We start from the raw sequence: 57074 nt of genomic DNA, 5'->3' as shown, positions 1-57074 counted from the left end.
GATTCCGTCGCAGACGCTGGCTTCTCTGAGCACTGGGCACGCTTCCGCGAGGAACACTCCGAGCAGATCAAGGCCCTGAAGAAGCTCAAGAAGATGGCTGAGTCCTACGGCTTCGACATCTCCAAGCCGGCTAAGACCGCTCACGAGGCAGTACAGTGGACCTACTTCGGCTACCTGGCATCCATTAAGTCCCAGGATGGCGCCGCAATGTCCATCGGCCGCCTGTCCGCCTTCTTCGATTGCTACTTCGAGCGCGACCTCGCCGCTGGCATCATCACCGAGGAAGACGCCCAGGAAATCATCGACTCCCTGGTTCTCAAGCTGCGCATCGTCCGCTTCCTGCGCACCATCGATTATGACCAGATCTTCTCCGGCGACCCGTACTGGGCAACCTGGTCTGATGCTGGCTTCGGCAACGACGGCCGCCACATGGTCACCAAGACCTCCTTCCGTCTGCTGCAGACCCTGGTAAACCTTGGCCCCTCACCAGAGCCAAATATCACCATTTTCTGGGATCCAAAGCTGCCAGAGGGCTACAAGGAATTCTGTGCCCACATCTCGATTGAGACCTCCTCCATCCAGTACGAGTCTGACCGCCAGATTCGTGAGCAGTGGGGCGACGACGCCGCAATTGCCTGCTGTGTTTCCCCGATGGAAGTGGGCAAGCAGATGCAGTTCTTCGGCGCTCGTGTGAACGCCGCTAAGGCTCTGCTTTACGCCATCAACGGTGGCCGCGATGAGGTAACCGGCAAGCAGGTCGTAGAAGGCTACGAGCCCATCAAGGGCGATGGTCCGCTGGACTTCGATGAAGTTTGGCAGAAGTACGAAGAGATGCTGGACTGGGTTGTTGGCACCTATGTTGAGGCCCTCAACATCATCCACTACTCTCACGACAAGTACGCCTACGAGGCAGTCGAGATGGCGCTGCACGATTCCAATATCGTACGCTCCATGGGCTGCGGCATCGCCGGCCTGTCCATCGTCGCCGACTCCCTGGCTGCTATCAAGTACGCCAAGGTCACTCCGGTCCGTGACGAGACCGGCCTGATTACGGACTACGTCACCGAGGGCGAGTTCCCGTTCTATGGCAACGATGATGACCGCGCCGATGACATCGCCGCAACCATCGTCCACACCGTGATGGAAAAGATTAAGGCCATCCCGATGTACCGCAACGCCATCCCAACCCAGTCCGTGCTGACCATTACCTCGAACGTGGTCTACGGCAAGGCAACAGGCGCCTTCCCGTCGGGCCACAAGGCCGGCACGCCGTTCTCCCCAGGCGCAAACCCTGAAAACGGTGCCGACAGCCACGGCATGGTTGCTTCCATGCTGTCCGTTGGCAAGCTGGATTACAAGGACGCCTTGGACGGCATCTCGCTGACCAACACCATTACTCCTTCCGGATTGGGCCGCACCCCAGAAGAGCGCATCAATAACTTGGTGGGCGTTCTGGATGCCGGCTTCATCATGGAGAAGTAAAAACCACTCAACCCTCAACCATCTCGAAAAGGAGAAAATCATGGCAACCCCAACTTTCGAAGACCGCATGTCAGCAATGAAGGCAAACCGCGATGCACACCAGATGAACTCTGGTCTGTACCACGCCAACATCAACGTGCTGGACAAGTCCACCCTCGAGGACGCCGTTGAGCACCCAGAGAAGTACCCGAACCTCACCGTTCGCGTCTCTGGCTACGCTGTGAACTTTGTCAAGCTGACCAAGGAGCAGCAGCTCGACGTTATCTCCCGCACCTTCCACCAGGGTTCTTAATCATGGCTGATGGCGTTACTGGTGTTGTCACCCTCTCTCCGGAAGAAGGAGAGCGTGTCCGCGGCGTAGCTGCGGGCCTGGGAGATAATGCACAACTCGATGACATTACCCGCCCGGAGCTCATGGAGGCGCGCCGTACCGGCGATATCGCCCTCGTGCACTCTTGGGAGCTCGTGACCGCCGTCGATGGCCCGGGAACCCGCATGACGATGTTCATGTCCGGATGCCCACTGCGCTGCCAGTACTGCCATAATCCAGACACCTGGGAGATGAAGACCGGCACACTGGAGCGGGTCGAGGATGTGGTCAAGCGCATCAAGCGTTATAAGCCCATCTTCCAAGCTTCCGGTGGCGGTCTGACCATCTCCGGTGGCGAACCCCTCTTCCAGATTTCCTTCACGCGCCGCGTGCTTAAGGAAGTCCACGATGCGGGTATTCACACCACCATCGATACGGCTGGGTACTTGGGCGCGCGCTTGCGCGACGAGGACCTAGACAATATCGACCTCGTGCTTCTCGACGTCAAGTCGGGCGACGAGGAAACTTACCGCAAGGTCACCCAACGCCAGCTCCAGCCAACACTGGATTTCGGCGACAGGTTGAACAAGATAGGTAAGCCGGTATGGATCCGCTTCGTAGTGGTGCCTGACCTCACGGACTCGCCAGAGAACGTGGAAAATGTGGCCAATATCGTGGCTCGATGGAAATCTAACGTCGAACGCGTCGAGGTCTTGCCCTTCCACAATATGGGCAAGGACAAGTGGGAAGGCCTAGATATGACCTACCAGTTGGCAGACACGAAGCCGCCAAAGCCGGAGGACGTGGAGAAAATCCGCGACGTCTTCCGCTCGAAGGGCTTGGAAGTCTACTAGCCTGGGAGGGCATGACCGACTACCGCCGCTTTGGCCACACAATTAAAGAGCACCACCTAGAAGTCCCGTGGGATTATTCCAATCCCCACGGGACTTTTGGGCTTTATGCCCGCGAAATCATCCCGCCCGGCGGAGAGGGCCTGCCCGCGTTGCTTTACCTCCAGGGCGGGCCTGGTTTCCCAGCACCCCGGCCGCTGACACCCACGGGGCTTATTGGCAAGGCACTGGAGCGGTACCGCGTGATCCTCATGGACCAGCGCGGCACCGGCCGATCGCACCGCATCGATGCACTGAGCCCGGCCGCGGAGCGCACCGCAGCGCACTTGGCGTTGCTGCGCCAAGATAATATCGTCCGCGACGCCGAACGTTTGCGCGAACACCTCGGCCTGGAGAAGTGGTCGCTATTCGGCCAATCCTTCGGCGGCTTTTGCATTACCGCCTACCTGTCCCAGGCCCCCGAACACGTCGAGCATGCATTTTTCACCGGTGGCATCCCCACGCTGAAGGGTGCAGACGATCTATACCGCGCCACTTTTAGCAAGCTCAAGGCCCGCCAGCAGCGTTTCTACCGCGAATTCCCGTGGGCCCAGGACCGTATCGAGGAGATCATCTCCCACTTGGACAATTCGGATGAGTGCCTTCCCACCGGAGAGCGTCTGTCCTCGCTGCGGTTTCGCACCATCGGTATTGAGCTCGGCCGCGGCACCGGTTTTGATTCGCTGGCTTATCTGCTGGAAGAGCCTTTCCGCACCGTGGCAGGGGAGAAGCGGCTGCGCGGCGATTTCTTGGTGGACGTCGGCCAGCGCGTGAGCTTTGCAGACGGCCCGCTGTATGCCGCTATCCATGAGTCAATCTATGGCGGCGCCGGTGGGCAGGCCGTTACTCATTGGGCGGCGCATCGTGTGCGCGAGGAATTCCCGGAGTTTGCGGAGTCCGGCACGTGGTTGACTGGCGAGCATATCTTTCCCTGGCAGTTCGACGAGGACCCTGCTCTGCACGCGTTTGCCGACGCCGCCCACGGCCTCGCCCGCCACGAATTCTCCCCGCCCTATGCGCTCGGTGAGGTGCCGACCACGGCCGCGGCCATATATGTCGATGATATTTTCGTTCCGCTCGAAGAATCCTTGGCTACCGCCGCCCACCTGGGGGACCTGCGGCCGTGGATTAGCAACGAGTTCCAGCACAACGGCATTCGCGAAGACGGTGCGACCATCCTGGGCAGGCTTTTTGCGCTTATCGACGATCACTAGCGTTTCGCTATTTCCTATGCGAAAATATTGGTGATTGTCACGACATTTAGGGAGATATTTTGATCGCCACCATAGTTATAGTCCTCATCCTATTGCTTATCTTGGGAACCCTATTTGATGGCTATTTCATCGTTCGCACTCGCGAAGCTGCCATCTTGGAGCGCTTGGGTAAATTCCAAAAGGTGGCGCATGCTGGTCTGCACTTCAAGTTGCCGTGGGTAGACCGCGTGCGCGATAAGATTTCGCTGCAAGTACGCCAGCTGGATGTGATGGTGGAGACCAAGACCAAGGACAATGTCTTCGTCCAGATCCCTGTGGCCGTGCAATACGAGGTAGTTGAAGGCCGAGAGCGCGAGGCATACTACATGCTCTCGAACCATGAACAGCAGATTGTGGCCTACGTGCAGGATAATGTTCGCTCCTCCGTGGCGAATATGGACTTGGATGATTCCTTCTCCTCCAAGGACACTATTGCTCGCAATGTTGCGGCCTCCCTGCGCGATAATATGGCCGAGTACGGCTGGAACTTTGTCAACACCCTGGTTACCGATATCCGCCCCGATTCCCGCGTTCGCGAGTCCATGAACTCCATTAACGCGGCGCAGCGTGAGCGCGAGGCGGCCGTCGCTCAGGCAGAGGCCGAGAAGATCCGCGTGGTCAAAGAGGCCGAGGGTGCCGCCGAAGCAAAGAAGCTGCAGGGACGCGGCGTTGCGGACCAGCGCAAGGAAATCGTCGAGGGCATTGCCCAGCAATACGAAATGCTTCGCGACGCCGGCGTGGAAGAATCCCCCGAGGCGCTCATGCTGGTCTCTCAATACCTCGACGCGATGGTCGATGTCTCCCACAACGGCCAGGCCTCCGTGCTGTACATGCCCTCCAACCCGCAGGGCATGGGTGACCTCTTCAGCGGCATGCGCGACGTGCTCATGGCCAACCGCGCCCTCGACTCCGCCGAGGGGGCGCCTCAGCACCGCCGCCCGCAGCCGCACAAGCCATCCCGCGCCGAGGAAATCGAGCGCGAGTCCAAGCATCAGGCAGAGCGTGCCAAGCGCGAAGCCATCGCTGCCTCCCAGCGTGCTGAGCAGGAGCGCTCCGAGCAAAATCGCGGTGAGCAAGAGTCGCAGCAGGGTCAGCACCCCACCGCGCAGCCCCAGGCTGCTCGCGAGTACTTCCAGCAGCTGCGCGACCAACTCAAAAACGAGGACTAGCCCTGAGCATCGATAACCTCTTTGACGCCTATACCGCCCAGCGCGGTATTACCCGCCGCGCAGAAGTTGTACCCGACCACGAGTGCCAGATTTTCCCCGCCGAGACCAGGGCTGCCTCACAAGTCGATGCCTTAAACGCTGCCCGAAGCCTCGTTCACGACGTCCTTTCTTCCGACCAAGAGCATGAGCCCCAGCGCGACGGGGACAATTCCGACAACAAGTAGGTAGGTCCGCTCCGCACCCGCCGAGGAAGGGTCATACAGCGTCGACAGCGTTCCCGCTAGCGAGGTTCCAATGGCCATGGTGAGAAAATACAGCGCGGAAAAGCGCGTCGCGTACGCTCGCGGCGCGTGCGCGGCCGATGCCGCCATGCCCACCGGCCCGATGAATAGCTCGCCGAGCGACATCAACAAGATGGTCATGGCCAACACCACAAATGGCGTTGAATTTTCTCCGCCCCCGACGAACGGCAACAGCACAAACATTCCGGAACCTGCCACCATGATGCCTACGGCCATCAGCACACGCCGCGAGCATGCCCACCGAGACATGCTCGCCGCCAGCGGTAGGGACAAAACCAGGATGAACAGTGGATTGAGTGATTGCGTCCATGCCGCCGGAATCTCAAACCCGCCGACCATGCGGTCTACACGTTGATCCGAGTACACGGCTAGCACCCCGTAAATCTGCGGCTGGAGAGTCCAGTAGGCCGTCGAGCAGAAAAAGAGCGGGATATACGCCAGAACCTGCTTCCGCTCCGGCACGCTGACCCGCGGGGATCGCAGCATGCTGGCGAAGAGGGTGAGGGCGGCCGCGAACGTCGCAAAGAGCAAAAGCATAGCCAGCTTGTCTGGTGGAACCGTCACCGCGACCGCGACGCTGCCCACTACAGCCACCACAGCTACCGCCGCGGCCTTGCCTGGCGCGGCAGTAGGGTTGGGAGGCCGGGTGTCGAACTCCGTGACTACCCGCTGGCGCAATAACCCGTAGAAGACACACCCGCAGCACATGAGGCCTGCGGCTGCGAGGAAACCGGCATGGTAGCCGTGCTTTTGTGCCAGCCAGCCCGTGAGCATCGGTCCGAGTAAAGCGCCAATATTTATCCCCAGGTAAAAGATTTGAAAAGCCCCATCCCGTGCGCCGGCTGTGGGAGGAAAAGCCGCGCCCAGAATGGTAATTGCCGCCGTTTTAAGCAGCCCTGAACCCAGCGCAAGCGGCAACAGTCCGGCCACGAGGCCCGCCATACCAGGCACGAAGGACAGCGAAAGGTGCCCGCACATGAGCAGACTCGCGCCGGCAAGCAACGTGCGTTCGGCACCTAGGAGCCGGTCGCTGACCCACCCGCCCACGAACGTGCACAGGTAGAGCAGACTGCCGTAGGCACCGACGAGCGCCGTGGCCTGCGCCTGGTCCATGCCGAGTCCGCCGGAGGTGGAATAGAGGTAGTAGGCGAGGATGGCCTGCATGCCGTAGAAGCTAAAGCGCTCCCACATTTCAATTCCGGCGATAGCCGGCAAAGCCACCGGTAAACGCCGAATTGAACGATGTTTAATAATTGTCATAAAAGCACTATAACGGCCGAAAGTCTGTGATAAACCTAAAATCATGGATATTTCAGCGGAGGACATTGCCGCTCTCGACGCACGCCACATTTGGCATCCCTACGCCGAGCCAGGCGAGCCCACGCTTGTGGTGGACTCGGCCGCCGGCGTTTATTTAACACTCGCAGATGGCACCACGCTTATCGACGCCATGTCTTCCTGGTGGGCCGCCGCCCACGGCCACGGCCACCCGCGGCTCAAGGCGGCAGCGAACGAACAAATCGAGAGGGTGAGCCACGTCATGTTCGGCGGACTCACCCACGAACCGGCTGCGCGGCTTACTCGTAACCTCATGGAATTAACGCGTGGTAATTTTGAGCAGGTCTTTTATTCCGATTCCGGATCTGTATCGGTAGAAGTAGCCATCAAAATGGCACTGCAGTATGCCCGTGGCGCAGGGCACCCAGAGCGCTCCAAGATGTTGACGTGGAGGTCGGGGTATCATGGCGATACCTTCGCGGCGATGAGCGTGTGCGATCCCGAAGGCGGCATGCACTCGATGTGGACCGGTACCTTAGCGCAGCAGATTTTTGCCCCGGCGCCGCCTACTCGCGGGGCTAGCCCGGCCGAGCGCGCGAACTATCTGCGCGAGCTGGAAGCGTGCATCACGGAAGAAGTTGCGGGGCTAATTATTGAACCTGTAGTCCAAGGCGCGGGTGGCATGCGCTTTCACGACCACGAGCTGGTCCGCGGGGCCCGAGAAATCTGCGACCGCCACGGTATCGTGCTCATCGCGGACGAAATCGCCACCGGGTTCGGCCGCACAGGTGAACTCTTTGCCACCCAAGCCGCTGGCGTTGTGCCAGATATCATGTGCGTTGGCAAGGCGATGACCGGCGGTTTTATGACCATGGCTGCCACGCTCGCCACCGCGAAGGTGGCCGAGGGGATGAGTCCGCGCGCGCTGATGCACGGACCAACATTTATGGCTAATCCACTCGCTTGTGCCGTTTCGGCCGAGGCAACTGCGCTCATTTTGGAGGGCAATTGGCGCGAGCAGGTAGCCGGCATCGAAAAGCAGCTGCAACGAGGGTTTGAGGGCCTGTCCGAGGAACCTGGGGTAGCCGACGTGCGCGTACTTGGCGCCATAGGTGTGGTGGAAATGGAATGCGATGTAAATATGTCCGCAGCGACGGCCGCAGCCGTAGCCCAAGGTGTGTGGTTACGTCCGTTCGGCCGGTTGATTTATATCATGCCGCCGTTTATCAGCACCGCAGATGAAATAGCGCAAATGTGCCGCGGCGTGCGCGCTGCGGTGGCAGGAGGACGACAGTGATAATTTACGTGACGGGGACGAATACTGACGTCGGTAAGACTGTGGCCACGGCCGCGCTCGCCAGCGCGTTCAAGCAACGCGGCCGCGAGGTCATCTACGCCAAACCGCTGCAGACGGGAGAGCCGGAGGGGAAGGGGGATGCGGCGACCGTCGGCAAGCTGGCGGGGGTGGAGGTAGCAGAGATGGTGCGCTTTCCGGAGCCACTGGCGCCGAATCTTTCTGCGCGCCGGGCCGGCATGGGCCAACCCAGCCTGCAGGAACTTAAAGAATGGATTGCCGCCCTTGACGCACCCGGCCGTGTGGTGCTCGTGGAAGGCGCCGGCGGGCTCCTCGTGCGTTTAACGGACGCCTATACGCTTGCCGACGTCGCCGATAAGCTCCTCATCGTCACCTCCCTTAACCTAGGAAGCCTCAACGCGGCCGAGCTGACCGTGCGCGAGGCACAACGCCGTGGAATTGAGGTGCTCGGGCTAGTTGGCGGCTCGCTGCCGGCCGATCCGGACTTGGCTACGCGCCTGAACCTGGAGGAGATGCCGGAGGTGACAGGCTGTACGTTGTGGGGCAGCCTGCCGGAGGGCATGGCGCGCATGGCACCGGCCGAATTCGCGCGGGTAGCCGCGGAAGTCTACGCGGACTTTGTCGAGCACGCCGAGTAGCGCTACCTCGCAGAGGCAGCGCTAGCGGACCCAACGAACCTTGCCATTGACTCGGGCAAGGCGTCCACGCAGCGGCGGGGCATTCGGATCATCTTGGTTGACCCCGTTGTGATACGGGCAGCACACGGTGAGGTTGTCCATATTGGTCAGTCCTCCGTGCTTCCAAGCCTTCAGGTGATGGATCTGGGCCTTGTCCGCCGGGTGGTTGCACGGCGGCCACGGGCAGGTAGGGTTTTCGGCCGCGGCCATCTGCCGCTGTTTCTCGGTGGCGTAGCGCGAGGTGCGATACAGGTTGACGGGGCCTTTAACGGGATGGATAAGGGTGGCTAGTCCGTGCTCGGTGAAAGTACGCTCGACCAACTCGGCACCGGTAATGGTGGCGCCATTAGTCAGCCGCAGGGTGACTTCTTCACCGTCGCCGTCCAAGATGCGGTCCAGCGCGTTGAGCGGGATGATGACGTTGGTTGTGGTGCGCGCGGAAGGGGCGCCCGAGCCGCGAAGGAGATCGCGCAGGGAATCGAGTGGGCGCGCGGGGTCGAGCGCGGCGTCAAACTCCGCGAGGAAGGCAGAGGGGGCGGTAATCCGCATGGTCCAGGGGCCATTCGGGCGGCGAAGGAGCTGCACCCCTTCGCGGGGCGGCGAGCGGCGCGGGCGGAGGTCGCGGAGGCGTTGCTTGGCGCGGCGGGCGATTTCAGAGGCGGGGCCTCGCAGGCGGCACAGCTCTACCCGCAAGTTCCACGCATCGCGCTGTGTGCGCACGCGGGAGACATATTTTTCAATCAGCTTGAGCGTTATGAGGTCATGGTGGCGAGCGGCCGTGGTGGCGTGGCGTTGCTTCCGGCTGAAGCGCGTTGGGCCGAAATAAACCGCGGCAAGCGCGCGGACGTCGCGGGCTTCTACATCGGGTAGACCCAGCTCGATGAGGGCGCGCTCAGACATGCCGCGGGCCTCGGCGAGGATATCCATCGCCGAGGCTATGTGGGAGGCATAAGCCTTCAGTGCGCTCATGGCCGCAACTCTAAACAGGACTGGCAGTAGAGCTGAGTCGTAGACGGCCGCAGCTGTGGATAGCTTGTTTAAGTGTCAACTGCCTGCGGTGGGCGGAAGTGGCACAAAGGCGCGAAACGAGCGCGCTTTAGATCGCTACCACCGTGCTAGAAAGGCCCCCGGATCGCGCGCAGTTGCGCAATTGCACCGTACGGCCAGGCTGTGGATAAGGAGACCGGCCCGGTCAATGCGTTCGTCACTGCGCTGGACGACGCCGCGCTAGCTTAGGCCCTTCATCACGCGGGCGACGTGGCCGGTGGCCTTGACATTGTAGTGCGTCTGGCCGATGGTGCCGTCCGGCTCGACCAAGAAGGTGGAGCGGATGACGCCCTGGACGACCTTGCCGTAATTCTTCTTCTCGCCAAAGGCACCGTAGGCGGTCATAACGGACTTATCCGGATCCGACAGGAGCGGGAAGTTCAGCTCATGGTCCGCGCGGAATTTTGCCAGCGCCTCTGGCTTATCGGGAGAGATGCCTACGACGGCAATATTGAGATCATTGAGCTGCTCCAAGGAATCACGGAAATCGCAGGCCTCCTTGGTGCAGCCCGGGGTATTGGCGCGGGGGTAGAAATAGACGAGTACGCGTTGGCCTGCGTAATCGGCGAGGGAAACGGTGTTTCCGGCGTCGTCGGCGAGCGCAAAGGCAGGGGCGGTATCTCCAACGTTCAATCGGTTTTCAGTCATGGTTCCCACCATACTTACCGGCCGGGCTGCACGCTTTTGCACCGGCGGGGTAGAATGATCCCGTTAAGAGCGAACCTAAGTTAAGAGGAGAACTTCGTGGCACGCAATATTGAAGACATTCAACGCGATATCGAGCGCACTCGCCGCCAGCTGGCCGGCACCCTGGACGAGCTTGCGCAGCGCAGCAAGCCGCAGAACTTTGCCAACGAGGCCAAGACCGCGGCTACCGATAAGCTGCAGGACCGCAACGTGCAGATGGCCCTTGGCGGCGTCGGCGCCGCTGTGGTTGGACTAATTGCTTTCTCGATCTTCCGTTCTCGCCGCCGCAAGAGCGACTTGAAGGAGCTGCAGCGCCTGCTGTCCGAGCGCCACTAATTACTAATTAAGGAAGTCCCCGCACACCGCGGGGACTTTTTTCGTAGGCTGGGTTGGGATGAAGACACCAATCCCTTTTTATTTGCAGGAAATCCTCAATAAGGTGCGCGATAATCGCGACGGCACCGTGGCGGATTATATTCCGGAGTTGGCTAAGGCGGAGCCCGAGTACCTCGGCGCCGCGATGTGCACCACCACCGGCCACGTATATTCCGCGGGCGATGATGAGGTGGAATTTACCCTGCAATCCCTGTCTAAACCGTTTGTTTACGCACTGGCGCTGCAGGAGCTCGGCCTTTCCGCGGTGCGCGAGATAGTGGGCATGGAGCCTTCGGGGGAGGCTTTCAATGAGCTTTCGCTCAACCGCGATGACCACCGGCCGGTCAACCCCATGATCAATGCGGGCGCGATTGCGGTCACGCAGTTGATTAATGGCGTGGATTCGGAGCCGGCCGCGCGCGTGGAGCGGCTGCGCACCTATTTCTCCCGGTTGGCAGGCCGCGACTTGCTTATCGACGACGCCATGCGCTCCTCCGAGCTCGATGTCAGCGAACGCAACCTTTCGCTAGCGCACATGCTGCGCAATTACGACATCATCCAGGACGAGGCACACGATGCGGTCTCGACGTATATCGAGCAGTGTTCGATTGTGGTGACGGTGCGGGACTTGGCCGTGATGTCGGCAACTCTGGCCAATGGTGGGGTGCAGCCGGTAACGGGAGACAAGATTTTGGATGCGGACGTGTGCCGACTGACGCTGTCAGTGATGAGCTCGGCCGGCATGTATGACGGCGCCGGCCGGTGGATGGCCGAGGTGGGAATCCCGGCGAAGTCGGGTGTTTCAGGTGGCCTCTTGGGTACTCTGCCTGGCCAGCTGGGTGTGGCGACGTTCTCGCCGCGGCTGAACAAGGAGGGCAACTCGGTGCGCGGGGTGGATGCGTTTAAGTTGTTGTCGAAGGATATGGGCCTGCACCTAATGTCTACGGATGAGCGCTATGGCGTGAACCCAGTGCGCAAGGTGGAGCAGGATGCCGAGCTGACCGTCATCTATCTGCAGGGCCTGATTAACTTCAACGCGGCCGAGACCATCTTGTACGAGCTGATGGAGTCGGATTTTGGCGAAGGCACGGTGGTGCTCGAGCTATCGCATATCACCGGTACGAACCGCATGGGCCGGCGCATGCTGAAAGAGGGGCTGCGCCGAATTCGCGAGTCCGGCTTCGATATTGCGATTGTGGATCCGGATGGAGAGTTGGAAAACCGCACCATGGCGGACGGAACTGAGGTGCCCAAGGGAGAGCCGGAAGACTACACGATCAACGGCGAACCCGTTTAGGTTTGGGTTACCTTACTTAGTCAGGTTAGGATGTCCTATGTAAGGCCCATCGCGGCTGCTGCGAGGGCATCCAACAACCAAGGACTAAAAATGGCTCATACCCCCTTCAAGGTGATGGCGGTTGTGGCGGCATCGGCAACCGCACTCGTCGGCTGTGGCGCAGCTGAGGAAGTAACTGGCGGCTCCAGTGGCGATGCCGAGTTCTCCTTCACCGATATCACCGGCCGTGACGTGGAACTGGATAACGCTCCCGATCGCGTGATTTTGGGGGAGGGCCGATCGATTTTTGCCACCGGTGTACTCGACCCCGATAATCCACTGGACAAGGTCGTTGGCATCGGTACGGATCTCAAGCAGAACGTGCCGGATTACTACGCGGCGCTGGAAAAAGAACTGCCGTCCGTAAACGAGGTTCCAGAGATCGGCGGCTTTGCCAAGGGCGATGTCACCGTAGAAAAACTCGTGAGCCTAGACCCGGACCTCATTGTGCTCTCGCTGGATCAATACGATGCCTCCCGCGAAGCTGGCCTGACCGACAAGATGGACCAGGCTGGTTTGAAGTATGCGGTCACCGACTTCCGCCGCGACCCGCTGGAGAATACGCCTAAGACTATGGACATCTTCGGCGAGATCTTCGGCCAAGAGGAGCGCGCTGAGGAATTCAACGCGGACTGGCAAGAGACGGTGGATCTGGTTGAAGACCGCGCAGAGAAGGTAAAAGATAAACCAAAGACCTTCGTTTGGAGAGCAGCAGGTGTCTCCGATTGCTGCGGTTCGTGGAACGATTCCAATATCTCCCAGCTGGTCAACGCGGCCGGCGGCGAGAATATCGGCGATAAAGTCATTCCGGGCGAGTCCGGCACGATCACTCCGGAAAAGGTCCTTGAATCTGACCCGGACATGGTTATTGCCACCGGTGGCGATTGGTCCGAGATGAAGGACGATGAGGGCCACCCAGTCGGCTATGCGGCAGTCGGTTATGGCATTGATGAAAAGGAAGCCAAGGGCAGCGTCGCCAAGCTGCCGGGCAAGCAGGCCGGCTTCGATAAGCTGCGTGCAGTCAAGGAACACCACCTGCACAGCATGTGGCACCAGTTCTATGATTCGCCGTTTAATTACCTGGCGCTGCTGCAGGTCGCGGAGTGGATTGACCCGGAGGCGTATGCCGATATGGACGTCGCCAAGCAGTGGATGGATGCGCAAGAAAAGTACTCGCCGGTTTCCGGCGAGGGAACCTTCTTTAGCACCAACTAATGGAGGGCGCAGAGGTAGCCGCGCTGGCGCGGCAGCACAAGAAATTAACGTGGCAACGCATCGGCATTGTTGTGGGCCTGACCCTGATCGCAGCCGTGGCTTTTATTATCAGCAACTTCGTGGGTGCGATCGATATCAGCCCGGGCGAGGTCATGAAGGGCATAGTCAATCCTGCGGGGCTGGATGACCAGACGCGCACGGTGCTATGGCAGCTGCGCCTGCCTATGGCCGTGATGGCCGTGCTCATTGGCATGGCGCTGTCTATGGCTGGCGCGGAGATGCAGACCATCCTTAATAACCCGCTAGCCGAGCCGTTCACGCTGGGCATTTCGGCGGCCGCCGCGTTTGGCGGCGCCAGCTCCATCGTGCTCAAATGGCAGCTGATTGCGCAGCCGCAGTTCAATCTCGCGTTGGTGGCGTGGCTTTCGGCCGCGGTAGCCACCGCGATCATCGTGATTGCGGCTGTTATTCGCGGCGCTAAAGCGGAAACTATGGTGCTGCTGGGCATCGGCTTGGTGTTCTTCTTCCAAGCCATGCTGGCGCTTATCCAATACCGGTCTTCGGCCGAGGCGCTGCAGCAGATTGTCTATTGGTCCATGGGTTCTCTGACTCGCGCCAACTGGGCGGCCAATGGCGTGCTGGCGGCCGTGCTCATTATCGCCCTGCCTATCCTGTGGGTGCTGGGCTGGCGCCTGACGGCCTTGCGGCTTGGCGACGCCCGCGCTACCGCCATGGGCATCAATACCTCGCGCCTGCGCGTAGTGGTGCTTATCGTGGTCTCGCTGGTCGCGGCGACGACCGTGGCCTTCGCAGGCATCATCGGCTTCATTGGCTTGGTGGGCCCGCACATCGCCCGCATGCTGGTAGGCGAGGACCAGCGTTACTTCCTGCCGGCCTCCATGGCGGCGGGTGCAGCCGTGATGTGTGCAGCGCATGCGGTGAGCCTGATGATTAAACCAGGCTTGGCTATTCCTATTGGCATCGTTACTTCGCTGCTGGGCGTGCCATTCTTCATTGCTATCGTCATGACCCGAAGGAGGGCACTGTGGACGTAGAACTGACTATTTCCGGCCTGAGTGCGGCCTATGGCAAGCATCGCGTGCTGGAGTCCGTGGATGTGGAAAAGCTCCACGGCGGGCAGCTAGTTGGCCTTTTGGGGCCGAATGCCTCTGGCAAGACAACGCTTATTAAGTCCCTAGCCGGCGTGCACCGCGGCTGTGACGGCGAGGTGGATTTCCGCGTCGATGGCACGGCCCCGCGCGGCAAGCGACGCCGCCAGCTTATCGGCTACGTGCCGCAGGACCTTACGAGCACGGCCGCGCTGCGGGCCTTTGAAGCCGTGCTGATTTCCGCGCGCCGGGAGGCCTGCGAAGACCCGATTACACGCACGGGTGAGGTACTGCACTCCTTGGGGCTGGATGCGATTGCTTCGCGCTACCTCAATGAGCTCTCTGGTGGCCAGCGTCAGCTTGTGGCGGTGGCACAGATGCTGGTGGGAAATCCAGGCCTCATGCTTCTCGACGAACCCACGTCCGCCCTCGACCTCCATCACCAGATCTTTGTCTTGGATGAGGTCCGTGCCAAAGCACAGCGCGATGGCAGCCTGGGCCTTGTGGCCATCCATGACATCAACCTGGCCGCGCGCATGTGTGACCAGCTGGTGGTGCTTAAAAAGGGTCATATTCGTGCTCAAGGTAGCCCTGCGGACGTTCTCACGGGGGAGCTCGTGGAGGGCGTGTATGGGGTAGAGGCGGACGTCGTCCAGCATGGCGGCGCTCCACTCATTGCCCCGTTGCGGGTGAGATAGCACAAGGCCGGGTAATCGCCCGGCCTATTTTTATTAGTTTTAGTGGTGAGTCATCAGGCATCTGGTTTCTTGGCGCCGTGAGCACATAAGTCATGTGCGGCGCGGTGACAAGGACTGGCTCATAAAAAGAAAAATCTCGAGGTGCCGTTCTAAGAACAACGCCTCGAGATTCGTATTGTGCGCCATCAGGGAATCGAACCCCGAACCCACTGATTAAGAGTCAGTTGCTCTGCCAATTGAGCTAATGGCGCATTGTTGACTTCCTGCCGTGTGGCTCTCTGTGCAACGAGTAGATACTCTAGCAGCCATTCTTTAAAAGTGTAAAATCGCCTGGTCAAAGCGGTTTTTAAAGGGTGTATAACAAATTGGTTAATGCCTGAAGTGGCTTCTGGTAATTGGCGGAGGGAGACGCTAATCTATGTTGGTCTTTGAAAGCAGCAATTACGTGTCTAAGGGCAACTCAGTGAAAAATTCCCTCCCTATCGCGCGCCGTCTCGTAGCGGCCGTGGGCGTTGCGTGCATTTCCCTAGCCGCCGCCTCCTGCTCCTCTGATTCCTCAGCCGAGAATCAGGCTGCCGACCAAGAATCCACCGCCGCCGCACATGCGGATGGAGACAAGGACGGCGGCAAAGAGTCCGACAAAAAGAAAGACGGCCTTGTAGCCTCCGTAAAGGACGGGGCGACGGATGTAGATCCGTCCAAGCCTGTCACCGTGGAGACCACGGGCAAGCTCAAGAGCGTCACCATGACCAATGAAATGGGCGTGGAAGTTAAAGAAAAGCTCTCTAAAGACGCCAAGACGTGGTCTACTGCGGAGGACTTGGGCTATAACCACACTTATTCCATCTTGGCCTCCGATGTAGATGGCAACAAGAAGAGCCTCAGTTTTTCCACCCCGCAAGCAGCGGGTGTTGCCGAAGTCTCGCTTTCCCCTATCCCGGATTCTGAAGTCGGCGTCGGTCAGGTTATTGGGGTGAATTTCGGTGTGCCAATTACGGACCGGAAGGCGGCTGAAAAGACCATTACTGTGAGCACTAACCCCAAGGTGGAAGGCGCTTTCCACTGGGTCAATAACCAGGAGGTGCGCTGGCGTCCGAAGGATTACTGGGAGCCGGGCACTAAGGTTGAAGTAAAGGTGGACCAGTATGGCAAGGACCTAGGTGGGGGAATCTATGGCGGTGAAAACGCCAAGACGAATTTCACCATCGGTGACCGCACGGTGGCCATTATTGATAACGCCACCAAGACGATGAAGGTCTTTAAGAATAAGAAGTTCTTGCGTGCCATCCCGGTCTCGCTGGGCCGCGATTATCAGTACGATACGCCCAATGGCCGCTACGTTATCGGCGATGAGCACCCGCAGCTAGTCATGGACTCGGAGACCTTTGGCCTAGCCCATGACGCGGGCGGCTACCGCACGACCGTGGACTGGGCTACGCAAATGTCTTATTCCGGCATCTATGTCCACTCCGCTCCGTGGTCCGTGTGGGCGCAGGGCAATACCAATACGTCCCACGGTTGCGTCAACGTGACGCCGGAGGCTGCGCAGTGGTTCCAGGAGACGATGAAGCGTGGCGACGTGGTGCGGGTATTCAACACCTACGGCGAGACGCTTAATGCGTTGGACGGTCTCGGTGACTGGAATATGTCCTGGGACGAGTGGTCTAAAGGTAACACGGACGCTAATCAGTAGCGGCTAGGGGCCGCGCAAGGCACAAGCGCATGGCTACAGTGGTGGCCATGCGCTTTTCTGTTTTGGACCGCGGGGCAGCCGGCCCACTGGATCAGGTGGCCGAACACGCCCGGCACGTAGAGAAGTTAGGGTTTCAGCGCTTTCTAGTGGCCGAACATCACGGTGTGCCGGGAATACCAGCGGGGCAGCCGGGGATGCTCGCGGCGCACGTTGCGGCACAGACGCAGCGCATTCGGGTGGGCACGGCCGGCATTATGTTGCTCAATCACCCGCCGTTTCTGGTGGCCGAGCAGATTAATCTCCTCGAGGCGCTGTATCCCGGGCGCATTGATATAGGGATTGGCTCCTCCGTCGGGTTTACCGCGCCGGTGCGAAAGGCGCTGCGCCAGGGGGAGCCGGCCGAGGTGAAGCAGCGCTTCGAGACGGAGCTAGCCACGCTCTTGCGCTACCTGCGCGGCGAAGAGGCGGTGACGGTCAGGCCTGAGTATAGGGGCACCCCGCTCTATGTTTTGGCGGGCTTTCGCTCGGCAATGGTGGCGGCAAAGTTGGGACTTGGTGTCATTCTGGGCGGTCCTGTAGCCACGCAGGAGGCCGCTGCGCGAGTGTATCGCGAACATGCGCTTGCCGACGCCCCGCCTATTATCTCTTCGCTCAATATCGCCGTTGCCGAGACGTCCGCGGCCGCCCGTGATCTCTTGTTGCCGGAAGCCTATGCGAAGGTGCGAGCGCAATCGACCGGCGAGTTCGCGACCTTGCGGCCGGCGGGCGAGCTGGACATGGATGCCCTCACGGGGCAGCAGCGACGGCGCATTGAGGAGGCGTTGGCCCATGACGTTTGGGGAACGGTGGAGGAAGTGAGGGAGGAACTAAGGGGCGTCGGCAAGCGGCTAGGCGTTAGTGAGTTTGTGGTCACCGGAGATATGCCAGATGTTGCTGGCCGGGCTCGTTCGGAGGAGCTGCTGGCGAGCATGCAGGTAGAAAACTGAAAAAGCCCGAGCGCGAGGCTCGGGCACTTGGGGTGGCTGACGGGACTCGAACCCGCGACACCCAGGATCACAACCTGGTGCTCTACCAGCTGAACTACAGCCACCATCGCTGCGTGAAAGCAACGAGATATAGGTTAACTCACGCCGCCTAAATTACAAAAACGCCTGGTAATCTGCGGTAGTTTCGGCCTTAATCTGCTCCGCCTCGGGGGAGGTGGGGCCCTCATCGGTGCGGAAGACGCTGCGGCGGTAGAAGTCTAGCTCGCGGATGGATTCGATGATGTCCTGCAGTGCGCGGTGGGCCATGCCTTTATCGGGCTGGTTGAAATAGGCGCGCGGGTGCCAGCGGCGGGCAAGCTCCTTGATGGTGGACACGTCGATCATGCGGTAGTGCAGGGCACTATCAAGCCGTGGCATATAGGTGCGGATGAACGTGCGATCGGTCGCAATGGAATTGCCGGCCAGGGGAGCGGGGTGCTCCGGATCGCAGTACTCGTTGATGAGCGCAAGTACGGCATCTTCGGCCTCGCCGATGGAGGTGGTGGACTCGCGGATTTCTTTATCCAACCCGGAATTGGCATGCATCTCGGTGACGAAGGAATCCATCTGTGCCAGCTCCTCCTCGGTGGCGTGGACGACCAGATCGATGCCCTCTCCCAGGATGTTGAGATTGCCATCGGTGATGACGGCGGCGACCTCGACGATGACATGGCGCTCGGGGTCCAGGCCGGTCATTTCCAAATCGATCCAAACGAGGCGGTCGTGCTTTGCGGCAATGTCGGAATGTGGCATGCGGCCCATTCTACTCCCGCCTCCTTTTACCCCTAGATGGGGTACGGGCGGGGTTGTTCTGGAGGGGTGATTGTCACTGGGTAGGGCGGCCTTCCCGTGAGTGTGTTTCTGTTCTGCATAAAAATAATTGGTGATTTGCCTCATATCGTAGTGTGAGTTAGGGCATACTCTGGGTTATCGTTCTTCATTCGGGAGGTGCGACAGACTTAGGAGAGAGCAGATGGCAAACTTCCTCGATGTCCTCAATACCGTAATTTGGTCCCCTGTCTTGGTGTTTTTATGCCTCGGCGCGGGTATTTATTTCACCGTGGTGACACGCGGTTTGCAGGTGCGCTGCATTCCGGACATGCTCAAACAGATCGTGAACGGAGAAAAATCCGCAGACGGCGTTTCTTCCTTCCAATCCTTGATGGTCTCGCTATCTGGCCGCGTGGGTGTGGGTAATATCGCCGGCGTGTCCACGGCCATTGCCTTCGGTGGACCTGGTGCCGTGTTCTGGATGTGGGCAGTGGCGCTTTTGGGCTCGTCCACCTCGTTCATCGAATGTACGTTGGCCCAGATCTACAAGGAAAAGGACCAGGACACCGGCGAATACCGCGGAGGGCCTGCGTACTACATCGAGAAGGCCTACAAGCACACTAAAGCTGCACCCTTCATGGTGGTCTACGGAATCGTCTTTGCCGTCGCCATGATCCTGGCAACCAGCTACTTCCTTCCCGCAATTCAGGCCAACGCGGTAGCTGCCGCGGCCGATACCGCGTGGGGCGTGAACTCTACCTGGGCGGCCGTTGTCCTGGCGGGCATTTTGGCCATCATCATTATCGGTGGCGTGAAGCGTATTGCGAACTTCGCCACCATCGTCGTGCCCTTTATGGCGGTTATCTACATTGTGATTTCTGTGGTGGTCATGTGCATGAACTTCTCGCAGATTCCAGAGGTCTTCGGGCTTATCTTCAAATCTGCTTTCAATATGGAAGCCGGCTTCTCCGGCATGCTCGGCGCGGCCATCATGTGGGGTGTAAAGCGCGGCATCTACTCCAATGAGGCCGGTCAAGGCACCGGTCCGCAGTCCGCTGCAGCCGCTGAGGTTTCCCACCCAGCTAAGCAGGGCTTCGTGCAGTCCTTTGCGGTCTACGTCGATACGCTCTTTGTCTGTTCGGCTACCGCGTTCATGATCATTTCTACGGATATGTACACCGTCTTCCGCGGTAGCTCCGAGGATGGTGAAGTGGTCTACCACGGTTCGCTGCCAGAAGGCGTTGAGGTGGGGCCTGGCTATGTGCAGTCCGGTCTCGATAGCGTCTTTGCAGGATGGGGACCCACCTTCATCGCGGTCTCCATTGCCTTTTTCGCCTTTACGACGGTCCTAGCGTACTACTACATGTCCGAGGTTAACCTTACCTATTTCAACCGGTGGGTACGCTCCCGCGCTGCTCGCCGTGGCCTGATTTGGGTGCTGCGCGCGCTGATTATTGTCTCCGTCATCGTCGGTGCTACCACCAGCCCGGGGGCGGCGTGGGCGCTCGGTGATATCGGCGTTGGCACGACGGCATGGCTTAATATCATTGCCATCCTCTTCCTCCAGGTTCCTGCCATCAAGGCACTCAAAGACTATGAGAAGCAGAAGAAGGCTGGCAAGGATCCGCAGTTCGACCCCGAGGCCTTGGGAATCAGGAATGCAGACTTCTGGGTAGAGCGCAAACGAGCACGCGGCGAGGACAGCGTGCTCAAAAACAAGGATCTAGAAGACGCCGGGGCTTAGCCCATCTTGGCGTAGAAGCTGCCCACCAGCGGTGCAATTACCGGGGTGGGCAGCACTTGGCTGAGGGTATTCATAGCCTTCGACAAGGGCCCTGGCACCACGCGGCGCTGGTTGCGGCGCATCGCTGCAATTGTTTCTTGGGAGCAAGACTCATAGGTGGTCCACAAGAAATCCGGAACTACCTTGTCCACGATTGATTGGTCTTCTTCGGCGATAGTGGCCTCGCGCACTGGGCCGGGGGCGAGCAGGGTGCAAGATACGCCGGAGCCCTTTAGCTCGTAGTGTAGGGCCTCTGTAAACGCATTAACGCCGGCCTTGGTGAAGACATAAGTGGCGTTATTGGGAATGGGGATATTGCCCGCGGCAGAGCCGACATTGCAAATGGCGCCGCTGCGGCGCGGCAGCATGTGTTCCAAGGCGGCCCGCGTGAGGTGATGGACAGCAGTGCCATTGAGCTCAAACTGGGTGGTCTCGTAGGACCAGTCCTGGTCCATGAAGGGGCCGAAGCTGGCGATTCCGGCGGAATTGACCAAGATAGATACCTCGTGGGTGGCGATGGTGTCGGTTACGCGGGCGACGTCGTCAGCCACGGCGAGATCCGCCGGTAGGGCGATGGCGTCAATATTGTGGCGCTGCTCGAGCTCCGCAGCAATGGACTCCAGTAACTCGCGGCGGCGGGCCACGAGGATGACGTTATAACCCAGGGCAGCGAAATCCTGTGCCATGGCTTTGCCAATGCCTTGGCTGGCTCCCGTGACGAGGGCATAGGAGGTGCGGGAGGGGGCGGGAAGCGACATGGTTAATCCTTTCCGGGATGGGGCATGGTGAGACCTAGCGTAAACAAAAAGCCTTGAAGCGGCGAGAAACTCGGCGCCTCAAGGCTTCGCGCGGTGCCCCCAGCAGGATTCGAACCCGCGACACATGGGGTAGAAACCCACTGCTCTAATCCACTGAGCTATGGGGGCTTATGACCCACTCATAGTAGCCCACGACGGCGGGGAAACCTAAGCCAGGGTGCGCTGCGGGGCGCGCAGGATGTCTACCAAGTCTTGGGCGGCAGCGGTCAGCTCGCGATCCGTGCGGTAGGCCACGATGGCGTAGTAGTGCGGCAGCTCATCGGAAATTGGGCGGTTGATAATGCCCTGTGGCTGCACAGCAGGTGCGCAATTGGGCACGATACTTACGCCTAGGCCACTGGAGACCATGGGAATGGCGCTATTGAGGCTGGCTACCTCCTGGGTCCTTTCTGGCTTGAGGCCAGGGCGGCTATTCCACAGGTCGCTATAGAATTCTGCTAGCTCAGGAAGCTCGCGGCTGCGCGGCGGAATGAGCCAGGTTTCGCCGCGCAGGTCCGCGAGCGAGACGGGAGACTCAAGCCCTGCAAGGCGTTGGGGTAGGGCGACGGAGTAATCAAACGTGGCCACCTGGTGGATGGTGAGCTCGTGGGCGTAGCGGCGGAGGAAGGCTTTCGGGTCGGATGTCGGCAAAAGCGCTAGGTCTACCTGGCCATCCAGCAGGCGTTTGATGGCGGTGGCCGGCGCGGCGTCGTCCAGCGAGATAGTGGCAGTGGGGTAAATCCGCTTCAGTTCGGCCAGGGCGGAAGGGGTAAATTCCCAGTTCAAAATGGGGGCGGAGGCGAGGGAAACGGTGCTGGCCTTGTCGCCGGTGATTTCGCTGATATGGCGCTGGGTTTCGTTCAGTAAAGCGTCAACCTTGACGGCCGTTTCATAGACATAATCGCCGGCCTCCGTGGTGGAGACGCCGGAGCGCCCGCGCGAAAGGAGCTGGGCATTAAGTTCCTTTTCTAGCTTTCGTATGGAAAGGCTCAGGGACGGCTGGGTCATGTCGAGGGACTCGGCAGCGTGCGTGAAAGAGCCATTGTCTACAACGGCGCGAAAATAAAGAAGTTGACGGGTGTCCATAAGCTCCATCATGGCACATGTAAAGACAAAATGTGTGTTAGGTGGGGAACTAGGTTGCGCTATACAATGCGCACTATGGCAAATGAGCAGGTTAACAGTGTAAATAAAGCGGGGAAGAAACCTCGTTCTTCCTGGGGAATTTATGTCGCAGCGATGCTTATTGCCGGCTTGATCGCTGGTTTCATTTCCCTGTTTCTCCTCGCTGATTCCCTAGCGGCCCTGGGAATTCCGGACCCCGGCCGCATTACCACCTTTGGCCTGCCGCTCTTTCGCGGCTTGGCTTGGATACTCATGGCTTTGTCCATCGGCTCGTTCCTCGCCTCGTCGTTCCTCATTGCTCCGCGTGGAGACAACGCTGCGCTTATCGACGCCCCCTTGTCCGTCGACGGCCACATCGCCGCGCGCACAGGTACCTGGGCTTCCTTTGGTGTGGCGGCCGTGGGGCTAGTGGAAATTCCGCTCATTATGTCCGATCTCACCGGAGCGCCATTTTTTCAGGTATTTGAACCTTCCACTATGAAGATGGCGTTGACGGAAATTTCTACCACCATTGTGTGGGGAATCTCCGTACTCATCGCCCTTGTCGTGGGCGTTCTTGGCCTGTGCGGTCGTGGCTGGTCGATGCAGCCGGTGCTGCTTTTCTTGTCCATCTTGCAGGTTGTGCCCATCGGCATGGAAGGCCATTCCGCGGCTGGTGGTGACCACGACTATGGCACCAATTCGCTCCTGTGGCACTTGGTCTTTGTCATGCTGTGGGTAGGCGGGCTCATGGCGCTAATCGCCCATGGTCGGCGCCTTGGCCCCAATCTCGCCTTTGCGGTAAAGCGTTACTCCGGCATTGCCTTCATGGCCATTGTGGTGCTGGCAGTATCGGGCTTGATCAACACCCTCATCCGCATGAATATCTCCGATTTGGTGGATTCTGCCTACGGCATCATCTTGATCACTAAGTTCGTACTCACGATTTTGCTGGGAATCTTCGGCCTTGCTCACCGCGAGCTCACCATCCCGCAGCTGGGCAAGGATCCGCGCCTTTTTATTCGTATCGCCATTGTGGAAGTAGCGGTTATGGCCGGCACCATTGGCGTGGCCATTACGCTGGGTCGCACCGTGCCCCCAGCGCCGCGCGATCCGAACCTCAACTCGATGCAGATTTTGATGGGCTATGAGCTCTTTGAAAAGCCCACGGTGCTCAATGTGTGGACCATGTTCCGCTTTGACATCATGTTCGGCACCATTGGCCTGCTCTTGGCCGCGGCGTATGGCTACTGCGTCTACCGCGTGCATAAGCGTGGCCTGACGTGGAATAAGGGACGTACTGCATGGTTTATGAGCGGCGCGTTGGGTATGACCCTCGTGATGTCTACCGGCCTGGGACTTTATATGCCAGCGATGTACTCGATGCACATGTTGGTACATATGATTTTGTCGATGGCGGTACCGCTTCTGCTCGTCCTTGGTGCACCACTGACCCTGCTTATGGAGGCCTTTGAGCCTGGGCCAAAGGGTCAGCCGAGCCTGCATGACTATGCGCTGGCGGCCACCCAATCTAAGGTCGTCGCGTTTATTACCAATCCGTTTGTCAATCTCGTGCAGTACCTATTTTTCCTGTACGTGTTGTATTTGTTCCCGAGCCTGTATCAATTTGCCATCTCGGAACACGCAGGCCACCTCATTATGAACTTTGCGTTCATCGTTTCTGGCTGCTTCTACTTTTGGGAAATCATCGGGCCGGACCCGCTTCCCAATCGTCGATCTACCCCATTCCGCTTGGCCGTGCTATTCCTTTCCATGCCGTTCCACCTTTTTGCTGGTGTATATCTCATGCAGCTGCAAAGCGTGCTGGGTGCCGACTTCTATCAGTATTTGGACCTGCCGTGGGATCAGGATCTGCTCCAAGATCAGCGCGTGGGCGGCGGCATTGCGTGGGGCTTTGGCCAGTTCCCGCTGGTCATCGTCTTTGGCAAGCTCTTCCTGGATTGGCTGGGCGATGACCGTGCTACCGCCCGCCGCCATGATATGCAGGCGGATGCGGACGATGATGCCGAATTGGAACGCTATAACGCGATGCTGCAGGATATGGGACACGGCGATGAATCGAGCTTCCGCGGGCGCTAGCCTGTGGATAACCGTTTAAAAATCTCCCCAAACTCTGTCCTTCGTTGACGGATACAACAAGTTATTCACAGGGTTGGGGTCGCCGGCATGGTGTGGCTTGTGCGCGGGCATCAGGATGTGCAAACGAGCGAGGAAAACCACACTCGCCAACCCAACTATCCAGCAAAGGATTTTCTAGCACCATGTCCCAATACCCAATTACCTTGACCGGTCGCCTTACTCGCGACCCAATCTTGACCAAAACCTCCACTGGGGCCTATAAAGCCAAGCTGCGCGTCGCCTCCTCGCGCCGGATTCCGGACCGCCAAGCCGATGCCGGTGTGGACAATATGGAAGGGCCAAACGCCAAGGCCCCGCAGTGGCGCGACGTGGACCACCTTTATATCGACGTCGAGATGTGGAATCAATTCGCCATCAACGTGCGCAAATCCCTGGCAAAAGGCATGCCTCTAGTCATCGTGGGGTCTCTCGTTACCGAACAATGGCGTGATGACCAGGGTGCCGATCATTTCCGCACGTATATTAAGGCGCAGTACGTGGGCCTGGACTTGAACCGTCACGTTATCGGTACAAAGCGCCTCGTCCCGCAGTACAACCAGGAAAATATCGCGGTCCCAGAGCTGGGGGACAATGCTATCGAACCAGACGTGGACCACAGCCTGCCGTCGCAGCAGGCGGGGCAGGGAGACACCGCTGCCGATACCGCAGCGGACCGCTACCTTGCCGAACGAGCCGCAGCTGCACGCGGTGGGGAAGAAGATGCCTTCGACGCCGAAGTGGAAGAGGAGGCTGCCGAGGCAGAATCCGCCCCAGTGAACGCTTAAGCGTTTCCTCCCTGGCTTGATCGCCTCGGGCGTACCTGACCCGAGGCACTCGAGCGGTGGTTCTGATGTAGTGTTTGTGTAGATAAATACGTCTCCCAAATTTTTGCAAAGGGGTAAAAGTGGGCGAATTCATCTACACGATGAAAAACGTGCGCAAGGCAATTGGCGATAAGGTCATCCTTGACGATGTAACAATGGCGTTCTACCCAGGTGCCAAGATTGGCGTGGTCGGCCCCAATGGTGCCGGTAAGTCCTCCATTTTGAAGATCATGGCCGGCTTGGACCAGCCTTCCAATGGCGAGGCCTTCCTAGATCCGGGCGCCACCGTGGGTATCCTGCAGCAGGAGCCGCCGCTCAACGACGAGAAGACCGTGCGCGGCAACGTCGAAGAGGGCTTGGGCGAAATCTTTGAAAAGAAGCAGCGCTTCGAGCAGATCGCCGAAGAGATGGCCACCAACTACAGCGATGAGCTCATGGAAGAAATGGGCAAGCTGCAAGAAGAGCTCGATGCTGCTGATGCATGGGAGGTCGACTCCAAGATTGAGCAGGCAATGGAAGCTTTGCGCTGCCCGCCTTCCGATGCCCCGGTGACCAACCTTTCTGGTGGTGAGCGCCGTCGCGTAGCGCTGGCTAAGCTCCTGCTTACCGAGCCGGACTTGTTGTTGCTCGATGAGCCTACGAACCACTTGGACGCCGAGTCTGTGCAGTGGCTGGAAAAGCACTTGGCTGATTATCCGGGCGCTGTCTTGGCCGTGACCCACGACCGCTACTTCCTCGACCACGTCGCGGGCTGGATTTGTGAGGTTGACCGCGGCAAGCTCTACCCATACGAGGGTAACTACTCCACCTACCTGGATAAGAAGCAGGAGCGTCTGGAGGTTGCCGGCAAGAAGGACGCGAAGCTGCGCAAGCGCTTGAAGGACGAGCTGGAGTGGGTACGCTCCGGTGCGAAGGCTCGCCAGGCCAAGAACAAGGCCCGTCTGGAGCGCTACGAGGAGATGGCTGCAGAAGCCGAGAAATACAAGAAGCTCGACTTCGAAGAGATCCAGATTCCTACCCCGCCGCGCTTGGGTAATAAGGTCGTGGAGGTCAAGGACCTGCAGAAGGGCTTTGATGGCCGCACCTTGATTAAGGACCTCTCTTTCACCCTGCCGCGCAATGGCATCGTGGGCGTTATCGGCCCGAACGGCGTGGGTAAGACCACCCTGTTTAAGACCATCGTTGGCTTGGAGCAGCCGGACGCCGGTTCCGTCGAGGTGGGCGATACCGTCAAGCTGTCTTACGTGGATCAGAACCGTGAGAATATCGACCCCGAGGCAACTGTCTGGGAGGTCGTCTCCGGCGGCCTGGATTATATTCACGTGGGCCAAAACGAGATGCCTTCGCGTGCCTACCTATCGGCCTTCGGCTTCAAGGGCCCGGATCAGCAAAAGCCGTCCAAGGTGCTCTCCGGTGGTGAGCGCAACCGTTTGAACTTGGCGCTGACCCTGAAAGAGGGCGGTAACCTGATCCTCCTTGACGAGCCGACCAACGACTTGGATGTGGAAACCCTCGGCTCGCTGGAAAACGCGCTCGAGAAGTTCCCGGGCTGTGCCGTGGTCATTTCCCACGACCGCTGGTTCTTAGACCGCACCTGTACCCACATCTTGGCCTGGGAAGGCAATGTGGAAGAAGGTCAGTGGTTCTGGTTTGAGGGTAACTTCGGCGATTATGAGAAGAATAAGGTCGACCGCCTTGGTGAAGAGGCAGCCCGTCCTTCTCGCGTGACCCACCGCAAGCTGACCCGCTAAGTAGCTGAAGCCTTTACTGAGGAGAATGATGGCAACCCCAAGTGTGCACACGTATCGTATTCAAACCCGCTGGTCGGATTTTGATATGTACGGCCACATGATGAATGCAAACTACATCGAGCTCGCCCAGGAAGCGCGCTTGGCCTTTGCGAAGGAACATATCTATTCCAAAGGCCTTGACTTCATTGCGTTCGTGCGCCACCTCGATGTGGACTTCCTTCGCCCGATGGAGTTTAAGGACACCACTACGGTGGAGGTAGAAACTACCATTTCGCAGATTGGTACCACCTCGTTTACCACTACCCAGCAGGTCAAGGATGACCAGGGTGAAGTCGCGGCAACCGTGGAGTGCGTGCAGGTAGTCATTGATCGTCAGCAGCAGACTCCTCGTCCGCTGACGGAACAGGAAAAGGATATTCTGCAAAATACCGCGGCCAATTAACCGCGGAACGGAGCGAAGATGAGAAAGGCAGGGCCCGAAGGCATGGTCACCGAGACTCTAGAAATTGGAAGCGGTGGACCTGGCCTTCGGGCCCTTGTCACGCGCGCGGTTGGCTTGGATTCGGGTGCTTCGGTGCGGCTACGCCAGCTGACTGACGACGTCGTCGATGTCTTTGTCACCACACCTTTCGAGGTGGTTGCCTCCCGCCGCGTGCAGGGCGTCGTTTCCCGCGATGGGGCAGTGGTTTCTGCGGCTACCCTGGCCGAGCAGCTCAAGGAGCACGAATCGAGCGGAACGCTAGATTTGGGACCTGCCCGCGATGCGTCCTGGCCGGGAGCGCTTCCGCCGGCCACTGGCTACAGTGTGGTCGATACCTTGCCAGTTACCGTGGTGCGCGAGCTCTCCGATAAGGGCCAACAGCTGACCCGGCAATTTTCTGGCCCCATGGGCCCGCCATCCAGCTTGCTGAATCAGACCGTTGTCACGGTCGAGGGGGAAGGTGCCACGGTGGAAATCCCCATGCGCATGATTTTTGCCTGCACCAATTTGGGTTTGATCCCGGGCTTTTCCGCGCCGATGGATGTGCCGCGGCACCTGCGAGTGGCTCAGCTAGGCAGGTGGGTGCGCCTCGACGCCCCCTTTGGCAGCATCTACCGTTCCACCCGCTTGTCGCTGTTCTAACTTCGCTCGCTCGCGAAAAACCGGCCTGCCACGTAGCGGTTCTGTTCAACAGAATCGGCGCGCACGCGCCCTGCTTTGGAGATTTTGTCCGAAAAGCGGTCCGTCTTAGGGGGAGGGGGACTCTGGCCAAGTGGGGTCAATACTCTTTTGAACTGCACATTTACAAGATGGCTTGCTGCGTTGCTACCCCCGCTTTGTGAATTCATGAACATAGTGCCGCACGCAAACGTGTCCTGCGTTACCCTTACGTGGTCGATGTAATTTACTCCACCCGCAAGGAGATTGTGTAATGCGTATTGCCGTGCCTAAAGAAATCATGAATAACGAGAATCGCGTGGCTCTTACCCCGGGCGGCGCGCAGACCCTCGTTCACGACGGCCATGAGGTCCTCATTGAGACCGGTGCTGGTGAAGGCGCATCCTTCCCGGATTCCGAGTACGAGGCCGCCGGTGCCAGCATCGTTGGCACCGCGGAGGATACTTGGGCACAGGCGGAACTGCTGCTGAAGGTCAAGGAGCCGCTCGAGTCTGAGTACCAGTACCTGCGTCCGGACCTTACCGTCTTTACCTACCTGCACCTTGCCGCGGACCGCCCTTTGACTGAGGCGCTTGTTGACGCCAATACCACGGCCATTGCATATGAGACGGTTACTGACCGCCACGGTACCTTGCCACTTCTTACCCCGATGTCCCAGGTGGCAGGCCGCCTTGCCGCAATCGAGGGCACCCACCACCTGCTGTCCACGCAGGGCGGCCGCGGTCTGCTGGTTTCTGGTGTTCCAGGTACCCAGCCAGCACGCGTCGTCGTGATCGGCGGTGGCCAGGTTGGTGCGTCCGCCGTTGCCATGGCTCACGGTCTGCGTGCCGAGGTCACCGTACTGGACCTTGATCCGCACGTTTTGCAGCGCTTCGATGACCAGTACGCCGGCAGCGTGCGCACCTTGATTTCGGATCCGGCCACCATCGATAAGGAACTGCAGGAAGCTGACCTCGTCATTGGCGCGGTACTCATCCCAGGCGCCGCTGCACCAAAGCTGGTGCGTGAGGAGACCGTAAAGAAGATGAAGAAGGGTGCCGTCCTCGTGGACGTCGCCATCGACCAGGGTGGTTGCTTCGAGAACTCCAAGAAGACCTCCCACGATGACCCAACCTTCCAGGTCCATGACACCCTGTTCTACTGCGTGGCGAATATGCCAGGTGCGGTGGCCAATACCTCCACCCGTGCCTTGTCCTCCGCAACCCTGCCCTACATTCGCGCGGTGGCCAATGACAGCCTGGATGCCGCCATCAAGCGCTTCCCGGGCCTAGAGGGTGGCGTAATGACTCGCGGTGGCCGTTTGGTCTCCGAGCCTGTACGTAAGGCCTTTGACTGGGAAGACTAAGCATCAGGTCCCCATAGTGTGGGCTAGATAAACCACAAGCCCGGTTCCTCGCTAAATTGCGGGAGCCGGGCTTGTCTCTTGGGCGGGGCAAGACGGTGCGATTATGGTGCCTTGTTGATCATCATGGCGGCCACGCGCTGCATATGATCCCAGATCATCTCGCGGTAGGCCGGTGGGATGGTTTCCTCGTCGATTTCCGCGAGGGAGTTACCCATTAGCTCTAGCCACCGGTCATGCGCGGTTATATCGATGGGGTAGGGGGCGTGGCGCATGCGAAGGCGCGGATGGCCGCGGTTTTCAGAGAAGAGCTGCGGGCCACCCCAATACTGCGCCAAGAACCAAGTGAGGCGCTGCTCGGCGCCTTCCCAGTCATTATCGGGGTACATGGGACCGATGACATTGTCCTCTTTGACCTGGGAATAAAAGCCGTGGACGAGGCGCTCAAAGGTCTCCATGCCGCCAATAGCCTCATAAACAGAATCCATTTACTCTTCTTCTTCCTTGCGGGGATCGGGAATGCCGATGCCGTGCGGGTAGGGGGTAGTAATGCCTTTAGTGTGCATGACATTGAGCACGCGGGACTGCAGGAAACGCTGGACGTCCCACTGCTTGCCCGGCAGGGTCTTTGTAGACACGCGGAAGGAAACATAGTCCGGTTCGAAACCGGACATGCCATCCACACGGGGCGTGCTGAGGATGAGCTTGCGTACCTTATCGTCCTGCGCGGCTTCCTTCACTGCGTCCTCGATGACCTCGCCGGCGAGCTCTGGGTCATTAGAAAGGCCCACAGGAATCTGGATGCGGGCAACGGAGTACTCATCGGAGTGGTTAGCTACCTGGAGGATTTCGCCATTGCGCACGTACCACAGAGCACCGTCGATATCGCGGACCGTGGTGATGCGTAAGGAGATGGACTCGACATCGCCAAAGACGCCGTTGCCAAGGTCAACCACGTCGCCAATGCCGTATTGATCCTCAATGAGCATGAAGATGCCGGAAAGGAAATCCTTCACCAGTGCCTGGGCGCCAAAACCAAGGGCGACGCCAATAACACCGGCTGAGGCGATAAGCGGTGCCACGTTAACGTCTAGCTCATCCAAGATGGCAATAACGGCCCATACCCACACGAAGATAGCGGCGGCGGAACGGGCCACTCCGGCTAGCGTCTTAATGCGGGAGGCGCGCCGGGTTTCGCGGGTATGGCGCATGGCCTCTTCTTGCTGGGTCGGTTCGGGGCGGTTGGCTCGACCCTTGAATTTTCCGCGGAAACGCTGCTTATCCAGCCCGGAAGATTTGATGCTGTTTTCGGCCACCTTGTTGATAATGCGGTGGAGGAGCCAGTGGGCAATGACGGCCAGGATAAGGATAACGGCGATGCGAATCGGGCGCTCGATAAGCCAGCTTTGCACCTTCTCGTCATTCCAAAAACTAGAGACGGACTCGACGGCCGAGTCCTTGGTGGAAGCGGCTGAGGCTAAGAATTGCGTATTCATCATTCTTTCTTAGTCGTGGACAATGGGAACCGCGCCCATTGTAAAGGCCGAGCCTGAAAACGCGATGAGTGGTGGGTGGCTAGGTGGGTGAAAATAAATACCTATCTTTCCTTAGCAAGTGAACAGCTTGGTCTAGACTGTGTTGCTATGACAGAACGCAGCACGCAGAACCTCGCTCAAGGCTTTACGTCCCGTTCCATCCATGGCGGCTACCACCCAGACCCGCACATGGGCTCTATCAATGTGCCGATCTATGCGTCAACCACGTTTGCGCAAGATGGCTTAGCGCAGCTGCGCGGCGGGTTCGAATACGGACGCGTGGCAAACCCCACCGTGCGCTCGCTCGAACGCACTCTAGCGGCGCTAGAGGGCGCTGAGTATGCCCGCGTGTTCTCTTCCGGCATGGCCGCCGCCGATACGCTGATTCGGATCTTGGTGCGCCCAGGGGATCACGTCATTTTGGGTAATGATGCCTATGGTGGTTCCTACCGGCTACTGAATGATTTCACTGAGTGGGGCGTGGAGATGTCCATCGTTAATACCAGTGATACCGCCGCAGTAGCCGCGGCGGTCCAGGACAATACCAGGCTCATCTGGTTGGAAACGCCCACCAATCCGGCGTTGAATATCACCGATATCGCCGCGGTGGCCAAGATTAAGGGCAACGCGCAGGTCCTAGTGGACAATACTTTTGCTACGCCTTACCTGCAGAACCCATTGGAGCTCGGCGCGGACCATGTGTTGCACTCGACCACCAAGTACCTGGGTGGGCATTCCGATGTACTGGGCGGTGCGGTGGTTACTAATGATGCCCACGTGGACGAGCGCCTGCTCTACTTCCAAGGCAATGTGGGTGCGGTGAGCTCGCCTTTCGACGCCTACCTTACGGCTCGCGGAATCAAGACTCTTTCGGTGCGGATGGATCGCCACTGCGCCAATGCGCAAAAGGTGGCAGAGTTCCTGCAGGGCCGCCCCGAGGTAAAGCAGGTGCTGTACCCAGGGCTGAAAGATCACCCAGGGCATAAGTTGGCAGCACAGCAGATGCGCGGATTTGGCGGCATGATGTCCGTGCGCTTTCATAGCGCGGAGCATGCCAAGCAGATCTGCCTCAATACGCGGCTTATCTGTCTAGCGGAATCGCTGGGTGGGGTGGAATCGCTCATCGAGCACCCGAAGAATATGACGCACGTATCCGCGGAAGGATCCGAGCTGGTGCCGCCAGATGATATGGTGCGCATCTCAATCGGAATCGAAGATATCGATGACCTGCTCGCGGACTTGAAGCAGGCCCTCGACGCGCTATAGGCCGCGGGACCGGGGCCAGGACCGGGACCGAGCCCTTAGCGCGGTGGTGGCTTAGGAGCGCACCACGGCGAGGAGGGAACCGGCGGTTTTATCGGTTTCCTGCAACATGAGTGGGTCGGTTCCCGGCATCGGAGAAATAGTGGTATCTGGCCACTGGGAATAGGTGGGGATGCCCACAATGTGCAGGCGCGCATCCAGCTCGCCGTTCGGGTGAACGGTGCGGCGGGTCGTCCCATCGGTTTCCGGCGAACCGGTGGGTTGTCCGTGATCGGGGAAGGGGCGAACGCGGCCGGAATCTACCAGGCAGCGGGTCATGGAATCGCCGGCGGTGCGGATATCGGGGCGGTGCATAAAGGCGTCGACAAGCGTGGGTGCAGAAGCCGAGCGTGGGCCGGAGGTTAGGGTGAAGTGATCTGCCTCGATGGCCAGGGTGGGGTGATCTCCTAGGAAGTGGGCCAAGCCGGCGTCAACAAGCGCGAGCAGCTGGCGCACGCGGAAGAGCGGCGGGCCGGAACCTATCATCTGGCCAAAGGACATTACTTGGGCATAGCGGCCGGTGCGGGACTCGCGGGTATAGCGGCCCTCCGCGCCAAGGATGGAGGCGGGCTTGCGCGATTGCGATAGCGACCATAGCGCGGCCTTGATGGGGGAGTCGTGGCCGGCGGAGGCCTCCCGGATATCGCTTTCCATGGACTGGGCAATATGCTCGGTGAGCTCATCTATGTCCCCGGTAAACCCGGCAATTTGGTACATGAGATCGTTCATGTCCCACGGCTCGGTAACCATGGGCGCAATAGCCGCGCCTAGCTCATCCGGGGCGGTGGCATCGATGACCTCGAGAATGTCTGCGCGCGGGCGCAGCAAGGAATCCGGGCGCACGCGCTCCAAAGTGGTGATATAGGCCTCGTAGCTATCGCGGGCGATAGCGGGCCAAACCTGGGCGTCAAAGTCGATGTTTTGGGTGCCGCTGAGCTCCGCAATGACATTCTTCAGACGGCGGCGTGGCATGGTAGGCGGCAGCTCACCGTATTCGGACTTGGGGTGGTAGGGATAGCCGCGGCCGGAGGAAATGATGAAGTTGGGCTCGTCGCCGCAGGGCTCATAGCGCAGGCCGGAACGTGTGGAAGAATCCACCACGAAGGTGCCGCCGCGCTCGATGGTGGTCAGCGCCATGATGTCATAAAAGCCCATGCCCAGCCCGCGTACCAGCACGTCTTCACCGCCGGGGATGGCGGCATAGTCCTGCTCCACTGGGTTATCGGGAGCGATCCAGTTCAGGCCCGAAGCCGCCAGCTGCTTTTCCTGCTCGTTGTACTCCGGAACCATCCAGCCATAGGCCAGCACGGTGGCATCGGCGCGCACCTCGGAGCCATCGGCCAAGCGGAGCACGTCTACGTGGCCATCTTCGCTGATGGTTTCCAATCGGCTGAAGTGGTTCACGGTGGAAATGCTCTTAGGCAGGCGAGCAATGACCACGTCATAGACCCACCGCAGGTACTCGCCATACAGCGCGCGCGAGGGGTTGGATTCGGGGCGGGTAGCGGCAAGTTCTTCGCGGTAGTCCTGCGCAATATGTGCGGCCGGAGGATACTTCTCAAAAAGCTCGCGCTTGGCGGCGGAGACATTGTCGCCATCGCCGCGCAGCAGCTGAATCCACTCGTATTGGATGGGGCCCTCGAGCACGGGGGCGTCCACAGTGGAGCCGGGCTCGGTGAAAAGGGTGACAGCGCCGGCGCGAGTATTCATGCACAGGGTCTTGGTTTGGTCCGTTTCCCAGATGCGGCCGGCACCATGTTGGGCATCATCGATGAGGTGGACGGTTATGGGGTCGCTGGAATCGTCCATGCGGGCGGAGAGGCGTTCCAAGATGGAAATGCCGCGTGGGCCCATGCCGACGATTGCGATTGCTGGAGTAGACATACTACCTATCGTGCCACATCCAGACCCTTCCAGGAGCATCGAACCCGGCGGTGGTATTTAAATAGACTAATCAGTCTATACAAAACTTTCTTTTCCCTTGTTATGGCAGGTAATAGGGTAGACCGTCCAGTCTTGTATTTGTGGGTATGGATATGCTCTAATGGGCGAGTACTACTTAAGAATTAAAGGAACTCGAGCTTTTATGAAGCAACTTTCTCGGCTCCTGAGACCAGTGGCCGCGGTCTTGGCCAGCGGTGCGCTAGCTCTCTCGCTAACCTCCTGCGCCTCTACTTCCCACGCCGCGGAAGATGGCATGGTCACCTACGTCGAGCCCAATATGTTCAATAACCTCTATCCCCCCTCCGGCGGCTATTACCCCAACGGTGGCGTGCTCAATAACATCACGGACCGCCTGCTGTGGCAGGACCCGGATACCCTCGAGCTGCACCCGTGGATTGCGGAGGAGATGCCTAAGTCGAACAAGGACAATACCGAGTTCACCTTCAAGATTCGCAAGGGCGTGACCTACTCTGATGGCTCTCGCCTAGATGCCGCGAACGTAAAGAAGAACTATGACCTCTACGCCCTAGGCGATGAGGACCGCATGCTCACCCCTTCGGAGCAGTTGCCCAACTATGAAAAATCCGAGGTCATCGATGACTACACGGTGAAGTTCTACTTCAGTGAGCCCTCCCCAGGCTTCCCGCAGTCCACCTCCGTGATGAACCAAGGGCTGCTTTCTAATGCCACTCTGGATCTGGATGACACCGGCTTCGCGCCGGGCAACGCTACTGCGATTTCTGGTTCGGGCCCCTTCGTCATCGAGGAAGAAGAGCTGGGAACCAAGCTGGTGCTCAAAAAGCGGGAAGACTATGACTGGGCACCGCCGGCCCGCAAGGACCACCAGGGGCCGGCCGATATTGAGGGCATCAATATTGTTCTCGCGGCCGAGGATTCCGTGCGCGTGGGATCGCTCGTGGCCGGACAGTCCGATATTGCTCGCCAGATCGAAGCCCCCGATGAGAAGCACCTCAAGGATCAAAACCTGGAGATTTTCGCCGCGCCCACCCGTGGCGTAAACAATAGCTTCCACTTCCACTTCCGCCACCCACTCTTGGCGGATAAACGCGTGCGTCAGGCCATCATTCACGCCATCGACCGCGATAATATTCTGAACACCCTCTTTTCTGACTCCTATCCCAAAGGAACATCGATCCTGGCCAAGACGGCTATTGGCTATAAGGATCAAGCAGCGAATTATGCCTTCGATCCAGAGGAATCTAAGCGCTTGCTCGATGCAGCCGGTTGGCGCGAAGGAGAAGATGGCATCCGCGAGAAAGACGGCAAGCGCCTGTCCGTGACCTTTAATGAGGCAGTCCCGCAGCCGCGCTCTAAAGAGATGTTCACCAAGGCCCAAGAGATGCTCAAGAACGTCGGCATCGAGGCCAACCTCAACCCAGGCGACCGCTCCGCGCAGCAGAAGGCCATGAAGGACCAAGACACCGTGCAGGTACGCCACACCATGACCGGCCGCGCCAATGTGGATACCTTGGCCACGTGGCTAGATGGCACGGGCCGCAATTCTTTCCTCAACTATGACGAAAAGACCGATAGCTTCGGCGATAAGAAGCTGCAGAAATTGGTGGACGAGTACTTCGACCTCAGCAGCGAAAAGGACCGCCTGGCCATGACTGGCCGCATGCAGGACTACCTCTCTGAACAGGCCTATATCCTGCCCATGTTCGAAGAGCCGCAGGTATATGGTTTCCAGCCTTATATCGAGGGCTTTAGCACCGAGGCTATCGGCCGTCCATCGTTTTATGCGGTAGACATCAACACCGCAGAAGGGGAGGACTAATCCATGAGCCTGAAATCTATCGCCCTACGCATCGGCCAAGCCGTGCTGGTTATCTGGGCAACCTTCACCCTCTCATTCATCCTCTTGGCGGCGCTGCCCGGTGACGCCGTCGCGACCCGCTATGACAACCCGACCCTAGGGCTCAACGCTGAGCAGTTGGCCGCTATTCGCGAGGTTTATGGTGCCGATGAACCGCTCTTAAGCCGCTACGTCAGTGCGCTTGGTGGATTCCTCACCGGTGATTTCGGCTTTTCCGTCGCTACTGGCACCGCCGTATCGGAGATGTTGGCGGACGCCCTTCCTTCCACGCTGGCGCTGGCCGTCCTCGCCTTTCTCGTAGGCGTAGTCTTGGCCTTCGCGGTGGCCATCGCCTCCACCTTTGGTCCATTTTCTTGGCTGCGTAGCTTCTTCCGTAGCCTGCCTTCCGTGATGGTTTCCCTGCCCACCTTCTGGATCGGCATCATTTTGATCCAGATATTTTCCTTTGGTTTGGGATGGGTGCCGGTTATCGGCGCGAGCGATGCCCAAAGCCTTATCCTGCCGGTGATTACCTTGGCCATCTTCGTGGCCGCACCGCTGGCACAGGTGCTCCTGCGCTCCATCGATGAGGTAATGGATATGTCCTTCGTGCAGGTAGTGCGTGCCAAGGGTGCTAGCGGTGCCTGGTTGCTGTGGCGCAATGTTTTGCGCAATGCGTTGCTGCCGGCGCTGACCATGGCCGGCCTTACCTTTGGTGAGCTCGTTGGCGGCTCCGTGGTGACGGAAGCGGTCTTTGCCCGCCACGGCATTGGCGCGCTGACCGTGGATGCGGTGGCCAACCGCGATACCTCCGTATTGCTCGCCATCGTGGTGCTGGCCGCGGCCGTCTTTGTTCTTATCAATCTCATCGTGGACCTGCTCTACCCAGTGCTTGACGTGCGCCTGCGCGAGGGCAACCACGATAGCGCGCACAGCAATGCCACCACCACCGCCACCGCTGATACTCCCGCAAAGAACGAGAAGAAGGTCCAAGCATGAAGCTTAAATCCACACGCCTGAAGCTCACCCCGGGCACCATCATCTCGCTTATTGTGCTGGGCCTGGCGGTGCTCTGCGCACTGTTCCCCCAACTATTTACCTCCCAAGATCCTAACCAGGGCGGTGACACCACAGCGCTGCTGCAGCCCAGTTTCCAACACTGGTTCGGCACCGATGCCGTGGGCCGTGATCTCTATACCCGCGTGGTCTATGGCGCGCGCCAATCCCTACTCGGCGCGCTATTGGCGGTACTTTTCGGCCTGATCGTTGGCGCCGTCTTGGGCATTATCGCCGGAGTGCGCCGCGGCTGGGTAGATGCCATCATCATGCGCATCGTGGATGTGCTGTTGTCTATTCCTGGCCTCTTGCTTTCCCTGTCCGTCATCATCGTGCTCGGACACGGCATCTTTAATGCTGCCATCGCCGTGGGCATTACCTCCGTGGCAACCTTTGCGCGCCTCGCGCGCTCCCAGGTGCTCAGTGTGGCAGGCTCCGATTTCGTCGAGGCCGCCTACGGCTCCGGCGGCTCTGCCTTCCAGGTGCTCGTGCGCCATATTCTTCCCAATTCACTCACCGCAGTCTTCGCCGTAGCCGCCTTGCAATTCGGCCTGGCCATTTTGCAGCTAGCCACCCTTGGCTTCCTTGGTTACGGCGCTCCGCCCCCAACACCGGAATGGGGCCTGCTCATTTCTGAATCACGCGACTATATTGCCACCGCCGGGTGGCTGACCATCGCCCCCGGCATCGTTATCGTCGCCGTGGTTCTTGCGGCCAACCACCTCAGCCAGACACTGCGAAAGGCGGCCTAATGTCCCTGCTTAGCATTAGTGATTTATCCATTACGTACCGCACCGCCCACGGCGAGATGGAAGCGGTCAGCGGCATTGAGCTCGAAGTGAACCCCGGGGAAATGACCGCCATCGTGGGCGAGTCCGGCTCCGGCAAGTCCACCTCCGCCATGGCCGCCATTGGCCTGCTGCCAGACAATGCCTCGATTGTCTCCGGCACCATTACTTTCGACGGCCACGATGTCACCCATTTCTCCCAAAAGCAGTGGCGCACCCTGCGTGGCCGACGCATCGGGTTGATTCCGCAGGATCCCAATAACTCGCTCAATCCGCTCAAGACCATCGGAGCCTCGGTGGAAGAGGGCATGGCCATCCACCGGCAGGACGATAAGGAGTCCCGGAAGAAGCGTGCTCTGGAGTTGCTGGAGCGCGTGGGCATTGATGATCCACAGCGCCGTTATCATCAGTACCCGCATGAGCTTTCCGGCGGCATGAAGCAACGCGTGCTCATCGCTGCCGCTGTGGCACTGGAGCCAGAGCTCATCATCGCCGATGAGCCTACTTCCGCGCTGGATGTCACCGTGCAGAAAATCATCCTGGATCTCCTTGATGAAATGCGCGAAGAGCTCACCATGGGCATCCTTTTTATTACCCATGATCTGGCCGTGGCGGGTGACCGCGCCAATAATATTGTGGTGATGGAAAAGGGCGCCGTCCGCGAGTCGGGCGTAGCCGCCCGTGTCCTCACCGATCCCCAGCATGCCTACTCCAAGCGCCTGCTTGCCGACGCCCCCTCGCTCACCGCCCCTACTTCCTCCCAGACCGCATCTCCGGTGCGGAATAGTACGCCCGCCCAGCAGGAGACGTTGCTCGAAGTCGAGGGGCTCACCCAGCGCTTCGGGGATTTCACCGCGGTAGATGACATCAACTTTTCCGTAGCCCGTGGCACTACCCATGCCTTGGTGGGGGAGTCCGGTTCCGGAAAGACAACTACCGGCCGTGCCATATCTCTGTTGAGCACGCCTACCTCGGGAAGTATTCGCTTGGCGGGGGAAGATATCAGCACCGCCCGCGGTAAGCGCCGCCGGGAGCTGCGCCGCTCTATCCAGATGGTCTACCAAAATCCCTTTGGCTCGCTCGATCCACGATTGAGTATCGGCGATACCATCGCTGAGCCGGTGCGCAACTTTACCGGGGCCTCGAAACGCGATGCCCGCGCGAAAGCACAAAAGTTTCTTGATTTGGTGGCCTTGGACTCTTCCATGGCAGCCCGCCGTCCCCGTGAGCTCTCCGGCGGCCAGCGCCAGCGCGTGGCTATCGCCCGTGCCATGATCATTGAACCCGATCTTGTGGTGCTCGATGAGGCCGTTTCTGCGCTCGACGTCACCGTACAGGCACAGATCCTGCGCCTGCTCGATGAGCTGCAGCGCGAGTTGGAGCTTACCTATATCTTCATCTCTCACGACCTCGCGGTAGTCAACCAGATTTCCGATACCGTCTCCGTGCTCTCCCACGGCACACAAGTGGAATCCGGGCCCACGGCGCAGGTTTTGCACACCCAGAAACCGAATACACCCGTCAGCTAATTGACGCCATCCCAGGCTCCCGCTACCGCGCTGGAGACCTAAACTTGGGGCTATAAACCGAGCCCTAGAAAGGTTGGACTGAGAATATGACCGACATTATTAACGAGCTCTCCCACGCCTCCGCCGAGGTGCAGCAACTGCGCCGCGCCCGCCAAGAGGCGCAGGACAATGCGCAGCTGAGCTTTAACGCTTTGCTTGAGCCTGCAGAGCCAGGTGAATTCACCTATGCAGAGCGCTATGCCGTCGCAGCTTTTAGCGCTGCGGTCTACCAGGCGGGGGAGGCAGCAGATTTCTACTTCGACCTGCTGGGGGATGAGGCCGATGTGGACCTTGTTGCCGCCGTGCGCGCCGCAAGCCAGCGTGGTGTGTCTACCGGCCCCTACTACCAGGGTGACTTCCTTATTTTTGGCGAAACTGCTGCGGAGGCAGCGCTCGGAAAGCGCCTAGCCGCTGCCTTTGACTGGGCGCACCTTTTGGCCTTCCACCCCAAGGACGCCTCCCCGCAGGCCATCGGTCACCTCGACGCCGCCGGGTGGTCGGCTACCGATATTGTCAGCCTGTCTCAGCTTGTGGCATTTTTGGCTTTCCAGCTGCGCGTGGTCCACGGTCTGCGGGTGCTCTCTGGCGAGGAGGGCGCCGCACGCCCCGCGGCCGAGCGTGCAGCCGGGGTAGCTGACCCAAGCTGGCAGGTTACCGCGAATACCCTGCAACCCGATACCGTGCTGCCGGACCACTTTGTCAACCACTCCCTGGGCTGGAAGCCTTGGGTAGAGGCACTGGCGAAAGAGGATTTCACCGCAGCGCATACCGACGCCCTCATCAAACCAGAGCGCATTGATTCCGAGTACTTCCGGTTGCTCGCCCGCGATCCCGCGGCTTTGAAGGCGCGTACGCTAACTGACTTGGACATCTTCTATAACACCGAAGGCGGCCTCTCCCGTGCAGACCGCGAGCTCGCTGCCACTGTGGCCTCGCGGTACAACGGTTGCGAGTACTGCGCTTCCGTGCACCAGGCACGGTGCGTCCAGGAAGGCGGCGACCGTGACAGCGTAGACCGCCTTTTGGACACAGGCATCGACGCCGACCTGGGTTCTAAAGAGTGGGACCTTATCCGTCGCGCAGCTGTGGCGTTGACCGAAACTCCCTTCGCCTTCGATGCGCAGCTATGCACCGACCTTCGCAACGCCGGTTTCGATGATCAGTCCATTCTGGACCTCATCTACGCATCGTCCTTCTTTAACTGGGCCAATCGCTTGATGCTTACCTTGGGGCAGCCGGATGTGCCCAAGCGCTTTCGACAATAGGTGGTGATTGGGTTGGTGCGGCAACCTCAGCGGAGGATCCCTATGATGGAGCGGCATGACTGATACTAAGAATCTCACCGCACCAGCACACTCAGAGGCCGCAGCCCCGCGCAAGGTGGCCGTCGTCACCGGCGCCACCGGTGGCATGGGCCGCGAAATCATCGCCGACTTGGCTGGTGACTACCACGTGTACGCACTGGGACGGAGCGCGGCGGACCTGCCTAAATCGGAATCCATCACGCCGATCGCCATCGACCTAGTAGCCGGCCTCGATGAAGGCATGGCGCTGCCGGAGCTGGATCGCGTAGATGTGCTCGTGCACGCCGCCGCACGGGCTACCAAGTACTCCGTGGAGGAAGCCACTCCAGAAAATTGGCGCGCGCACATGGACCTCAACGTGCACGCCCCCGCAGAGGTGACCCGTGTTTTGCTGCCGCAGCTGCGTAAAGTCGAAGGCACAGTGGTCTTTATTAACTCTGGTGCTGGCCGCCACAGCTATGGCGATAACGTCGTCTACGCGGCCACGAAGCACGCGTTGTATGCGCTGGCCGACGGGTTGCGTATCTCCGAGCCGGGAATCCGCGTTTCCACCGTAGCGCCCGGGCCTACCGATACTCCGATGCTGCAGGGCCTGCACGACTATGATCCCTCCCAGGTCATTGCACCGGTTGAGGTGGCGCGTGCCATTCGTACCGTAGTAGAGGCTGGGCCCACCACGCAGTTGACGGAAATCCAAGTCAGGCCGCGAATCGAATTATCTCTGCGCAAGTAGTAAATCAAGTGTTATTAAGGTCATCATGCAGTGATGGGGGGTTGGTTTCGGCCCGCCCGTTACACTCGAGGGCTGTGACTTCCCAAAGCCGAAAACGGCCCGCCTATCTCCTTATCTCAGATGCCCTACGTGACAAGATCGAGCGCAATGAATTAGAGCCTGGTCAGCGTTTTCCTACCGAACGCGAATTGGTCCGAGAATTTCATGTTGCGCGCATGACCGTGCGCCATGCATTAGACATTTTGGAAGATGAAGGCCTTATTGATCGCCGCCGTGGGCGCAGCGGCGGCACCTACGTGCGCACGGTTCCCCCTACACTGAGCCTGACCAAAAAGGACAGCATCGCCACTCAACTGCGCGAGCGTGGGCACGAAATCACCGTGCGGGTGGTCTCCGTGAATAAAACCCATGTGCCCAAACATGTGGCAGCGGCCCTGGGCGTGAACGATGCCACCTATGCGTGGGATATTAAACGCCTTTTTATCGTCGATGGTAAGCCCGTCATCGTCTCGCGCTACACCATCCCAGTGGACATGGCTCCCGAGCTCAATCAGCACGACCTGCGCGAGCCCATCCTAAACATACTGGCAGGCTATGACCTCCAGCCGGTCTTCAAACGCGAGAGTATGAGCGCCGCTACCGCTCGCACAGAAGAACAGAAACTCTTGGGCGTGAGCCGATCGCACCCGCTTTTGCGGTTCGTACGGCTGCTGAAGAATGAGACCGGCGTGGTCTTTGCCTATGTCGAAGAGTCGCTGCGCTCTGATATCGCCAATGTAGAAGTGGTCTTGGGCGAGGATCCTGCGCCACCACCCGTACAACCCCGGGACGGCGGCGCAGGAAAGCCGGCCTAGCCAGCGTCCACCTGGCGGTTGCGTAGCGCGCGGGCCACGCGGTCGCGCTGCTCGGTGACTGTGCGACGCAGACCACCGGGCAGGTCCTTCTGCAAGAAGGCATCGGCGCGGTCCAAGCCCTTGCGGGTGATATCCCAGGAAGGGAAGAGGCCGGTAACTGTGGTCAGAGCCACCTCTGAGGATTGGGAAGCCCACACCTTTTCCGCGATATCGAAGAACTCCGCGGTGGGAAGGAACGTATCGCCATGCGGATAGAGCAATCCTTCAAGTTTGGAGGTCAGCTCGCGGTTGGTGAGGTTACCCGCCACGATTTCTTCCCATACCGCGCGCTTGTTTTCCGCAGTTGCCACCGCGGCGCGAGCGCGCAGCGAAGAGTAGTAGCCGGTGGCGGAATTATCCCGCTTCAGTTGCGCATCCGCGGCAGCGGGGACGTCCTCTATCGCGCCATCGGCGGCAAGTGCCGCGAGCGCGGACCAACGCTGCCCTGCATCCGCGGATGATTCGAGCACGCCGCGCAGGTAGTCACGCGCGCTATCGTGCAGGCGAATTTTCGCCAGCGCCTGGGTGCAGATGATGGAGCGCTGGGCATCGGAACTGCGGGCGCCGTCGAGGAGGGCGTCGGCAAGCAGGGTGCTCTGCGCGGCCCACCGTGGATCGGCATAGTTCTTCAGCGCGTTCGAGGCCTGCAAAACAATGCGCTCGAGGACGGCAAGCTCGGTCTCGGCCTGCATACCGCGGGCAACTAGCTGGATGAAATCGCGGGCCCGCATAGTGCCGGCGCGGGTCATCTCCCAGGCGGTGGACCAGCACAGGGTGCGGGCCATAGGATCAGCAAACTTATCGATATTATCCAGCAGGAATTGCAGGGAACCCGCGTCCAATTCGATGAGGCAGTAGGTCAGGTCATCGTCATTGGGTAGCAGGAAGTCAATGTCTGCCAGCTGGCGGCCTATGAGCTCTGGAATCTCGGTGGAGGAGCCATCAACATCCATCTCGATGCGATCGGTGCGCACCACCTGACCGTCCTGCAGGTTATACAGGCCCACCGCCACGCGGTGGGTGCGCAGCGTATCGCCGCGCTGGGAGAGGTAGGCATGGGTAATCGTGCCGGACTCATCTGCATTGAGCGCTATGCTCAGAGTGTTGATGCCGGAAGTCTTAAGCCACTGCTGCGCCCAGAAGGAAAGATCGCGGCCGGAGGCCTGTTCCAGGTGGCCAAGCAGATCATCAAAGGTGGCATTGCCCCAGGCATGAGCGGCGAAGTGACGGCGGACCCCGGCCAGGAAGTTTCCGCGGCCAACATAAGCTTGGAGCTGCTTCAGCACCGAAGCGCCCTTGGCGTAGGTGATGCCATCGAAGTTTTGCTCGACGGTTTCGATATCGCTTGCATCGGTAGAAATCGGGTGGGTGGTAGGCAGCTGATCCTGCTGGTAGGCCCAGGACTTTTCTACGTTGGCAAAGGTTACCCACGCGGTATCGTATTCGGTCTCTTCCGCTTGGGAAATGGCCGCCGACCAAGTGGCGAAGGACTCATTGAGCCACAAATCGTCCCACCACTGCATGGTGACCAGATCACCAAACCACATATGGGCCAATTCGTGCAGAATGGTATCGGCACGGCGTTCGTATTTATAGTGCGTGGCCTGGGAGGTAAAGACGTACTCATCGCGGATGGTGACGCACCCAGCATTTTCCATCGCACCCGCGTTGAACTCCGGCACGAAAATCTGGTCATACTTGCCAAAGGGGTAGGGGAAGCCGAAATTGCGGTGGTAGAAATCAAAGCCCTGCTTGGTCTCCGTAAATAAGCGCTCAGCATCTAAAGCGTGGGCGAGCGAAGCACGGCAGTAGATGCCCAGCGGTACCTCGAGCTTTTGGGCCGGCTTGCCCTCTGGGTGTGCGGTCAGCTCGCCGCGCCAGGTATCGGTGACCTCGTGGTAGGGACCGGCGCACAGGGCTACCAGGTAGGTCGATAGTGGGTAGTCGATAGCCGTGCTGGCCACGTCTCCTTCCCAGCTCACTGGCCCATTGCTAATGACGGTCCAATCCTCCGGCGCCTTGAAATGCAGCGCGTAGGTGGCCTTCATATCCGGCTGGTCAAAGCAAGCAAAGACCCGCTTGGCATCGGCGGTTTCAAATTGGGTATAGAGGTAGACCTTGTCATCGGCGGGATCGACAAAACGGTGCAGGCCCTCGCCGGTGCGCGAATACGGGATCTTCGCGGTGACTTCTAGCGTGTAGTCGGCCACTTGGAGGCCGGAAAGCGGAATGCCGTAGGTGGGGTTATAAGAATTCGTGGGCAGCGGATTGCCGTTGAGGCGCACCTCTTGGATTTCCTCGGCGCGCAGATCGATGAAGGTGGAGCCAATCTCGCGCGAGGTGAAGCTCACCTTCGTAGTGGAAAGGAAATGGGTATCTGAATACTTGAGGTCTAAAGTGACATCATAATGGCCCACCTCAATCATTCGGGAGCGCTCAACCGCTTCCGTGCGAGTCAGGTTTACGGAGGTCATAGCCTATATTCTCCTTCTGTGCCGAAAATAGTTCTGCATCCACAGTAGTCGCGCGCCTAGGCTGGTGGGGCAAACTTTTATCAATCAAAGGAGCAATCATGGCTGACGCAGTAAAGTTCTGGTTCGACGTATCTTGTCCCTTCGCTTGGGCCACCTCGCGGTGGATCAAGGAAGTAGAAAAGGTACGCGATATTGAGGTCGAGTTCGAGCCGATGTCCCTGTCCGTGCTGAACGATGGCCGTGATCTAGACCCCACTTACATGGACATGATGAAGGCTAACTGGGGCCCAGCCCGCGTCTTTGCCAAGGTTAAGGCCGAGCGTCCAGAAAAGGTAGATGAGCTTTATACCGCTATGGGCACCCTGGTCCACGCCAAGGGCAACGGCGGACGAACTGGCTTTGGTGCTTATGATGACATCATCGCGCAGGCGCTTGCAGAAGTGGAGCTTCCGGCCGAGTTCGCCGAGGTAGCCAATACCGAAGACTATGACGAGAAGCTGCGCGAATACCACCACAATGGCATCTCTTCCGTGGGTGATGAGGTGGGCACCCCGGTTATCAAGCTGGGGGAGACCGCGTTCTTCGGCCCGGTCATTACCCGCGTCCCTACCGGGGAAGAAGCAGGCGAGCTTTTCGACGCCTCCTTGCGCCTTGCCCAGTACCCCTACTTCTTCGAACTCAAGCGCTCCCGCACCGAGATGCCGCAGGTGGAGGAGGATTAAGCTAAAACGAGGACCATTACTCACCACACGCTCCAATAGAAGGCGCTGGTGAGTCAAATCTTTCCGCCATAGGCACATGGGGGCTAAATGGCCCACTCTTGCTGCTGGATTCGCGGGGCTGAAAAGGCCGCGATCTCAGCAGCGTTAAGCGGAGATGCTATGGGATGTAGGAAGGAACAGGGGGCATCTTCCTTGCTTGCCCCCTACTTAGTCTTTAATTCTCCGCAAAAATCGGGGAATGCATTATCCCGGATAGGATTCGCAGCCCACACCGTCCCCGTCCTCATCTCGTTCTAGCGAGTAGTCAGGGTCGCCAGGGTAGACTTTGTGCCCAATTTCGGCGCAGGTTCGACCAGATCCACCACCGGCTGGTGCTGGGTCGTTTTGTTGCTCGGCCGGCGGTGCTACGAATTGCTGTGCAACTTGTGGAGCCATTTCATCTGAGCACTGTTGAGTCCAGCCGGAGGTGCCGTCCGAGAAAAACGTTGTGCCGCGTTCATGAATCGAAGGGTCTCCACAAGAGGAAACGGTCTTCTCTGCAGGAGCTTGCTTAGCTCGTTCTTCCTCATCTGAGTCGCCCAATGCAGCGTTCGGATTATCGTGTACGTGGAGATCGTCATCGTCGTGCTCATCCTCTTCGTCAGGTTCTTCAACCTCTGGTGGAGGCGTAACCTCGCTAGATGAGGAGGTAGTGACGCTACTAGTCGAGCTAGTCGTAGAGGACGTGGTGGTGCTCGACGGACTGCTGCTGGTCGTGCTGGAAGTGGTCTCGGAGCTTTCGCCTGAATCGCTACATGCTGATATCAAAGCGTGGTTGTAACGAGAATAGGGAGTAGCTTTTTCATGCTTTAGTCCTTTGGGAGAGAGTTTCAGACTTTACTTAAGCTACTTGATCCCTCGCCATTGCAGTCCTCTTTTGGATATGAATCGTCTGATTTCTAAATTTAAAGCGATGATTAGCGGTGTCCGAGTTGATCTTTGCCGGTAGCCCAAAGGCAAAGAGGGAGTTTCCACCCAAAGAATCTGTTTCTTGTAGCTACTGGGAGCGCGTTTCGTGCTGGCGCAGCTGAATTGCGGCGCCGACACACAGCGCGATGGTCAGCGGGGTCAAGATGAATGCCGGAAGACCTGCGATATTGATAGCGGGCAGCGCCATGCCGGCTCGAAAGTCGTCCCACGCAACAAGTACCCAGGAAGCCCATGAGGCGCCGGCGAGGAGCGCGATAATGCCGGCCGCAATAGCGCCCCCATTTGCCCGCGGATTCCCGCGCACCTTCTGGGCAATCCACCAGATGCCTAAGCCCACGTGAGCCAACGTTGCTAGGGTGCTGGCGATAAGCGGTAGGAGAAAGCCTCCGCCTCCGGAAACCTGAACGCCGAGCATAATGAACCAGGCTAGAAGGCTTCCGCCGTATAGCGCGAGGATCCGGGTGGTTATAGGCATAGCTTTCCTCTCTTATCGCGAAAATCCTTGTCCGCGAGCCTATCAGGAATTTGTAATGCGAAACAGGGCGGGCGCTAAGCCTCCTCGAGGCGCGCCGGGCCGGTAGGATAAAGGCCATGCGCGTATATCTAGGAGCAGACCACGCAGGTTTCGAAACCAAGAACCTGATTGCTGAACACCTCACTAAACAGGGCCACGAAGTCATTGATTGCGGCGCCCACACCTACGATGCCGAGGACGATTACCCGGCATTTTGCATCGAAGCGGCACAACGCACCGTCAATGATCCGGGTTCCTTGGGCATTGTGCTTGGCGGCTCCGGCAATGGCGAGCAGATTGCAGCCAATAAGGTCAAGGGAGCCCGCTGTGCACTGGCCTGGTCCGCCGAGACCGCCCGCCTTGCCCGCGAGCACAACAACGCCCAGCTCATCGGCATCGGCGGCCGCATGCACACCGAGGAGCAAGCCTTGGAAATCGTCGATGCCTTCCTGGATCAAGAATGGTCCCGTGCGGAGCGCCACCAGCGCCGCATCGACATCTTGGCGCAGTACGAGCGCACCGGTATCGCCCCAGAGCTGCCCGAGGCCTAAGCCTTGAGAAAATAAACGCCGCGGAACAAAGGTGGTTCCGCGGCGTTTCTTTGTGTTTCGGCCAGGCATAGCCAAGGCGCTAAGACTTAGGCATCATTCATGTCATTCGGGTGCGGGCCGCCGCGTCCCTCCTCGCCTTCGTCCAAGGCGGTGATGGCAGCCATCTCCTCCTCGGTTAGTTCAAAGCCGAAGACATCAAAGTTTTCCGCAATGCGCGAGGGCGTCGCAGACTTGGGGAAGAGGATGACGCCATTTTGTAGGTGCCAACGAATGATGACTTGCGCTGGGCTGACATCGTGCGCTGCAGCGGCGTCGGTGACCTCGGGGGCATCCAAGATATCGCTCTTTCCCTGCCCCAGCGGGCCCCATGCCTCGATAGCCACGGTGTGGGCGCGGAAGGCGTCCAGCTCCCTCCAGCGCTGCAGATAGGGATGAAGCTCGACTTGGTTGACCGCTGGCTTTATATCGGTCTTGAGCTCCAGCTGTTCCAGGTGCTCCAGCTCGAAATTGGAGACGCCGATGGACTTTGTCTTGCCCTGCTTCTGCAGATCAATGAGTTGCTGCCAAGCCTCAACATAGGTGCCCTTTGCTGGTGTAGGCCAGTGGATGAGGTAAAGATCCACATACTCCAAGCCGAGCTTTTCCAAGGACTCATCGAGCGCTGCAGCAGCATCGGTCTGGCGGTCATTCCACAGCTTGGTGGTGATAAAAAGCTCCTCGCGGGGAATGCCAGACTTGGCAATAGCCCGTCCTACGCCTTCCTCATTGCCGTAGATAGCGGCGGTATCAATATGGCGATAACCCACGCGCAGGGCTTCAGCTACCAGATCTTCGGTCTGCTCCGGATCCATCTGGAACACGCCAAAGCCCAGCTGCGGGATGGTATTGCCGTCATTAAGGGTGATTTTAGGTACGCTCATGCGCCCCAGACTACCTATCTATTGCAGCGGGCCGAGAGTGATGAATTTATTCCACGTCTCCCACTCATCCTGCAGGCGGGCACGCTCATGGGGCGGGGTAGCGGTGTCGTCGATAAGCGAGGCATCAATCATGCGCACTCCATTGTCAAAGAACAACGCTGCGTGCCCCGAGGCGCCGTGCCGCAGCACCGGCACCAAGTTCAATCCATCAAAGGACAGTTGCGCATTAGGGCGCACGTCGAGGCCGGCAATGGCAGCGAGCGTAGGCGCTAAGTCAATAGGGGAGACCAACTCATTATTCTCCCCGCTTTCGGCTACACCCGGCCACAACACCGACATAGGTGAATTTCCACCTAGTAGCGAGCAGACGGCGATGACGCCATTGACGTCGTTGAGTTCTTCTAGGCTGGGCTGCTCTAGCAAGCGAAAGACATCGCTACCGGCCGGCTGCGTATCCTCGCGCACCTCATAACCGACGCCCGCAAAAATCTCGCTAATGCGCGTGGTGGCTTGGCGTTGCGGATACTGCCCAGTCAGCGTGCCGCGGCGGGAATCAGCGTACGTCTCCGACGGCACCCACGTGTTATTGAAGCGTACGCCCCGCAGTGCAGTCTCAGGCGCATGGTCAAAGGTCGCAAGAGTGATATCCATAGCCATAATTCTAGGCTTGCCGAGGCGATTCAACGATTTCGTCCCCACAGATCGCCTGTCTCGTCGACGGTTGCGGTGGTTTAGATGGACGAAATCGTTGAAAGTAGCTTCCTGATGGGGCGGGGGCTAATCGAGGTCGAGGCCATCGATGCCGTGAACTGTCACGGTTTCCGAAAGTGGCGCGCGGCCTGGATTCGTTTTAAAGACCGGGCTCGATTCATCAGCTTTACCAAAGGTAATAGCGGTGACCAGCTTGTAGTCCTCGTCTACGCCGAGGAATTCACGCGCGGTTGGCGCAATCAAGGAAATCATCCCCTGTGGGATGCCGTGGTAGCCGTGTGCTTCCAAAGAAAGCAGGAAGTTTTCGGTATAGGTTCCTTGGTCAAAGGCGGCGCGAATGCGGTCACCCATCGGCGGGATAAAGAGAAGTACCGCATGGGGTGCGCCAAAGAAGCGCAAGTTTTCGCGGATGAATTCCACGCGACCTGCTTTGTCCTCGCGCTCAATGCCCAGGAGGCCGTACATTTTGGCGGCTAGCTCTTGGGAGCGCTTGGGATGGATACCCTCACCATAATCGGTGGTGAAGTCTGGGCTGAGCCCGTTGGTGTCGAATTCCTTAATAAGCGCGGCGCTTAGTTCCTTGAGCTTTTCTCCGCCCACCAAATGCACGTCCCACGGTTGGGTATTGGAGTTGGACGGTGCGGATTGAGCATCCAGCAAAACCTGCTTGATGTCTTCTACCGGCATGGGTTCTGGCAGGAACGCGCGGGGCGAATGGCGGCTGCGAATAAACTCGGAATACTTATTGGTTAAAGTCATGCGCGCCACCTTACACTTCGTCGCATGTTTTCGCCGTATACCGTGAACATCCGATGATGATGGGTGGAAAACGAAAAATCGCCCACCTAGAGGTGGGCGAAAACTGGAGGGAATGACGGGAATCGAACCCGCGTCTTCAGCTTGGAAGGCTGAGGTATTAGCCACTATACGACATTCCCACAACGCGCTATATCAACGCTGGGCCATACTTTAGCGCAACCGCGGCCAAAAAAGAAAATAGGGAACTAGGCTGGCGCCTGAGCCGTTGTTATAAGAGGAACGGATCTATCTATAGAAAGCGATGATCATAGTGGGAATTTTGCTCGTTGCGCTGGCAATTGGTGGAGGCGTCTGGTTTCTTTCCTCCCGTAGCTCTCACAAACGTCGGGAAGAACGCGAGGCACAGCAATTGGCCGATGCACAGGCTGATGCACGTCGGTGGATTGAACGCCTGGGTGGCCAAGTAATGCAGATTTCTGGCACGGATTCTGCCTCCCAGCAAGCGATGGCTGATGCTTCTGAACGGTTCACTGCAGCTAACGCGGCGATTTCGCGTGCTACTACCGCCAAGCAGGCGAATTTGGCGCGTGAGTCGGCCCTGGAAGGCATGCATTATGTGAATGCCGCGCGCGAAATTATGGGCATGAACCCAGGCCCAGAACTCCCGCCGCTGGAGGGGCAGCGTGCGGCTGGCAAGGTGACGGAAGAGCGTACGGTCGAAGCGAATGGCCAAGAGATTACGGCCTCACCATATGCTTCTGCGAATACTCCCAACTACTACCCGGGTGGAATCGTGGCAGGGCGTCCGGTTCCGGCAGGTTGGTACTCCCGTCCATGGTGGGCCGATGCGCTGCACACCGGCGTGTGGATGGTGGGCTACTCCATGATGTTTAATGCCCTCTTCTCCGGCATGTCGGGCATTGGCTACTCTGCGGCTGCTGCAGAAAGCGGCGATTGGGGCGGTCCCGATGGCATGGGTGACGCTGGCGACGTGGGTGGTGACGCCGGTGATGCTGGCGACGTTGGTGGCGGCGATGATGGCGGCGGCTTCTTCGATGGTCTAACTGACGGCGACGGTGACGGCTTCTTTGATGGAATGTTTGATTTCGATTTCTAGCTGAAGCACTGTCAAAATCGGCCGCTGGGCTGCGTGGATGCCTTTAAGTGGGGGTCCGTTTAGGAGATTTAAAACGGACACGGTACACTGTCTCAGGTATGCAACGCAGCCAAGGCAACTTGGTGGCCTACATACGGGGCGTGGCGCAGTTTGGTAGCGCACCTGCTTTGGGAGCAGGGGGTCGCAGGTTCAAATCCTGTCGCCCCGACGTATGGGGGTCTGGAAATGCCCTAATAAGGATTTCCGGACCCCCTTTAAGTTTATGTACGTAAAACAATGAAGCCAGGGAGATTCACTCGTGAAGACCACCGTAGACAAGCTGAGCGATACCCGCGTTAAGCTCACCGTCAACGTTCCGTTTGCGGAGCTGGACCAGGAAATCGATCAAGCTTACGCGGCAATCGCGCAGCAGGTTTCTATTCCAGGTTTCCGTAAGGGCAAGGCACCGCGCCAGCTTATTGACGCTCGCTTCGGCCGCGGCCCCATCCTGGAGCAGGTCGTCAATGACATGCTGCCTTCCCGTTACGAGCAGGCAGTCAAGGAAAACGATCTGAAGGTTATCGGCCAGCCGGACGTTGATATTTCCAAGATTGAGGATAAAGACTTCGTGGAGTTCACCGCCGAGGTTGATATCCGCCCTGAGTTCGAGGTCCCAGACTTCTCCAAGATCTCCGTTACCGTCCCGGCCCTGAAGGCTGACGAAGAGGACGTCGACAAGGCTCTGGAGGAGTTGGCAGAGCGCTTCGGTGAGCTCAAGGACACCAAGCGCAAGATGAAGACCGGCGACTACGCAATCATCGACATCACCGCTGAGATTGACGGCGAGAAGATTGAGGACGCTTCCACCGAGGGCCTGTCCTACCGCATCGGTGACGATGACCTCATCAAGGGCTTGGACACCGCCCTGCGTGGTATGAAGACCGGTGAGGATAACGAGTTCACTTCCACCATCCAGTCTGGCGAGCACAAGGACGAAGAGGCCACCATCAAGGTTCACGTCCAGCAGTCCAAGGAGCGCAAGCTGCCGGCTATGGACGATGAGTTCGCTCAGATGGCTTCCGAGTTCGACACCATGGATGAACTGCGCGAATCCACCAAGACCCAGGTGGAGGAGACCAAGAAGGCTGAGCAGGCTGCCCAGATTCGCGATGAGGTCCTGAAGTCCGCGCTCTCCGAGGTCGAATTCGAACTGCCGCAGTCCGTAGTGGACGAGCAGGCTCACTCCCAACTGCACCAGATTCTGGGCCAGCTGGCTCACGATGAGAAGGCACTGGCTCAGTTGCTTGAGGCACAGGGCACTTCTCGCGAGGAGTTTGATAAGCAGACTCGTGAGCAGGCAGAAGAGTCCGTCCGCACTCAGCTGTTCCTCGACGCCGTAGCAGAAAAGGAAGAGCCGGAAGTTTCCCAACAGGAGCTTACCGACCACATCCTGTTCACCGCTCAGTCCTACGGCATGGACCCGAACCAGTTCATCCAGCAGCTGCAGTCCAACGGCCAGATCGCAAACCTCTTCTCTGACGTGCGCCGTGGCAAGGCACTGGCTGCCGCTATCTGCCGCACCACCGTCAAGGATGAAGAGGGCAATAAGGTTGACGTTGACCAGTACTTCGGTGAAATCGAAGAAGAGGACGCTGCAGAAGCTTCCGAGGAGAAGTAATCTCCCGCTTGTAACGCGCTGCTGCCACATGTGTGGTGGCGAGCGCGCATGAAACCCCGGATTCAGGTAACTCAAGGATGAGCCTGAATCCGGGGTTTGTGTCATTGTGAACGCCCTCTAGGAGTCTTTGAGTACTTCGAAGAGGGCGTGATGTGTGTTGGCTGGGGATACCGCTAGCCGTTCTTGGCTCTAAAGGCCTCGTCGGTCAACTGCAGGAAGCGCATAACGTAATCCTTGACAAAGTCTGCGGTACGTTGATTGAGATGTCCGGACTCTTCGAAAAGGGTGGGGGATTGGCCCAGAAATACTTCGGGTTGACCAGGGAGCGGCATGTCGAAGTAGGACAGAGCGAGGCGAAGGTTCTTCTGTGAACTGTAGCCGCCCATGCGGCCTACAGAGTGGCTAATGATACCTGCGGGAAGGTTCTTCCACGCCACATCTGAGTTGGGTTTAGAGCCGATGTCCACTGCGTTTTTGAGGCAGGCAGGGATAGTGCGGTTGTTCTCTGGCGTAATGAAGAGGATCCCGCTCGAGTTCTTGATGGTCTCGCGAAAGGTGGTGTACTCAGCCGGAGTGGGCTTGTCCGTGACGGCGGGGTCATCGTAGTCGAAGTCATAGAGCGGCAAGTCACGGATTTCCACGATGTTTGCCTCGTAGCCTTCAGGGATCATCGTGAGCACCTCGTGTGCAATCTTGCGTGCAAATGACTCTCGGCGCAGGCTGCCGACGATAACGCTGATACGTGGGGTGGTCATGGTAAACCTTCTTTCTTAGTTGGGTGTAGGGAGACGTGGTCAAGGGAGAAAAGGCTTGCAGCCAAAGGCCGGTGGTGGGCCGGCAGCGTGGGCGGCGGTGAGGAAGCCATCTACTTTGTCTCCTTCTTCATGGCGGAAGTACAGTTCGATGAGTTCTAGAAGCCCCCCGAGGACGGCCTCTCGTGCGGCGGATGTATTCAACAGCCGCATGGCTGCGGGTTGGTTTCCTTCGCGGATGGCTTCAAACAGCGCGATGGTCTCAAGCCAGCTTCCTTGGTCCGGTCGCGGAAAAGGTTTAGAAATCCCAGTCATCATCACTCGTTTCTTCAGCAGTACCAATGACATAGGAGGAACCAGATCCGGAGAAGAAGTCATGGTTCTCATCTGCTCCGGGGGCTAGGGCCGCGAGGATTTCTGGGTTCACTTCCGTTTCTTCGGGCGGGAAATAATCCGGGTAGCCCAAATTCATGAGTGCCTTATTGGCGTTATAGCGAACGAACACGGCTACATCATCCATGAGTCCCAAAGGCTCATATAGCTCGCCGGAATAGTCCAGCTCTAGTGCATAAAGCTCTTCGAGCAAAGAAATGGTGAAATCATGCATCTCCTTCTGCCGTAGCGGGGTCGTGGATTCCAGACCGCGCTGATATTTGTAACCCGAGTAGTAGCCGTGCACTGCCTTGTCACGCAGAATGAGGCGGATCATGTCTGCCGTATTTGTCAGGGTGGCGTGGACAGAAAAGTGCAAGGGAAGATAGAAACCCGCGTAGAGAAGCAGCGAGGAAAGCAACGTCGATGACACCTTGCGTTTGAGTGGATCCGGCCCAAAATAGTGCGCGAGAACTTTCTTGGCGCGTGCCTGGAGAAGGTCGTTATTCACCGCCCAGCGGTATGCTTCATCAATTTCCTTTGTACTGCTCAGGGTAGAAAACACTGAAGAGTATGAACGGGCATGGACTGACTGCATGAAGGCGATGTTGGTATACACGGCCTCCTCGTGTTCGGTGCGGGCATCTTGAATCTGACAGATTTCACCCACGGTGGCCTGGACAGTATCCAGGGTGGTGAGTCCCGTGAACACCCGCATGGTGAGGTTGCGTTCCTCGGGTGTCATCTTCTGCCACGCCGGGAGATCATTAGAAAGCGGGACCTTCTCTGGCAACCAAAAGTTGGCGGTTAGACGGTTCCACACTTCAAGATCCTTGTCATCGCTCACCCGGTTCCAATTGATGGCGCGGATGCGGGCTGAAGGATCATGCCGGTAGCTCGGCGGAGTAACTGAAATGCTGGTTAGTTCAGCACTATTCGATGTTGACGACATAGCTTCTTTCTTTCTGAGTGAATGGTTGTAGACAAGGGGGAGGACCGTGCTCCTACAAAGCACAGGAGACGCAGCCTTCGACCTCGGTTCCTTGGAGCGCGGATTGGCGTAAACGGATGTAGTAGAGGGTCTTGATTCCGGCTTTCCAGGCATAGATTTGTGCCTTGTTGATGTCCCGCGTGGTGGTATCAGCGGTAAAGAACAAGGTCAGGGAAAGCCCTTGGTCCACGTGTTGGGTGGCCATGGCGTAGGTGTCGATGATTTTTTCGTATCCCACTGCGTAGGAGTCATCGAAATACTCCAGGTTGTCGTTGGTCATTTCCGGCGCGGGGTAGTACACGCGCCCCAAGCGGCCTTCCTTGCGTATTTCAATTTTGGAGGCAATTGGGTGGATGGACGCGGTGGAGTCATTGATGTAGGAAATTGATCCAGTGGGTGGAACTGCCTGCAAGTAGGCGTTGTAGATGCCGTCTTGCATCACTTGATTCTTGAGCCGTAGCCAATCCTCGCGTTGAGGGATCTGCACGCCTGCTTCGTGGAAGAGCTGTTTTACGTGTTCAGTGGCTGGCGCCCAGTCTTGGTCGATGTATTTGTCAAAGTAGGCGCCAGTGGCATAGGTGGATTCTTCGAAGCCTGTGAATCGTTGACCTTTTTCAACCGCGAGTGCGTGGGATGCGCGGAGCGCATGGTAGGTCACCGTGAGGAAATAGATATTTGTAAAGTCCAGTGCCTCGGCGCAGCCATAAGGAATACGCTGTGAAGCAAGGAAGCCGTGGAGATTCATTTGGCCCAGACCAATGGCATGCATGGAAGCATTTCCGTGAGCGATGGAGGGAACAGCTTCGATATTCGTCAGGTCTGAAACCTTCGTGAGGGCACGCACTGCGGTTTCGACGGTCTCCCCGAAGTCCGGCGATTCAAAAGCCTTCGCAATGTTGAGCGAACCTAGATTGCAGGAAATATCCTGGCCAACGGTGGTGTAGTCACCCGAAGCTCCGTAGGTCGATGGCGTGTTGACCTGGAGGATTTCGCTACACAGGTTGGACATATTGATATGTCCTTTGAGGGGATTAGCGCGGTTGACCGTATCCTCAAAGAGGATGTAGGGGTATCCGGATTCAAACTGAAGCTCAGCCAGCGTGGTGAAAAACTCGCGGGCCTTAATGGTCGTGTGAGAGATTCGCGGATTGGCAACCAGCTCGTCGTAGTACTCGGTGATGGACATGTCAGACATGGCTACGCCGTACTCGCGAGCGATGTCATACGGGCTAAAAAGATGCATGTCCTTGTTCTCTTTGGCCAGACGGAAGGTTATATCTGGAATAACAACCCCCAGCGAAAGAGTCTTGATGCGGACTTTCTCATCGGCATTTTCCCGCTTGGTATCCAGGAAGCGAAGAATATCTGGATGGTGCGCATGCAGGTAGACGGCTCCAGCGCCCTGCCGGGAGCCCAATTGGTTGGCATAGCTGAAGCTATCTTCGAGAATCTTCATGACTGGGACTACGCCGGAAGCCTGGTTCTCAATCTTTTTGATCGGGGCTCCGGATTCGCGCAGATTGCTCAGCAACAGGGCCACTCCACCACCGCGCTTTGATAGTTGCAGTGCAGAGTTCACGCAGCGGCCAATGCTCTCCAAATTGTCTTCGATTCGCAGGAGGAAGCAGGAGACCATTTCGCCGCGCTGGGCTTTGCCTGCGTTGAGAAAAGTAGGGGTGGCGGGCTGGAAGCGTCCGGTCATGATGTCATCCACCAGCTTTTCTGCGAGCTCTTCGTCGCCCTGTGCAAGGTATAAAGCTGTGGTGGCGACGCGTTCTTCGTAGCCTTCTAGGAATCGGGAGCCATCAAAGGTTTTCAGTGCATATGAAGTGAAGAACTTAAATGCGCCGAGGAAGGTGCGGAACTGATGCTTAACTCGATGTGCTCTGTCGTACATGGCGCACAGAAAGGCGTCATCATAAAGCTCAAGGAAATCCCGCTCGTAGTACTCGTTATCAACCAACCATTCCAAGCGTTGCTTGGTGGAATCGAACTGATGCATGCGGGGAGCGACATGGTGCGTGACATAGTCTTGTGCTGCCTGAATGTCCTTGTCAAACTGGATTTTTCCAGAAGCGTCGAACAAGTTCAGCTG

The 57074-nt window shown here is 58.6% G+C and carries 51 protein-coding genes, 5 tRNA genes and 1 pseudogene (2 of these 57 running past the window's edge); 35 read left to right on the top strand and 22 right to left on the bottom strand.

Annotated elements, in window-relative coordinates; translation table 11 throughout:
• The 5 genes in view from pflB to MHK04_RS04095 are tightly spaced (at most 59 nt apart) and all read left to right on the top strand, a layout consistent with a single transcriptional unit that may run on beyond the window.
• Window positions 1-1482, top strand: the 3' portion of a protein-coding gene (gene pflB / locus MHK04_RS04115) for a formate C-acetyltransferase (protein WP_239207943.1). 606 nt of this gene lie to the left of the window's left edge; the window shows 1482 of its 2088 coding nt (coding positions 607-2088); its start codon lies beyond the left edge, outside the window; the stop codon is at window positions 1480-1482.
• Between the two features lie 40 nt (window positions 1483-1522).
• Window positions 1523-1774, top strand: coding sequence for an autonomous glycyl radical cofactor GrcA2 (grcA2, locus tag MHK04_RS04110; protein WP_005323969.1), 252 nt, complete (start codon window positions 1523-1525; stop codon window positions 1772-1774).
• A 2-nt stretch (window positions 1775-1776) separates the two neighbouring features.
• A complete protein-coding gene (pflA, locus tag MHK04_RS04105; RefSeq protein WP_049360991.1) occupies window positions 1777-2646 on the top strand; it encodes a pyruvate formate-lyase-activating protein in 870 nt (289 codons plus the stop codon).
• An 11-nt stretch (window positions 2647-2657) separates the two neighbouring features.
• Window positions 2658-3896: an alpha/beta fold hydrolase gene (locus MHK04_RS04100; protein WP_239207942.1), complete on the top strand. Its 1239-nt coding sequence runs from the start codon at window positions 2658-2660 to the stop codon at window positions 3894-3896.
• Window positions 3897-3955: 59 nt separating this feature from the next.
• Window positions 3956-5104, top strand: a complete 1149-nt coding sequence (locus MHK04_RS04095) for an SPFH domain-containing protein (protein WP_239207941.1) — start codon at window positions 3956-3958, stop codon at window positions 5102-5104.
• A 131-nt stretch (window positions 5105-5235) separates the two neighbouring features.
• Here MHK04_RS04095 and MHK04_RS04090 read toward each other — a convergent pair whose 3' ends face one another.
• Window positions 5236-6666: a peptide MFS transporter gene (locus MHK04_RS04090; RefSeq protein WP_034655505.1), complete on the bottom strand. Its 1431-nt coding sequence runs from the start codon at window positions 6664-6666 to the stop codon at window positions 5236-5238.
• A 43-nt stretch (window positions 6667-6709) separates the two neighbouring features.
• Here MHK04_RS04090 and bioA point away from each other — a divergent pair, with 43 nt between their 5' ends.
• Together bioA and bioD are read left to right on the top strand one after the other, a co-directional pair.
• Window positions 6710-7981, top strand: coding sequence for an adenosylmethionine--8-amino-7-oxononanoate transaminase (gene bioA / locus MHK04_RS04085; protein WP_239207940.1), 1272 nt, complete (start codon window positions 6710-6712; stop codon window positions 7979-7981).
• On the top strand, window positions 7978-8637 hold the full coding sequence (bioD, locus tag MHK04_RS04080; RefSeq protein WP_239207939.1) for a dethiobiotin synthase: 660 nt from the start codon (window positions 7978-7980) through the stop codon (window positions 8635-8637). The genes bioA and bioD overlap by 4 nt, the downstream gene beginning before the upstream one ends.
• Before the next feature lie 21 nt (window positions 8638-8658).
• Here bioD and MHK04_RS04075 read toward each other — a convergent pair whose 3' ends face one another.
• Both MHK04_RS04075 and bcp read right to left on the bottom strand, forming a co-directional pair.
• Entirely contained in the window at window positions 8659-9645 is a 987-nt protein-coding gene (locus tag MHK04_RS04075; RefSeq protein WP_200288702.1) for an HNH endonuclease signature motif containing protein, read from the bottom strand.
• Between the two features lie 258 nt (window positions 9646-9903).
• On the bottom strand, window positions 9904-10371 hold the full coding sequence (bcp, locus tag MHK04_RS04070; RefSeq protein WP_005327287.1) for a thioredoxin-dependent thiol peroxidase: 468 nt from the start codon (window positions 10369-10371) through the stop codon (window positions 9904-9906).
• Window positions 10372-10467: 96 nt separating this feature from the next.
• Between bcp and MHK04_RS04065 the strand changes: the two genes are divergently transcribed.
• From MHK04_RS04065 to MHK04_RS04045, 5 genes are all read left to right on the top strand, one after another.
• Window positions 10468-10746, top strand: a complete 279-nt coding sequence (locus MHK04_RS04065; RefSeq protein WP_023020880.1) for a DUF3618 domain-containing protein — start codon at window positions 10468-10470, stop codon at window positions 10744-10746.
• A 58-nt stretch (window positions 10747-10804) separates the two neighbouring features.
• Window positions 10805-12082 (top strand): glutaminase, encoded by a 1278-nt coding sequence (locus MHK04_RS04060; protein ID WP_239204937.1) that lies wholly within the window; start codon window positions 10805-10807, stop codon window positions 12080-12082.
• Between the two features lie 90 nt (window positions 12083-12172).
• Window positions 12173-13336 carry an ABC transporter substrate-binding protein gene (locus tag MHK04_RS04055; protein WP_239207938.1) on the top strand — a complete coding sequence of 388 codons (1164 nt, stop codon included), beginning with the start codon at window positions 12173-12175 and terminating at the stop codon, window positions 13334-13336.
• The gene (locus MHK04_RS04050) at window positions 13336-14391 is read left to right on the top strand and encodes a FecCD family ABC transporter permease (RefSeq protein ID WP_239207937.1); all 1056 of its coding nucleotides are present in this window, start codon (window positions 13336-13338) and stop codon (window positions 14389-14391) included. Before MHK04_RS04055 ends, MHK04_RS04050 begins: the two co-directional genes overlap by 1 nt.
• The gene (locus MHK04_RS04045; protein WP_023020884.1) at window positions 14382-15143 is read left to right on the top strand and encodes an ABC transporter ATP-binding protein; all 762 of its coding nucleotides are present in this window, start codon (window positions 14382-14384) and stop codon (window positions 15141-15143) included. Before MHK04_RS04050 ends, MHK04_RS04045 begins: the two co-directional genes overlap by 10 nt.
• Before the next feature lie 178 nt (window positions 15144-15321).
• Here the strand turns inward: MHK04_RS04045 and MHK04_RS04040 are convergent.
• Window positions 15322-15394 (bottom strand) — tRNA-Lys (locus tag MHK04_RS04040).
• 170 nt (window positions 15395-15564) lie between these two features.
• Here MHK04_RS04040 and MHK04_RS04035 point away from each other — a divergent pair.
• Together MHK04_RS04035 and MHK04_RS04030 are read left to right on the top strand one after the other, a co-directional pair.
• Window positions 15565-16836 carry a L,D-transpeptidase gene (locus MHK04_RS04035; RefSeq protein ID WP_411350901.1) on the top strand — a complete coding sequence of 424 codons (1272 nt, stop codon included), beginning with the start codon at window positions 15565-15567 and terminating at the stop codon, window positions 16834-16836.
• 29 nt (window positions 16837-16865) lie between these two features.
• Window positions 16866-17822, top strand: coding sequence for an MsnO8 family LLM class oxidoreductase (locus MHK04_RS04030; RefSeq protein WP_200288705.1), 957 nt, complete (start codon window positions 16866-16868; stop codon window positions 17820-17822).
• Between the two features lie 28 nt (window positions 17823-17850).
• Here MHK04_RS04030 and MHK04_RS04025 read toward each other — a convergent pair.
• Both MHK04_RS04025 and orn read right to left on the bottom strand, forming a co-directional pair.
• Window positions 17851-17926: transfer RNA gene (locus MHK04_RS04025), tRNA-His, on the bottom strand.
• A 49-nt stretch (window positions 17927-17975) separates the two neighbouring features.
• Window positions 17976-18623, bottom strand: a complete 648-nt coding sequence (gene orn / locus MHK04_RS04020) for an oligoribonuclease (RefSeq protein ID WP_239207935.1) — start codon at window positions 18621-18623, stop codon at window positions 17976-17978.
• A 211-nt stretch (window positions 18624-18834) separates the two neighbouring features.
• Between orn and MHK04_RS04015 the strand changes: the two genes are divergently transcribed.
• Window positions 18835-20376, top strand: a complete 1542-nt coding sequence (locus tag MHK04_RS04015; protein ID WP_239207934.1) for an alanine/glycine:cation symporter family protein — start codon at window positions 18835-18837, stop codon at window positions 20374-20376.
• On the opposite strand, the gene cmrA is transcribed toward MHK04_RS04015, so the two are convergent.
• From cmrA to MHK04_RS04000, 3 genes are all read right to left on the bottom strand, one after another.
• Window positions 20373-21173, bottom strand: coding sequence for a mycolate reductase (gene cmrA / locus MHK04_RS04010; RefSeq protein WP_239207933.1), 801 nt, complete (start codon window positions 21171-21173; stop codon window positions 20373-20375). The genes MHK04_RS04015 and cmrA overlap by 4 nt on opposite strands.
• Before the next feature lie 94 nt (window positions 21174-21267).
• Window positions 21268-21341: transfer RNA gene (locus MHK04_RS04005), tRNA-Arg, on the bottom strand.
• A gap of 39 nt (window positions 21342-21380) precedes the next feature.
• A complete protein-coding gene (locus MHK04_RS04000) occupies window positions 21381-22298 on the bottom strand; it encodes a LysR family transcriptional regulator (RefSeq protein ID WP_023020890.1) in 918 nt (305 codons plus the stop codon).
• Window positions 22299-22364: 66 nt separating this feature from the next.
• Between MHK04_RS04000 and MHK04_RS03995 the strand changes: the two genes are divergently transcribed.
• The 6 genes from MHK04_RS03995 (at window position 22365) to ald (ending at window position 29534) form a co-directional block, all read left to right on the top strand.
• Window positions 22365-24416 carry a bifunctional copper resistance protein CopD/cytochrome c oxidase assembly protein gene (locus tag MHK04_RS03995; protein ID WP_023020891.1) on the top strand — a complete coding sequence of 684 codons (2052 nt, stop codon included), beginning with the start codon at window positions 22365-22367 and terminating at the stop codon, window positions 24414-24416.
• Between the two features lie 182 nt (window positions 24417-24598).
• Window positions 24599-25240, top strand: coding sequence for a single-stranded DNA-binding protein (locus MHK04_RS03990; RefSeq protein WP_239204949.1), 642 nt, complete (start codon window positions 24599-24601; stop codon window positions 25238-25240).
• Window positions 25241-25359: 119 nt separating this feature from the next.
• Window positions 25360-27030, top strand: coding sequence for an energy-dependent translational throttle protein EttA (ettA, locus tag MHK04_RS03985; RefSeq protein ID WP_023020893.1), 1671 nt, complete (start codon window positions 25360-25362; stop codon window positions 27028-27030).
• A 25-nt stretch (window positions 27031-27055) separates the two neighbouring features.
• Window positions 27056-27472, top strand: coding sequence for an acyl-CoA thioesterase (locus MHK04_RS03980; protein WP_034660154.1), 417 nt, complete (start codon window positions 27056-27058; stop codon window positions 27470-27472).
• A 42-nt stretch (window positions 27473-27514) separates the two neighbouring features.
• Complete coding sequence (locus tag MHK04_RS03975) at window positions 27515-28153, top strand: DUF8185 domain-containing protein (RefSeq protein WP_239207965.1); 639 nt, start codon at window positions 27515-27517, stop codon at window positions 28151-28153.
• Window positions 28154-28442: 289 nt separating this feature from the next.
• A complete protein-coding gene (gene ald, locus MHK04_RS03970; protein ID WP_023020896.1) occupies window positions 28443-29534 on the top strand; it encodes an alanine dehydrogenase in 1092 nt (363 codons plus the stop codon).
• Window positions 29535-29635: 101 nt separating this feature from the next.
• Here the strand turns inward: ald and MHK04_RS03965 are convergent, their stop codons facing one another.
• Together MHK04_RS03965 and MHK04_RS03960 are read right to left on the bottom strand one after the other, a co-directional pair.
• Entirely contained in the window at window positions 29636-30019 is a 384-nt protein-coding gene (locus MHK04_RS03965; RefSeq protein WP_023020897.1) for a globin, read from the bottom strand.
• The gene (locus tag MHK04_RS03960) at window positions 30020-31030 is read right to left on the bottom strand and encodes a mechanosensitive ion channel family protein (RefSeq protein WP_200288713.1); all 1011 of its coding nucleotides are present in this window, start codon (window positions 31028-31030) and stop codon (window positions 30020-30022) included.
• Window positions 31031-31174: 144 nt separating this feature from the next.
• Between MHK04_RS03960 and MHK04_RS03955 the strand changes: the two genes are divergently transcribed.
• Entirely contained in the window at window positions 31175-32332 is a 1158-nt protein-coding gene (locus MHK04_RS03955; protein ID WP_200288714.1) for a cystathionine gamma-synthase, read from the top strand.
• Between the two features lie 51 nt (window positions 32333-32383).
• Here the strand turns inward: MHK04_RS03955 and MHK04_RS03950 are convergent, their stop codons facing one another.
• Window positions 32384-34252, bottom strand: a complete 1869-nt coding sequence (locus MHK04_RS03950) for an FAD/NAD(P)-binding protein (protein WP_023020900.1) — start codon at window positions 34250-34252, stop codon at window positions 32384-32386.
• Window positions 34253-34454: 202 nt separating this feature from the next.
• On the opposite strand from MHK04_RS03950, the gene MHK04_RS03945 reads away from it, so the two are divergent.
• The 7 genes and pseudogenes from MHK04_RS03945 to MHK04_RS03915 all read left to right on the top strand — a co-directional run bounded on the left by MHK04_RS03945 (window position 34455) and on the right by MHK04_RS03915 (window position 42431).
• A complete protein-coding gene (locus tag MHK04_RS03945) occupies window positions 34455-36110 on the top strand; it encodes a TIGR04028 family ABC transporter substrate-binding protein (protein ID WP_239204953.1) in 1656 nt (551 codons plus the stop codon).
• A 3-nt stretch (window positions 36111-36113) separates the two neighbouring features.
• Entirely contained in the window at window positions 36114-37127 is a 1014-nt protein-coding gene (locus tag MHK04_RS03940; protein WP_023020902.1) for an ABC transporter permease, read from the top strand.
• A complete protein-coding gene (locus tag MHK04_RS03935) occupies window positions 37124-37936 on the top strand; it encodes an ABC transporter permease (RefSeq protein WP_239207932.1) in 813 nt (270 codons plus the stop codon). The genes MHK04_RS03940 and MHK04_RS03935 overlap by 4 nt, the downstream gene beginning before the upstream one ends.
• Window positions 37936-39557 (top strand): annotated as a pseudogene (locus tag MHK04_RS03930) (dipeptide ABC transporter ATP-binding protein). The gene MHK04_RS03935 and the pseudogene MHK04_RS03930 overlap by 1 nt, the downstream one beginning before the upstream one ends.
• A gap of 30 nt (window positions 39558-39587) precedes the next feature.
• Window positions 39588-40805, top strand: coding sequence for an alkylhydroperoxidase domain protein (locus MHK04_RS03925; RefSeq protein WP_200288719.1), 1218 nt, complete (start codon window positions 39588-39590; stop codon window positions 40803-40805).
• A 55-nt stretch (window positions 40806-40860) separates the two neighbouring features.
• Entirely contained in the window at window positions 40861-41577 is a 717-nt protein-coding gene (locus MHK04_RS03920; protein WP_239207931.1) for an SDR family oxidoreductase, read from the top strand.
• 74 nt (window positions 41578-41651) lie between these two features.
• Window positions 41652-42431, top strand: coding sequence for a GntR family transcriptional regulator (locus MHK04_RS03915; RefSeq protein ID WP_239207930.1), 780 nt, complete (start codon window positions 41652-41654; stop codon window positions 42429-42431).
• Here the strand turns inward: MHK04_RS03915 and pepN are convergent.
• On the bottom strand, window positions 42428-44944 hold the full coding sequence (pepN, locus tag MHK04_RS03910; RefSeq protein ID WP_239207929.1) for an aminopeptidase N: 2517 nt from the start codon (window positions 44942-44944) through the stop codon (window positions 42428-42430). The genes MHK04_RS03915 and pepN overlap by 4 nt on opposite strands.
• Window positions 44945-45042: 98 nt before the next feature.
• On the opposite strand from pepN, the gene MHK04_RS03905 reads away from it, so the two are divergent.
• Window positions 45043-45666, top strand: a complete 624-nt coding sequence (locus MHK04_RS03905) for a mycothiol-dependent nitroreductase Rv2466c family protein (protein WP_239207928.1) — start codon at window positions 45043-45045, stop codon at window positions 45664-45666.
• Window positions 45667-46357: 691 nt separating this feature from the next.
• Window positions 46358-46486 carry a hypothetical protein gene (locus MHK04_RS12190; RefSeq protein ID WP_275434265.1) on the top strand — a complete coding sequence of 43 codons (129 nt, stop codon included), beginning with the start codon at window positions 46358-46360 and terminating at the stop codon, window positions 46484-46486.
• 216 nt (window positions 46487-46702) lie between these two features.
• Here MHK04_RS12190 and MHK04_RS03900 read toward each other — a convergent pair whose 3' ends face one another.
• On the bottom strand, window positions 46703-47110 hold the full coding sequence (locus tag MHK04_RS03900) for an MFS transporter (protein WP_239207927.1): 408 nt from the start codon (window positions 47108-47110) through the stop codon (window positions 46703-46705).
• Between the two features lie 116 nt (window positions 47111-47226).
• On the opposite strand from MHK04_RS03900, the gene MHK04_RS03895 reads away from it, so the two are divergent.
• Window positions 47227-47700 carry a ribose-5-phosphate isomerase gene (locus tag MHK04_RS03895; protein WP_239207926.1) on the top strand — a complete coding sequence of 158 codons (474 nt, stop codon included), beginning with the start codon at window positions 47227-47229 and terminating at the stop codon, window positions 47698-47700.
• A gap of 86 nt (window positions 47701-47786) precedes the next feature.
• Here MHK04_RS03895 and MHK04_RS03890 read toward each other — a convergent pair whose 3' ends face one another.
• The 4 genes from MHK04_RS03890 to MHK04_RS03875 all read right to left on the bottom strand — a co-directional run bounded on the left by MHK04_RS03890 (window position 47787) and on the right by MHK04_RS03875 (window position 50269).
• A complete protein-coding gene (locus tag MHK04_RS03890; RefSeq protein ID WP_023020912.1) occupies window positions 47787-48620 on the bottom strand; it encodes an aldo/keto reductase in 834 nt (277 codons plus the stop codon).
• An 18-nt stretch (window positions 48621-48638) separates the two neighbouring features.
• Window positions 48639-49271 (bottom strand): hypothetical protein, encoded by a 633-nt coding sequence (locus MHK04_RS03885; protein WP_034655494.1) that lies wholly within the window; start codon window positions 49269-49271, stop codon window positions 48639-48641.
• Between the two features lie 126 nt (window positions 49272-49397).
• Window positions 49398-50090: a nitroreductase family protein gene (locus MHK04_RS03880; RefSeq protein ID WP_239207925.1), complete on the bottom strand. Its 693-nt coding sequence runs from the start codon at window positions 50088-50090 to the stop codon at window positions 49398-49400.
• 104 nt (window positions 50091-50194) lie between these two features.
• Window positions 50195-50269 (bottom strand) — tRNA-Gly (locus MHK04_RS03875).
• Between the two features lie 122 nt (window positions 50270-50391).
• Between MHK04_RS03875 and MHK04_RS03870 the strand changes: the two genes are divergently transcribed.
• The 3 genes from MHK04_RS03870 to tig all read left to right on the top strand — a co-directional run bounded on the left by MHK04_RS03870 (window position 50392) and on the right by tig (window position 52864).
• On the top strand, window positions 50392-51207 hold the full coding sequence (locus MHK04_RS03870; protein WP_023020915.1) for a hypothetical protein: 816 nt from the start codon (window positions 50392-50394) through the stop codon (window positions 51205-51207).
• Between the two features lie 134 nt (window positions 51208-51341).
• Window positions 51342-51415: transfer RNA gene (locus tag MHK04_RS03865), tRNA-Pro, on the top strand.
• A 90-nt stretch (window positions 51416-51505) separates the two neighbouring features.
• The gene (gene tig / locus MHK04_RS03860) at window positions 51506-52864 is read left to right on the top strand and encodes a trigger factor (RefSeq protein WP_023020916.1); all 1359 of its coding nucleotides are present in this window, start codon (window positions 51506-51508) and stop codon (window positions 52862-52864) included.
• A 173-nt stretch (window positions 52865-53037) separates the two neighbouring features.
• Here tig and MHK04_RS03855 read toward each other — a convergent pair whose 3' ends face one another.
• The 4 genes from MHK04_RS03855 to nrdE form a co-directional block, all read right to left on the bottom strand.
• Window positions 53038-53619, bottom strand: a complete 582-nt coding sequence (locus MHK04_RS03855) for an NADPH-dependent FMN reductase (protein WP_005324045.1) — start codon at window positions 53617-53619, stop codon at window positions 53038-53040.
• Window positions 53620-53658: 39 nt separating this feature from the next.
• Complete coding sequence (locus MHK04_RS03850; protein ID WP_239207924.1) at window positions 53659-53829, bottom strand: hypothetical protein; 171 nt, start codon at window positions 53827-53829, stop codon at window positions 53659-53661.
• Between the two features lie 85 nt (window positions 53830-53914).
• A complete protein-coding gene (gene nrdF, locus MHK04_RS03845; RefSeq protein WP_023020918.1) occupies window positions 53915-54940 on the bottom strand; it encodes a class 1b ribonucleoside-diphosphate reductase subunit beta in 1026 nt (341 codons plus the stop codon).
• A gap of 52 nt (window positions 54941-54992) precedes the next feature.
• A protein-coding gene (nrdE, locus tag MHK04_RS03840) for a class 1b ribonucleoside-diphosphate reductase subunit alpha (RefSeq protein WP_005324048.1) crosses the window boundary here: on the bottom strand, window positions 54993-57074 show its 3' portion. 114 nt of this gene lie beyond the right edge of the window; the window shows 2082 of its 2196 coding nt (coding positions 115-2196); the start codon falls outside the window, past its right edge; its stop codon occupies window positions 54993-54995.

Source organism: Corynebacterium nasorum (assembly GCF_022345765.1).
In the GTDB taxonomy this organism is placed as follows: Bacteria; Actinomycetota; Actinomycetes; order Mycobacteriales; family Mycobacteriaceae; genus Corynebacterium; species Corynebacterium kefirresidentii.
The sequence above is the reverse complement of the archived record's forward strand: the minus strand, read 5'-3'. Positions and strand labels throughout refer to the sequence as shown.

Excerpts from the sequence above, each read along its gene's own strand:
- grcA2 (WP_005323969.1), top strand. The coding sequence starts at position 1,523 with ATGGCAACCCCAACTTTCGAAGACCGCATGTCAGCAATGAAGGCAAAC.
- pflA (WP_049360991.1), top strand. The coding sequence starts at position 1,777 with ATGGCTGATGGCGTTACTGGTGTTGTCACCCTCTCTCCGGAAGAAGGA.
- MHK04_RS04100 (WP_239207942.1), top strand. The coding sequence starts at position 2,658 with ATGACCGACTACCGCCGCTTTGGCCACACAATTAAAGAGCACCACCTA.
- MHK04_RS04090 (WP_034655505.1), bottom strand. The coding sequence starts at position 6,666 with ATGACAATTATTAAACATCGTTCAATTCGGCGTTTACCGGTGGCTTTG.
- bioA (WP_239207940.1), top strand. The coding sequence starts at position 6,710 with ATGGATATTTCAGCGGAGGACATTGCCGCTCTCGACGCACGCCACATT.
- MHK04_RS04075 (WP_200288702.1), bottom strand. The coding sequence starts at position 9,645 with ATGAGCGCACTGAAGGCTTATGCCTCCCACATAGCCTCGGCGATGGAT.
- bcp (WP_005327287.1), bottom strand. The coding sequence starts at position 10,371 with ATGACTGAAAACCGATTGAACGTTGGAGATACCGCCCCTGCCTTTGCG.
- MHK04_RS04060 (WP_239204937.1), top strand. The coding sequence starts at position 10,805 with ATGAAGACACCAATCCCTTTTTATTTGCAGGAAATCCTCAATAAGGTG.
- MHK04_RS04055 (WP_239207938.1), top strand. The coding sequence starts at position 12,173 with ATGGCTCATACCCCCTTCAAGGTGATGGCGGTTGTGGCGGCATCGGCA.
- MHK04_RS04050 (WP_239207937.1), top strand. The coding sequence starts at position 13,336 with ATGGAGGGCGCAGAGGTAGCCGCGCTGGCGCGGCAGCACAAGAAATTA.
- MHK04_RS04030 (WP_200288705.1), top strand. The coding sequence starts at position 16,866 with ATGGCTACAGTGGTGGCCATGCGCTTTTCTGTTTTGGACCGCGGGGCA.
- orn (WP_239207935.1), bottom strand. The coding sequence starts at position 18,623 with ATGGGCCGCATGCCACATTCCGACATTGCCGCAAAGCACGACCGCCTC.
- MHK04_RS04015 (WP_239207934.1), top strand. The coding sequence starts at position 18,835 with ATGGCAAACTTCCTCGATGTCCTCAATACCGTAATTTGGTCCCCTGTC.
- cmrA (WP_239207933.1), bottom strand. The coding sequence starts at position 21,173 with ATGTCGCTTCCCGCCCCCTCCCGCACCTCCTATGCCCTCGTCACGGGA.
- MHK04_RS04000 (WP_023020890.1), bottom strand. The coding sequence starts at position 22,298 with ATGGACACCCGTCAACTTCTTTATTTTCGCGCCGTTGTAGACAATGGC.
- MHK04_RS03995 (WP_023020891.1), top strand. The coding sequence starts at position 22,365 with ATGCGCACTATGGCAAATGAGCAGGTTAACAGTGTAAATAAAGCGGGG.
- MHK04_RS03990 (WP_239204949.1), top strand. The coding sequence starts at position 24,599 with ATGTCCCAATACCCAATTACCTTGACCGGTCGCCTTACTCGCGACCCA.
- MHK04_RS03980 (WP_034660154.1), top strand. The coding sequence starts at position 27,056 with ATGATGGCAACCCCAAGTGTGCACACGTATCGTATTCAAACCCGCTGG.
- MHK04_RS03975 (WP_239207965.1), top strand. The coding sequence starts at position 27,515 with ATGGTCACCGAGACTCTAGAAATTGGAAGCGGTGGACCTGGCCTTCGG.
- ald (WP_023020896.1), top strand. The coding sequence starts at position 28,443 with ATGCGTATTGCCGTGCCTAAAGAAATCATGAATAACGAGAATCGCGTG.
- MHK04_RS03965 (WP_023020897.1), bottom strand. The coding sequence starts at position 30,019 with ATGGATTCTGTTTATGAGGCTATTGGCGGCATGGAGACCTTTGAGCGC.
- MHK04_RS03960 (WP_200288713.1), bottom strand. The coding sequence starts at position 31,030 with ATGATGAATACGCAATTCTTAGCCTCAGCCGCTTCCACCAAGGACTCG.
- MHK04_RS03955 (WP_200288714.1), top strand. The coding sequence starts at position 31,175 with ATGACAGAACGCAGCACGCAGAACCTCGCTCAAGGCTTTACGTCCCGT.
- MHK04_RS03950 (WP_023020900.1), bottom strand. The coding sequence starts at position 34,252 with ATGTCTACTCCAGCAATCGCAATCGTCGGCATGGGCCCACGCGGCATT.
- MHK04_RS03945 (WP_239204953.1), top strand. The coding sequence starts at position 34,455 with ATGAAGCAACTTTCTCGGCTCCTGAGACCAGTGGCCGCGGTCTTGGCC.
- MHK04_RS03940 (WP_023020902.1), top strand. The coding sequence starts at position 36,114 with ATGAGCCTGAAATCTATCGCCCTACGCATCGGCCAAGCCGTGCTGGTT.
- MHK04_RS03935 (WP_239207932.1), top strand. The coding sequence starts at position 37,124 with ATGAAGCTTAAATCCACACGCCTGAAGCTCACCCCGGGCACCATCATC.
- MHK04_RS03925 (WP_200288719.1), top strand. The coding sequence starts at position 39,588 with ATGACCGACATTATTAACGAGCTCTCCCACGCCTCCGCCGAGGTGCAG.
- MHK04_RS03920 (WP_239207931.1), top strand. The coding sequence starts at position 40,861 with ATGACTGATACTAAGAATCTCACCGCACCAGCACACTCAGAGGCCGCA.
- pepN (WP_239207929.1), bottom strand. The coding sequence starts at position 44,944 with ATGACCTCCGTAAACCTGACTCGCACGGAAGCGGTTGAGCGCTCCCGA.
- MHK04_RS03905 (WP_239207928.1), top strand. The coding sequence starts at position 45,043 with ATGGCTGACGCAGTAAAGTTCTGGTTCGACGTATCTTGTCCCTTCGCT.
- MHK04_RS03900 (WP_239207927.1), bottom strand. The coding sequence starts at position 47,110 with ATGCCTATAACCACCCGGATCCTCGCGCTATACGGCGGAAGCCTTCTA.
- MHK04_RS03895 (WP_239207926.1), top strand. The coding sequence starts at position 47,227 with ATGCGCGTATATCTAGGAGCAGACCACGCAGGTTTCGAAACCAAGAAC.
- MHK04_RS03890 (WP_023020912.1), bottom strand. The coding sequence starts at position 48,620 with ATGAGCGTACCTAAAATCACCCTTAATGACGGCAATACCATCCCGCAG.
- MHK04_RS03885 (WP_034655494.1), bottom strand. The coding sequence starts at position 49,271 with ATGGATATCACTCTTGCGACCTTTGACCATGCGCCTGAGACTGCACTG.
- MHK04_RS03880 (WP_239207925.1), bottom strand. The coding sequence starts at position 50,090 with ATGACTTTAACCAATAAGTATTCCGAGTTTATTCGCAGCCGCCATTCG.
- MHK04_RS03870 (WP_023020915.1), top strand. The coding sequence starts at position 50,392 with ATGATCATAGTGGGAATTTTGCTCGTTGCGCTGGCAATTGGTGGAGGC.
- MHK04_RS03855 (WP_005324045.1), bottom strand. The coding sequence starts at position 53,619 with ATGACCACCCCACGTATCAGCGTTATCGTCGGCAGCCTGCGCCGAGAG.
- MHK04_RS03850 (WP_239207924.1), bottom strand. The coding sequence starts at position 53,829 with ATGCGGCTGTTGAATACATCCGCCGCACGAGAGGCCGTCCTCGGGGGG.
- nrdF (WP_023020918.1), bottom strand. The coding sequence starts at position 54,940 with ATGTCGTCAACATCGAATAGTGCTGAACTAACCAGCATTTCAGTTACT.